The 41,772-nt window shown below is 35.7% G+C and carries 37 protein-coding genes, 2 pseudogenes and 1 riboswitch (1 of these 40 cut by a window edge); of the genes and pseudogenes, 22 read left to right on the top strand and 17 right to left on the bottom strand.

The window, feature by feature from the left end; all coding sequences use genetic code 11:
• Positions 1-232: 232 nt before the first annotated feature.
• Positions 233-940, top strand: a complete 708-nt coding sequence (locus FOT98_RS18185; RefSeq protein ID WP_063262216.1) for a M48 family metallopeptidase — start codon at positions 233-235, stop codon at positions 938-940.
• Positions 941-1,133: 193 nt separating this feature from the next.
• On the opposite strand, the gene FOT98_RS18180 is transcribed toward FOT98_RS18185, so the two are convergent.
• Together FOT98_RS18180 and FOT98_RS18175 are read right to left on the bottom strand one after the other, a co-directional pair.
• Positions 1,134-1,829, bottom strand: coding sequence for a hypothetical protein (locus FOT98_RS18180; RefSeq protein ID WP_063262215.1), 696 nt, complete (start codon positions 1,827-1,829; stop codon positions 1,134-1,136).
• Between the two features lie 15 nt (positions 1,830-1,844).
• Entirely contained in the window at positions 1,845-2,954 is a 1,110-nt protein-coding gene (locus FOT98_RS18175) for a mandelate racemase/muconate lactonizing enzyme family protein (RefSeq protein WP_061678072.1), read from the bottom strand.
• Between the two features lie 92 nt (positions 2,955-3,046).
• Here FOT98_RS18175 and FOT98_RS18170 point away from each other — a divergent pair, with 92 nt between their 5' ends.
• On the top strand, positions 3,047-4,318 hold the full coding sequence (locus FOT98_RS18170) for a hypothetical protein (protein ID WP_063262214.1): 1,272 nt from the start codon (positions 3,047-3,049) through the stop codon (positions 4,316-4,318).
• On the opposite strand, the gene nhaC is transcribed toward FOT98_RS18170, so the two are convergent.
• Positions 4,307-5,728, bottom strand: a complete 1,422-nt coding sequence (gene nhaC, locus FOT98_RS18165; RefSeq protein ID WP_063262213.1) for a Na+/H+ antiporter NhaC — start codon at positions 5,726-5,728, stop codon at positions 4,307-4,309. The two genes, FOT98_RS18170 and nhaC, sit on opposite strands and share 12 nt — an antisense overlap.
• A 277-nt stretch (positions 5,729-6,005) precedes the next feature.
• On the opposite strand from nhaC, the gene FOT98_RS18160 reads away from it, so the two are divergent.
• Positions 6,006-7,121 (top strand): M20 peptidase aminoacylase family protein, encoded by a 1,116-nt coding sequence (locus tag FOT98_RS18160; protein WP_063262212.1) that lies wholly within the window; start codon positions 6,006-6,008, stop codon positions 7,119-7,121.
• 214 nt (positions 7,122-7,335) lie between these two features.
• Positions 7,336-7,944, top strand: coding sequence for an SAM-dependent methyltransferase (locus FOT98_RS18155; RefSeq protein ID WP_063262211.1), 609 nt, complete (start codon positions 7,336-7,338; stop codon positions 7,942-7,944).
• A 49-nt stretch (positions 7,945-7,993) separates the two neighbouring features.
• Here the strand turns inward: FOT98_RS18155 and ahpF are convergent, their stop codons facing one another.
• Complete coding sequence (gene ahpF / locus FOT98_RS18150; protein ID WP_000599491.1) at positions 7,994-9,520, bottom strand: alkyl hydroperoxide reductase subunit F; 1,527 nt, start codon at positions 9,518-9,520, stop codon at positions 7,994-7,996.
• A 14-nt stretch (positions 9,521-9,534) separates the two neighbouring features.
• Entirely contained in the window at positions 9,535-10,098 is a 564-nt protein-coding gene (gene ahpC / locus FOT98_RS18145; RefSeq protein ID WP_000924417.1) for an alkyl hydroperoxide reductase subunit C, read from the bottom strand.
• Between the two features lie 588 nt (positions 10,099-10,686).
• Between ahpC and mtnK the strand changes: the two genes are divergently transcribed.
• From mtnK to FOT98_RS18130, 3 genes are read left to right on the top strand one after another with little or no spacing between them, the layout of a single operon-like run.
• Entirely contained in the window at positions 10,687-11,916 is a 1,230-nt protein-coding gene (mtnK, locus tag FOT98_RS18140; RefSeq protein ID WP_063262210.1) for an S-methyl-5-thioribose kinase, read from the top strand.
• Between the two features lie 12 nt (positions 11,917-11,928).
• Entirely contained in the window at positions 11,929-12,972 is a 1,044-nt protein-coding gene (gene mtnA / locus FOT98_RS18135; protein WP_063262209.1) for an S-methyl-5-thioribose-1-phosphate isomerase, read from the top strand.
• Positions 12,973-13,026: 54 nt separating this feature from the next.
• Positions 13,027-13,668 carry an L-fuculose-phosphate aldolase gene (locus tag FOT98_RS18130; RefSeq protein ID WP_000926556.1) on the top strand — a complete coding sequence of 214 codons (642 nt, stop codon included), beginning with the start codon at positions 13,027-13,029 and terminating at the stop codon, positions 13,666-13,668.
• A gap of 44 nt (positions 13,669-13,712) precedes the next feature.
• Here the strand turns inward: FOT98_RS18130 and FOT98_RS18125 are convergent, their stop codons facing one another.
• From FOT98_RS18125 to FOT98_RS18115, 3 genes are read right to left on the bottom strand one after another with little or no spacing between them, the layout of a single operon-like run.
• A complete protein-coding gene (locus FOT98_RS18125; protein ID WP_000983744.1) occupies positions 13,713-14,720 on the bottom strand; it encodes a FecCD family ABC transporter permease in 1,008 nt (335 codons plus the stop codon).
• Positions 14,717-15,757 carry a FecCD family ABC transporter permease gene (locus FOT98_RS18120; RefSeq protein WP_061678061.1) on the bottom strand — a complete coding sequence of 347 codons (1,041 nt, stop codon included), beginning with the start codon at positions 15,755-15,757 and terminating at the stop codon, positions 14,717-14,719. Before FOT98_RS18120 ends, FOT98_RS18125 begins: the two co-directional genes overlap by 4 nt.
• 48 nt (positions 15,758-15,805) lie before the next feature.
• Positions 15,806-16,723 carry an iron-hydroxamate ABC transporter substrate-binding protein gene (locus FOT98_RS18115; protein WP_000732577.1) on the bottom strand — a complete coding sequence of 306 codons (918 nt, stop codon included), beginning with the start codon at positions 16,721-16,723 and terminating at the stop codon, positions 15,806-15,808.
• A gap of 331 nt (positions 16,724-17,054) precedes the next feature.
• On the opposite strand from FOT98_RS18115, the gene FOT98_RS18105 reads away from it, so the two are divergent.
• Positions 17,055-18,104 carry an NAD(P)/FAD-dependent oxidoreductase gene (locus FOT98_RS18105; protein ID WP_063262208.1) on the top strand — a complete coding sequence of 350 codons (1,050 nt, stop codon included), beginning with the start codon at positions 17,055-17,057 and terminating at the stop codon, positions 18,102-18,104.
• 189 nt (positions 18,105-18,293) lie between these two features.
• Here the strand turns inward: FOT98_RS18105 and FOT98_RS18100 are convergent, their stop codons facing one another.
• Positions 18,294-18,662 carry a hypothetical protein gene (locus FOT98_RS18100; protein ID WP_063262207.1) on the bottom strand — a complete coding sequence of 123 codons (369 nt, stop codon included), beginning with the start codon at positions 18,660-18,662 and terminating at the stop codon, positions 18,294-18,296.
• A 179-nt stretch (positions 18,663-18,841) separates the two neighbouring features.
• Between FOT98_RS18100 and FOT98_RS18095 the strand changes: the two genes are divergently transcribed.
• The 7 genes and pseudogenes from FOT98_RS18095 to FOT98_RS18065 all read left to right on the top strand — a co-directional run bounded on the left by FOT98_RS18095 (position 18,842) and on the right by FOT98_RS18065 (position 23,609).
• Complete coding sequence (locus FOT98_RS18095) at positions 18,842-19,081, top strand: helix-turn-helix domain-containing protein (protein ID WP_080467727.1); 240 nt, start codon at positions 18,842-18,844, stop codon at positions 19,079-19,081.
• Positions 19,082-19,318: 237 nt separating this feature from the next.
• A complete protein-coding gene (locus FOT98_RS18090) occupies positions 19,319-19,834 on the top strand; it encodes a hypothetical protein (protein WP_063262206.1) in 516 nt (171 codons plus the stop codon).
• Positions 19,835-19,854: 20 nt separating this feature from the next.
• The gene (locus FOT98_RS18085; protein WP_063262205.1) at positions 19,855-20,304 is read left to right on the top strand and encodes a PI-PLC domain-containing protein; all 450 of its coding nucleotides are present in this window, start codon (positions 19,855-19,857) and stop codon (positions 20,302-20,304) included.
• 163 nt (positions 20,305-20,467) lie between these two features.
• Positions 20,468-21,136, top strand: a complete 669-nt coding sequence (locus tag FOT98_RS18080; protein ID WP_063262204.1) for an LSm family protein — start codon at positions 20,468-20,470, stop codon at positions 21,134-21,136.
• A 236-nt stretch (positions 21,137-21,372) separates the two neighbouring features.
• Positions 21,373-22,638, top strand: a complete 1,266-nt coding sequence (locus FOT98_RS18075; RefSeq protein ID WP_063262203.1) for an S-adenosylmethionine decarboxylase related protein — start codon at positions 21,373-21,375, stop codon at positions 22,636-22,638.
• A gap of 200 nt (positions 22,639-22,838) precedes the next feature.
• A pseudogene (locus FOT98_RS32425) lies at positions 22,839-22,967 on the top strand (ATP-binding protein); the annotation flags it as partial.
• 261 nt (positions 22,968-23,228) lie between these two features.
• Positions 23,229-23,609: a hypothetical protein gene (locus FOT98_RS18065; RefSeq protein ID WP_061678053.1), complete on the top strand. Its 381-nt coding sequence runs from the start codon at positions 23,229-23,231 to the stop codon at positions 23,607-23,609.
• 28 nt (positions 23,610-23,637) lie between these two features.
• Here FOT98_RS18065 and FOT98_RS18060 read toward each other — a convergent pair whose 3' ends face one another.
• Positions 23,638-24,270, bottom strand: a complete 633-nt coding sequence (locus FOT98_RS18060) for a cyclase family protein (RefSeq protein WP_061678052.1) — start codon at positions 24,268-24,270, stop codon at positions 23,638-23,640.
• Between the two features lie 84 nt (positions 24,271-24,354).
• Positions 24,355-24,467: riboswitch (SAM riboswitch) on the bottom strand.
• Between the two features lie 148 nt (positions 24,468-24,615).
• On the opposite strand from FOT98_RS18060, the gene FOT98_RS18055 reads away from it, so the two are divergent.
• Positions 24,616-25,725: a PRK06851 family protein gene (locus tag FOT98_RS18055; protein WP_063262201.1), complete on the top strand. Its 1,110-nt coding sequence runs from the start codon at positions 24,616-24,618 to the stop codon at positions 25,723-25,725.
• A 121-nt stretch (positions 25,726-25,846) separates the two neighbouring features.
• The gene (locus tag FOT98_RS18050) at positions 25,847-26,629 is read left to right on the top strand and encodes a nucleotidyltransferase domain-containing protein (RefSeq protein WP_063262200.1); all 783 of its coding nucleotides are present in this window, start codon (positions 25,847-25,849) and stop codon (positions 26,627-26,629) included.
• Positions 26,630-26,643: 14 nt separating this feature from the next.
• On the opposite strand, the gene FOT98_RS18045 is transcribed toward FOT98_RS18050, so the two are convergent.
• Positions 26,644-27,945, bottom strand: coding sequence for an MFS transporter (locus tag FOT98_RS18045; RefSeq protein WP_063262199.1), 1,302 nt, complete (start codon positions 27,943-27,945; stop codon positions 26,644-26,646).
• 143 nt (positions 27,946-28,088) lie between these two features.
• A complete protein-coding gene (locus FOT98_RS18040) occupies positions 28,089-29,615 on the bottom strand; it encodes an FAD-dependent oxidoreductase (RefSeq protein ID WP_063262198.1) in 1,527 nt (508 codons plus the stop codon).
• A gap of 583 nt (positions 29,616-30,198) precedes the next feature.
• Between FOT98_RS18040 and desB the strand changes: the two genes are divergently transcribed.
• The gene (gene desB, locus FOT98_RS18035; protein WP_000661225.1) at positions 30,199-31,284 is read left to right on the top strand and encodes a Delta(10) desaturase DesB; all 1,086 of its coding nucleotides are present in this window, start codon (positions 30,199-30,201) and stop codon (positions 31,282-31,284) included.
• Between the two features lie 52 nt (positions 31,285-31,336).
• Here the strand turns inward: desB and FOT98_RS18030 are convergent, their stop codons facing one another.
• From FOT98_RS18030 to FOT98_RS18015, 4 genes are all read right to left on the bottom strand, one after another.
• On the bottom strand, positions 31,337-32,029 hold the full coding sequence (locus FOT98_RS18030) for an amino acid ABC transporter permease (RefSeq protein ID WP_063262197.1): 693 nt from the start codon (positions 32,027-32,029) through the stop codon (positions 31,337-31,339).
• A 93-nt stretch (positions 32,030-32,122) separates the two neighbouring features.
• Complete coding sequence (locus FOT98_RS18025; protein ID WP_063262196.1) at positions 32,123-32,917, bottom strand: ABC transporter substrate-binding protein; 795 nt, start codon at positions 32,915-32,917, stop codon at positions 32,123-32,125.
• Positions 32,918-33,017: 100 nt separating this feature from the next.
• Positions 33,018-33,740, bottom strand: a complete 723-nt coding sequence (locus tag FOT98_RS18020; protein ID WP_063262195.1) for an amino acid ABC transporter ATP-binding protein — start codon at positions 33,738-33,740, stop codon at positions 33,018-33,020.
• A 179-nt stretch (positions 33,741-33,919) separates the two neighbouring features.
• Positions 33,920-35,635: a methyl-accepting chemotaxis protein gene (locus FOT98_RS18015; protein WP_063262194.1), complete on the bottom strand. Its 1,716-nt coding sequence runs from the start codon at positions 35,633-35,635 to the stop codon at positions 33,920-33,922.
• 203 nt (positions 35,636-35,838) lie between these two features.
• Between FOT98_RS18015 and FOT98_RS33565 the strand changes: the two are divergent.
• Together FOT98_RS33565 and FOT98_RS18010 are read left to right on the top strand one after the other, a co-directional pair.
• Positions 35,839-36,189: pseudogene (locus FOT98_RS33565) on the top strand (HAMP domain-containing protein); the annotation flags it as partial.
• Positions 36,181-37,131, top strand: coding sequence for a methyl-accepting chemotaxis protein (locus tag FOT98_RS18010; RefSeq protein WP_411931508.1), 951 nt, complete (start codon positions 36,181-36,183; stop codon positions 37,129-37,131). The pseudogene FOT98_RS33565 and the gene FOT98_RS18010, both read left to right, overlap by 9 nt.
• 31 nt (positions 37,132-37,162) lie before the next feature.
• Here FOT98_RS18010 and FOT98_RS18005 read toward each other — a convergent pair whose 3' ends face one another.
• The gene (locus tag FOT98_RS18005) at positions 37,163-38,497 is read right to left on the bottom strand and encodes an FAD-binding oxidoreductase (protein ID WP_063262193.1); all 1,335 of its coding nucleotides are present in this window, start codon (positions 38,495-38,497) and stop codon (positions 37,163-37,165) included.
• 245 nt (positions 38,498-38,742) lie between these two features.
• Here FOT98_RS18005 and FOT98_RS18000 point away from each other — a divergent pair, with 245 nt between their 5' ends.
• Complete coding sequence (locus tag FOT98_RS18000) at positions 38,743-40,407, top strand: glycoside hydrolase family 13 protein (protein WP_063262192.1); 1,665 nt, start codon at positions 38,743-38,745, stop codon at positions 40,405-40,407.
• 205 nt (positions 40,408-40,612) lie between these two features.
• Positions 40,613-41,772 carry the 5' portion of a PTS transporter subunit IIBC gene (locus tag FOT98_RS17995; RefSeq protein WP_063262191.1) on the top strand. The gene runs 478 nt beyond the window's last position, so the window shows 1,160 of its 1,638 coding nt (coding positions 1-1,160); the start codon lies at positions 40,613-40,615; its stop codon lies beyond the right edge, outside the window.

Genomic DNA, 41,772 nt, shown 5'->3' with positions numbered 1-41,772 from the left:
ATAAGGAAGAACTGCTCTTTTTCGAAAGGGTGGTGCAAGTGGGAAAACGATAGTTCGTTGCCAGTACCAACCAAAAACATACTTGGGGTGTTACCATAAGGTGGCATGAATGCTAGAGCGTCAACTGTCTAGCGATAGACGAAAAGACCTAGTGTTCTAACTCAAGCCCCCACTGAAATGTTTTATCTTAGTGGGGGTAGTTGACTTGTAAAATAATACACTAGGTGATGAAATGGTACATACATATTTAGGTGAGACAATTCATTTTCATATAACTTATAAAAAGAAAAAGTCGGTGCGTCTTTTTGTAGATTCGTACGGAAATGTGGAAGTGCAGGCTCCAAAGGGAACACCTGTTGAATACTTAGTCCAGTTGCTAGAGGAGAAATGGGATTGGATTCAGAAAACACGTAAGGAAATGCAAGAGCGAGCGCTTGGACCGCAGGAAAAGGATTATGATCAAGGAGAGGGCTTTCTATATTTAGGAAATACGTATCCGATACAGATTTCTCAAGATGCAAGTATTACGCAAGACAGTGCAGTGTTTGAAGGAGATAAGCTACATATTTATGTGGAAGAGCTTAAGGATGAGAAAATCCAGCAGGCTTTAAAACGATTTTACTATAAGCAGTGTAAGTCATTGGTAGAGAAGAGTATTAAAGTGCATCAAAGTAACTTCAAAACAAAACCACGTTCTATTCGTATTACAGATAGTAGTCGCACGTGGGGTACTTGCGATTCAAATTTACAGCTAACATTCAATTGGAAACTAGCGATGGCACCACAGCGAGTAATTGATTACGTAGTTGTTCATGAAATGTGCCATATGGTCCATTTAAATCATGATCGATCTTTTTGGCGTCTTGTCGGGAAAATAATGCCTGATTATAAGGAAATGGAGAATTGGTTAGCATTATCTAGTTGGAAGATGACGGTTTAGTAATGCGCTTTATATAGGTTGCGATTATTGGCAATGTGTGTCGGTAAGTCGATATATTTCAAAAATCGCTGATATATTTGGAGTTGCGCCGATATATTTCAAAAATCGCTGATATATTTGGAGTTGCAATCGATATGTTCAATGAAGAAAAAGGAGATGTCACAGCAGACATCTCCTTTTTCTTACTTAGCAATTATCGTCCAAATTTCACAACAAAATCTTCGTCTATTTTCTCCAATCCATACCCATGATACCCCTCTGAAAGCAACGCCTGCTGTCCACCAGCATCGCTCATCAGAACGTTCTCAATCTCTGTCCAATCTCTCTCCTTGTCCCCACGCAATTCCTTCACAAAAACATACCGCATACTACCACCATATTTCTCCTTCAATGCAGCAATCTCCATTCCTTGCGCAAACTTATCCTTCAAACTCGGAATGTTAAAAGGGGCAACGGTGCAACAAACATAGTCGTATTTGCTATCTTCTTTTTGTAATTCGTCCATAATAACTGTAGCTAATATTTTTTGCATCCCATTTCCTCGGTTGTTTGGGTGAACATTTGAGATTTCTTGATAGATGACGCGGTGTAGTTCGCTTTCTGCTATACCAATATCAAGTCCTAAATGTTCATCGTCAATAGGAGGGACGAGTAGGGCACGAAATGCGATGAGTTCGTTTTCGATAAAAGCACCGATCATCATGCCGTTTCCTTCTAGAATGTATTGAAATTCTTCTAACGAGAGTGGTTGTAGGCGACTTTTATCCTCTAGCGCTTCAACTACAACGTTTTGTAGTGATAAGATTTGATCGATGTGCTCTAGTGATAGTAATGTAACGTGAAATGGCTCGTTATTTTGTTTTAATGATCCTTTGTATAGAACTGTCATGTGTTTAGTCCTCCTTTAGCGTACAACGTCTTGAAAGACGGTTAGTTCTTGTAATGTATCTTCATTTATTTCAATGCCGAGTCCTGGCTTTTCGTTTAAGCGAATAAATGGTACGTCGTAATGCAAGTTTCCGATGTCTTTCGTGAACTTTAATGGACCTGTAAGTTCAACGCTCGTAATGATTTTTTTCGAGAAAGCGACATGGAATCCTGCGGAAGAGGCAACGGATGATTCGACCATGGATCCAACTTGGCATTCAATGCCGGCCATTTCTGCTTGGTGAGCGAGTTTTACAGCGGGATATATGCCGCCGCACTTCATTAGTTTGATATTTACTTTATCAGCCGCGTCTAATTTAATGATTTGGCGCATTTCACGAGAACCTTTTAATCCTTCATCAATCATAAGCGGAAGGTCTGTTTTCGAACGAATGTGAGCCATTGCGTCAATATCGTCTGCGACAACAGGCTGTTCAATCCAATCGATGTTTAAATGAACTAATGAACGAAGTGCTGTTAATGTGTTGGCGCTATTTTTCCACCCTTGGTTTACATCAACACGAATTGCGATATCATTTCCTACACGTTCACGTACCGCTTCAATTCTTTTTACATCTTCGTTTACATTCGTACCGACTTTCATTTTGAAAGATTGATAACCTTTTTGAATCATGGAAGCAGCTTCTTCAGCCATGTCTTCAGGTTTGGCGATACTTAAGACGTGAGTGACAGGGAAGTCTTCATGGTAGCGCCCGCCAATTAATTGATATACAGGTTGATTTAGTTTTTTGCCCATTATATCAAAACAAGCAATATCAATCGCAGCCTTCGCAGTAGGCACACCGTAAATTGTATTGTCCATCATATCGTGTATTTTCTCGATATTCATTGGATTTTGCCCGATGAGCGCAGGAGCAAGTGTATGTTTTAAAGTATGGAAAGTACTTTCCCATGATTCGCCTGTAACGTGATCATCAGCAACACCTTCACCGTAACCGATAATACCTTCATCTGTTTCCATTTTGACGATAATAGAAGGCATATCAGAATAAGAACCATAACTAATAACAAACGGATCGCGAAGCGGTAAACGAATTGCATAAAGATGAATAGCTGTAATTTTCATTAGGTAGAGACCCCTTCCTGTTTACAATAGTTTTGTACATTTGATATAGTTGACGTTAAATAGTCGTTAATTAATGATAAGGAGTTAGAAAAATGATGATAAAAATTGCAGTCGTCGGTTCAAAAGAGTTTATGGAGACACTTTTACCTATTGCTCATAAACTAGAAGAAATAGAGATTGATCCATATATTTACCTTCATCCGGCAGAATCTTCTGAACTATTAACGCGTTTAAAGCCTTGTGACTTCATCTTTTTCTCAGGTGCTTTACCTTATTATATGGCAAAAGAAATAAGAGAACAATTACGAATTCCAAGTACGTATTTACAGCAAGACGAGACCACTGTCGTATCTTCCATTCTTTCTGTCATGTATCACCAAGGAATTCAACCACATAAAATTTCAATTGATTTAGTAGACAGCTCATTCATTACAAATGTGTTCCATGATATCGGTATAAAAGAAAGTCCACAAGTGTTTGATTATGAAAATATGCTGTGGAGTAAAGATGAAATAAATAGAGTTACGGATTTTCATATAGCTAAATATCAATCAGGAGAAGCTCATTTAGCTTTAACTAGTATTCACGCTGTCTATGATGAACTACAAAAAATAGGTATTCCTTCAGAGCGTATGATAGATCCGAAGCAATCCATTATACATGGGTTAAAAGATGCAAAAATAAAAGCTGAGTTAGCAAAAAGCCATTCAGCTACTGTCGGTGCTTGTATGATTTCTTCTTTAGAATTACGAGAAGATTTGCTTGAGCAATTAGATGCCATTTCAAAAGCACTACATGGTTCATTTAAAAAAGTTGATGAAATGACGTTCATTTTGTATACGACTCGTGGTGATATTGAATCGATTATAAAAACAAATATGATAAATACTTTATTTGCGAGTATAGAAGGAACGATAGCTATTGGATTTGGTTACGGGAAAACTGTGAAAGAAGCGGAGCAAAATGCTAAAATCGCTCAAAGTTTCGCGAAGAATAATCCAATAGACCACTGCTTTTATATACTAACAAGTGATAAAGAACTATTTGGTCCGTTCCCGAAAGAACAGAGAGTACAAAGTTTGAAGAATGAAAATCCGGAACTCATGAAAATAGCGAAGGAAACGAAACTTAGTCCAGCAAACTTATCAAAAATTATTCAATTTAGTCAATCACATTCGTCATTGAAGTTTACAGCAGCAGATCTTTCTGAATACTTACAAGTGACTCGCCGATCAACAGAAAGGTTATTAAAGAAACTAGTTGATTATGGATATGCTCATATTTGCGGGGAGGAAATGCCCTATCAACAAGGGCGCCCTCGCGCAATATATGAACTGAATTTACCGTTATCTTTAAGCTTCTAATTGAGCTTGTTGTTTTTTTAGTAGTTCTGCTTTTTCAATGTCTGATAGTTTCGTAATTGTGAGACCAGTTATGCCGTAAAGGATTGAAATAATAGGTACGATGAAATTCAATATAGCATAAGGAGCATATTCGAATGCGCCAACTCCAAGTGTTGCGAGTATAAATACACCACATGTATTCCATGGTACGAAGACAGAAGTTAATGTTCCGCCATCTTCTAATGCTCTGGATAAATTTTTAGAATGTAGTCCTTTTTCTGTGTATGCATTTGCGTACATTCTTGAAGGAACAACAATTGAAATATATTGTTCAGAGCAAGTAAGGTTAGTTGCAAAGCAAGATGCGATAGTAGAAGCGATAAGCCCTTTTGCTGATGTCGCTAATTTTAAAATTTGATTTACAATTGAGCGAAGAATGCCAGTATGTTCTAGTACCCCTCCGAAAGTCATAGCGACAATTGTCATAGAAACTGTATTCATCATCGAATCTAAGCCACCACGGTTAAAGAGTTCGTCTACTAACTTGTTGCCAGTGTCTATGACAAATCCATTTTGGAGTGCACCAACAGATGCGGAGACAGAACCGCCTTGAATAAAGACTTGTGATAAAAATCCTAAAATAATACCTACCAGAATAGCTGGGATCGCAGGAACCTTTTTAGCGACCAATACCATAACGACTACAGGTATGATTAATAGGAAAGGTGAGATAACAAAGTTTTGTTGCAATACTTGTAACGTTTGATCGATACCTTTTGCATCAATATTGTTAGCGCCGAAGCTTCTTCCTAAGAACGCATAAACGATAAGAGTAATAAGTAAACCTGGAATTGTAGTAAATAACATATGACGAATATGTGTGAATAGATCTGTATTTGTTAATCCTGCAGCTAAGTTTGTTGTGTCTGAAAGCGGTGACATTTTATCGCCGAAATAAGAACCGGAAATGATAGCACCGGCAACCATTGGAGCTGGGATTCCCATACTTAGGCCAATTCCCATTCCTGCAACACCAATTGTTCCCATTGTAGACCAAGAGCTACCGATAGCTAATGCAACAATAGAACAAATAATTGTAATTGAAACTAAAAATAGCGATGGAGTTAAAAGATTTAAACCGTAATAAATCATTGTTGCGACGATTCCGCCGCCAATCCAAGCACCAATCGTTAAACCTACTAGAATAATGATAACGATAGCGGGTAATGCGAGGCGAATTCCTTTATACATTGCTTCTTCGATATCGTGCCATTTGTAACCGTAACGCCAAGCTACGATAGAAGCAACGGTAGTACCGATAATAAGTGGGACGTGAGGGCTTTGTTTTAATACAACAATTGTAACCATCATAACTGCAACTGTAACGATAACAGGGATCATTGCTACGCCAAAAGGTATTTCTTTTTTCATAAACTGCCTCCTCATTATGTATGTTTGTATTTTTAGAATTGTCGCAAAATAGACGTTATTAAATTATAATAACTAAAAACTGATATGAGCGTCAATAAAAAAACAGAAAATAAGGAATCTTCTATCGTTATAGAGTGAGTGGAAATAAGTTGTCGATCGTATTTAAAAATAAACAATTGACTTTTTTCTTAAAATTCAATATGTTCATAAAAACATCTGTTTTTCATAAGTATAATTAACCTGAATGGTTTTGGAATTTGGGAAGGAGAATGTAGCTTTGAAAACATTAGAACTACAAGAGCGTTTAACTGAAATTTTTCAGTATTTACATGAAAACCCTGAAGTGAGTTGGAAGGAGTATGAAACGACAGCGTATATTACTAACTTTTTAAAAGAAGAAGGAATTTCATATAAAATATTTGATGATTGCCCAGGCGTGATTGCTGAAATCGGAAGCGGGAATCCAGTTATTGCGATTCGTGCCGATATGGATGCACTTTGGCAAGAAGTGGACGGAGAATTTAAAGCGAATCATTCATGTGGTCACGATGCTCATATGACAATTGTGATGGGGCTTATTTTACAATTGAAAAATATGAGATGGAATAGTGGAACAGTTAGATTTATTTTTCAGCCGGCAGAGGAAAAAGGAAATGGTTCTTTAAAGATGGTAGAGAAGGGGGCTGTGGATGATGCTGACTTCTTATTTGGTGTTCATTTAAGACCGATTGAAGAACTACCTTTGAAACAAGCTGCCCCGTCTATTCGTCACGGAGCAGCAGGATTTTTAGAAGGAACGATTCATGGAGATGATGCACACGGGGCACGCCCACATCAAGGGATAAATGCAATTGATGTCATTTCTATGATCAATATCGGTTTGAAAAATATATGGCTACCACCGCAAAGTTCCTATTCAGTGAAGATGACAAGGTGCCAAGCTGGTGGAGATAATTTAAATATTATTCCGGGGAACGGCCATTTTAGCTTAGATGTCAGAGCAGAAAATAACATATTACTAAATGAATTGAAGCAAAAAATAGAGCGAGTAATTCTGTCGGCTGAATCAATGGGATCTAAAGTATCGTATGAGTGGATCGATCTCGCGCCAGGAGCTGAAGTGTCAGAAGAAGCTGAGCGCTTTATGCGAAAAGGCATTCTTGAAGTGTACGGAGAAGAGGGATGCACTGGACCACTGTATACGACAGGAAGCGATGATTTCCATTACTACACAGTGAAGAGACCACATTTAAAAGCTGTCATGCTTGGACTAGGGGCTAACCTACAACCTGGATTACACCATCCGTATATGAAGTTCGATCATAGTTGTATTATGGATGGGGTAGAAATATTGAAACAAACTGTATTGAAAGTATTAGAGGACAGGGGCTAGAGAGCTCCTGTTTTTTTGTCGTGAATTGTCGGTAAGTCGATATTCCTTGTCGAAACGTCGATATATTGAAAAAATCGTTGATATATTTGAAGTTACGATAGATATATTCAGAAAATCGTCGATATAATTTCACGTATCAGTTAATCCAATGAAAAATGAGTCTCCAGTACATGGTGTATAATAATAAGTACCATTTCTTAATAGGAGAAAATCAATGAACGAACAATATTATGATGCAGTTTTAAATATAAAAACTGTCGGTGAGCAAAAGGGCTTTAACAAGTCTATGCACTATCATCGTTATGAACCAACGCCATATAGCGGATTAGATGAACTATTAAATCAATATGAAATAAGAAGTAGCGACCGAGTTGTAGACTTTGGATGCGGAAAAGGACGATTAAACTTTTACATGCACCATAAGTGTGGCGCTTCAGCGGTTGGAATTGAAATGAATGAAGAGTTTTATAAAGAAGCAATGGATAATCTAGAGCGCTATGCACGAAAGGTAAGAAACAGTAAAGATAAGATTGGGTTTGAATGTTGTTTAGCGCAGGAATATGAGATTGATCCACGTGATAATCGGTTTTATTTCTTCAATCCATTTTCTGTACAAGTATTTATGAACGTAGTAAATAATATTTTACTTTCGGTAGAAGAGATGGAGAGAGAAGTGGATATTATTTTATACTATCCTTCTGAAGATTATATTTTCTTCTTGGAGAATCAGACTGCGTTTGAGCTAAAGAGGGAAGTAAGGTTACCTGGGGCTTATGAGAAGAATGCGAATGAGAGGTTTTTAGTTTATACATTAAGATTATAAAAAAAGCAGGTGCCAAGGCACCTGCTTTTTTTTACTCACGTCTATATAATTAGTTACGGATTAAGTAATCAAATGCACCTAAAGCTGCGTTTGCACCTGAACCCATAGAGATGATGATTTGTTTGTACGGATTATTTGTACAGTCACCTGCAGCAAACACTCCTGGTACGTTTGTAGCGCCGTGCTTGTCTGTTACGATTTCACCGCGAGCGCGTTCAACTGTTTCGCCTAACCAGTCTGTGTTTGGCACAAGACCGATTTGTACGAATACACCTTGTAATTCAACGTGATGAACTTCTTCAGTTTCACGATCGATGTAAGAAATACCGTTTACTTTATCAGTACCAGTGATTTCTTTCGTTTGAACGTTTTTCAGAACAGTTACGTTTGGTAAGCTGTTAAGACGCTCTTGTAATACAGCATCAGCTTTTAATTCTGGCATGAATTCAAGAACAGTTACGTGCTTAACAATACCTGCTAAGTCGATAGCTGCTTCAATACCAGAGTTACCTCCGCCGATAACTGCTACGTCTTTTCCAATGAATAATGGACCGTCACAGTGTGGGCAGTATGCTACACCTTTATTTTTGAACTCAGCTTCACCTGGTACGCCAACGTTACGCCAGCGAGCACCTGTTGAAACGATTACGCTCTTACTTTTCAGAATAGCGCCGTTTTCAAGTTCCACTTCAATAAGTTCTTTTTTCTCTAAACGTTTTGCACGTTGTAGATTCATTACATCGATGTCGTATTCTTTTACGTGCTCTTCAAGGCTTGCTACTAGCTTAGGACCTTCAGTGCGTTTTACGCTGATGAAGTTCTCAATACCCATAGTATCCATTACTTGACCACCGAAGCGCTCAGCAACGATACCAGTACGGATGCCTTTACGTGCTGCATAAATTGCCGCACTTGCACCAGCAGGGCCGCCACCAACAACAAGAACATCGTATGGATCTTTATCAGAAAGCTCTGATGCATCTGGACCGTTACCCATTTTAGCTAAAATTTCTTCAAGTGTCATACGACCGCTTCCGAAAGATTCGCCGTTTAGGAAAACTGTTGGTACTGCCATGATGTCTTTGCTTTCTACTTCCTCTTTGAATGCAGCGCCATCAATCATAGTATGTGTAATACCAGAGTTTAGAACGCTCATTACGTTAAGAGCTTGTACAACATCAGGACAGTTATGACAACTTAGGCTGATATAAGATTCAAAATGATATTCGCCTTGAATGTTTTTAATTTGATCGATTAATTTTTGTTCAACTTTTGGAGCGCGTCCACTTACTTGTAGTAAAGCTAACACTAATGAAGTAAATTCGTGTCCTAATGGAATACCAGCGAATACGACACCAGTGTCTTCACCAGGGCGATTTACGCTAAAGCTTGGTGTTCTCTCTAATTCAACTTTTTCTACTGTAATCTTAGATGACATAGTAGCTAATTCGTCTACTAGAGCTAACATATCTTTAGATACGTCGTCGTCTCCAGCGCTTACTTTAAGTAAAATATCGTTCTCCATTAACTGAAGGTATTGGGATAGTTGTGTTTTTATATCTGCATCTAGTATCATTTTGATCGAACTCCTTAGATTTTGCCTACAAGGTCAAGGCTTGGTTTAAGTGTTGCAGAACCCTCTTGCCATTTAGCTGGGCAAACTTCACCTGGGTTGTTACGTACGTATTGAGCTGCTTTAATTTTGTTAACAAGAATGCTTGCGTCACGGCCGATACCGTCAGCATTTATTTCCATAGATTGGATAACGCCGTCTGGATCGATGATGAATGTACCACGAGCAGCAAGACCTTCTTCTTCCATTAAAACGTTGAAGTTTGTAGTGATTGTGCGAGTTGGGTCACCAATCATAATGTATTCGATTTTGCCGATAGTTTCTGAGCTATCATGCCATGCTTTGTGAGTGAAGTGAGTGTCTGTAGATACAGAGTATACTTCAACGCCTAAGTCTTTAAGAGCTGCGTATTGGTTTTGTAAGTCTTCAAGTTCAGTTGGGCAAACGAATGTGAAGTCAGCTGGGTAGAAGCAAACTACACTCCATTTTCCTTTTAAACTTTCGTCAGTAACTTGGATAAATTCTCCATTATGGTAAGCATTAGCTTTAAACGGTTTTACTTCTGTGCCGATTAATAACATATTAAAATTCCTCCTAAATGTTGGTTTTGAGCATCAAAAAATAGTGTGCTCATAAAATATATTTTTTAATTAACTATAATAATTCTAATTCGATATTAATTATCATATAGAAGTGGTTATTTTGTCAAGAGAATAAACTAACTTTATATCAATTTAATTAATATTTATTCTCAATTAAGGTTGTTAGAGAATGAAAAGGTAGTTTTCATGTAATCGATTTTCAACGAGTATGTAAAAGAGTAGTGCGTATGTTAGAGACATGGTGTAAGTATAAATTGTTAGGAAGGGAATATTTCTTAGAAGTTGTGGATTTGAAAAGGGATTGCTTATTTCTATTTTACAAAGAATTGTGTGATAAATAAAATAAAATGAATTAGAATCTTTTTGAACAATTTATGTCATCTCAAACATATAATTAGGAAGCATATTGCAATGATATAGAAACATTGACTCAAAATGTTAACAAGATATAATAAAACCTAGATATACCTTTCAAAAAGAAGAAGATATAATATAGGATGAAAAAATTTTACCCTATTATTTTTATAGCTTTTAGAAAACGCTTACAATTAGTGTGGAGGGGAAACCATGTCTAAGTTCACGAAGTATTTTTTAATGGAAGCTAGCGATGTGATTGTGTATGTGAAAGAGAAATTATCTAGGTTTGAGGATGCAAAGGGGTTGCAGTGTAAAGAAATAGGCGATGGTAATTTAAATTATGTATTCCGCGTTTGGGATGAACAAAAGAATATTTCTGTCATTGTAAAGCAAGCTGGGCATACAGCACGCATTTCAGATGAGTTTAAGTTGTCGACGAATCGTATTCGTATAGAATCAGATGTTTTGCAGTTAGAGGAAGAGTTAGCACCTGGGCTTGTCCCAGAGGTGTATTTGTTTGATAGTGTGATGAATTGTTGCGTAATGGAAGATTTATCCGATCACACTATATTGCGTACAGCACTTATAAATCATCAAATGTTTCCAAATCTTGCGGATGATTTAACTACTTTTATGGTAAATACTCTTCTATTAACATCAGATGTTGTAATGAATCATAAAGAGAAGAAGGAACTTGTGAAAAATTATATAAATCCTGAGTTATGTGAAATTACAGAAGACCTCGTCTACGCTGAGCCATTTACAAATCATAATAAGCGTAATGAGTTATTTCCGTTAAATGAAGGATGGATTAGAGAGCATATTTATAGTGATAAAGAGCTTCGTATGGAAGTAGCAAAACTTAAGTTTTCTTTTATGACGAATGCACAGGCACTTATTCACGGTGATTTACATACTGGTTCTGTTTTTGTAAGAGATGATTCTACAAAGGTTATTGATCCTGAGTTTGCTTTTTATGGACCGATGGGATATGACGTTGGGAATGTAATGGCGAACTTAATGTTTGCTTGGGTAAATGTAGATGCGTCCATGCCGCCCGGGGCTGAGAAAGATACGTATATAGATTGGCTACAATCAACAATGGTAGAGGTAATTGATTTATTTAAGAAGAAGTTTTTAGACGCTTGGAATATGCATGTGACAGAGATTATGGCGAAGGAAGAAGGCTTTAACGAAGTATATTTACAATCTGTATTAGAGGATACGGCTGCAGTGACGGGCCTTGAGTTAATTCGTCGTATTGTTGGGCTAGCGAAAGTAAAGGATATTACTTGTATCAAGAACGAAGAAGCACGTGCTAGAGCAGAACGCATTTGTCTTCAAGTAGCGAAGAAGTTTATTTTACAGGCGAATCAATATAAAACAGGTACAAGCTTTGTAGAAACGTTAAAAGAACAGTCCATGCACTATGCGAAGTAAGGGGAGAAGATGATGGAAGAACAATTAATACCAATTCAGTGGAAAGATGATGCTTTAGTTTTATTGGATCAAACATTACTACCGAATGAGATTGTCTATGAATCTTTCAAGACAGCTGAAAGTGTGTGGGATGCCATCCAAGTAATGAAAGTAAGAGGAGCGCCAGCGATTGGTGTTTCAGCAGCTTATGGTGTGTATTTAGGAGCTAAGGAAGTTACTCAAAGTACGGTGGAAGAATTGATAGAGGAAGTAAAAAAGGTATGTGCATACTTAGCAACATCAAGACCGACAGCAGTAAATTTATTCTGGGCACTTGAAAGAATGGAGGCAGTCGCGACAGAGAACGCACACTTATCAATCGCCCAGTTGAAAGATAGATTACTAGAAGAGGCAAAAGAGATTCATAGAGAAGATGAAGAAATTAACCGTCAAATTGGAGAACATGCACTAACATTATTCCATGATGGAATGGGAGTATTAACACATTGTAATGCAGGTGCATTAGCGACGACTAAGTATGGTACTGCGACAGCTCCAATGTACTTAGCGAAAGAAAAAGGATGGGACTTAAAAATCTATTCAGATGAAACACGTCCTAGATTACAAGGTTCAACGTTAACAGCATTAGAACTACAGCGAGCGGGGATTGATGTTACTGTTATTACGGATAATATGGCAGCTATGGTCATGTCACAAGGAAAGATTGATGCGGTGATTGTTGGATGCGACCGTGTGGCAGCTAATGGTGATGTAGCAAATAAAATTGGGACATTAGGCGTATCTATTTTAGCGAAATACTACAACATTCCGTTTTATGTAGCGGCACCAACACCGACAATCGACTTAAAAACACCGACAGGAAAAGAGATTCCGATCGAGGAAAGAGATGCTTCTGAAGTGATTAATCGCTTCGGACAATATTCTGCTCCGAAAGAAAGTAAAGTATATAATCCGGCATTTGATGTCACGCCACATGAAAATGTAACAGCGATTATTACGGAAAAAGGGATTGTAAAAGCACCGTTTACGGAGAACTTAAAAAAGCTATTTCAATAAGTAGATAGATTTAAAAGGTCAGTCATCATAAGCTTCATACTTAGGGGGATGTATATGTTATTACAAAAAGAAAGAGAAGAAATTGTAGCGTATGGAAAGAAAATGATTTCTAGCGGTTTAACAAAGGGGACAGGCGGAAATATTAGTATTTTCAATCGCGAGCAAGGTCTTGTTGCCATTAGCCCAAGTGGTTTAGAGTACTATGAAACAAAACCTGAGGATGTAGTTATATTAAACTTAGATGGTGAAGTAGTAGAGGGAGAGAGAAAACCATCAAGTGAGCTCGATATGCACCTTATTTATTATAGAAAGCGTGAAGATATAAATGCGCTTGTGCATACACATTCTCCTTACGCAAAGACGATTGCATCATTAGGATGGGAACTTCCTGCAGTATCGTATTTAATTGCTTTCGCAGGCCCGAATGTACGCTGTGCACCGTATGAAACATTCGGTACGAAGCAATTAGCAGATGCTGCTTTTGAGGGCATGATTGATCGTCGTGCCGTTTTACTTGAGAACCACGGTTTAATTGCAGGTGCAAATAACATAAAAATGGCGTTTACTGTTGCAGAAGAAATTGAGTTTTGTGCGCAAATTTATTATCAAACGAAAAGCGTCGGAGAGCCGAAGCTATTGCCAGAAGATGAGATGGCGAATTTGGCGAAGAAGTTTGAAGGGTATGGGCAGCAATAGAATGAAATAAAAACACCCTCAAGAAAAAATCTTGAGGGTGTTTCTTACGCCTTTTTAAGCAACAAATACATAAAGTAAGGAGCACCAATTAAAGCAACGACAATACCAGCTGGAATACCGTTAGGATCGACGATATTACGTCCGATTGTGTCTGCTAATAACAATAGCCATCCGCCGATTAAAAGAGCGATAGGCATGAAAATTTGATGTCTTGGACCTACTAAAGATTTTGCAATATGAGGAGCCATTAGTCCAACAAAACTAATTCCTCCTGTTACGGAAACAGCTGCAGCTGCAAGCGCAACGGCTGCGACTAATAAGTATCTGCGTTCTTTTTCAATTTCAATTCCAACACCGATTGCGACTGGTTCGTTTAATGCTAGAATGTTTAATCGATTTGCTTTATAGAAAACGAACGGAATTAATACGATTAACCATGGGAGCATTGCTAAAACGAAGACCCAGTCATCTCCCCAAATATTTCCGGCAATCCATTTGGCGATAAAGTCCACTTTCATACGATCAGCGGATGAAATAAGGACAATCATCATTCCAGATAGTGCAAATGAAAAACCAATACCAGTTAATGTGAGTCGGATTGGCTGAAGTCCAGTTGATTTACTATAAGAAAATACGTAAATTAGAACAGCTGTAAGAAAAGCCCCGATAAATCCAACGACTGGTAGTAAGTAAAGAAATGAACCTACATCTATTGGAAAGTATAAAAAGAAAATAGCAACAGCAACACCGGCTCCAGAGTTGATACCGAGAATACCAGGTTCCGCTAAATCATTTCGGGTAATTCCTTGTAGGATAGCACCTGATAAAGCGAGGGCCATACCAGCTAATAATGTAATAACAATTCTAGGTAGTCGTAAAGAGTATAAAACAAACTCCTCTTTAAAAGTCCCTTGTCCCATTAATGTTGGGAGTAGTCGATCATAAGATAAAGATGCTGAACCGAGTCCCATTCCAACTACAATGGTTGTGATGGTTAGTATAAGTAAAGCGAGTATAATAAGACGTTGTTTTCTTAGAATAGATTGCATCATGAGAATGTTTTTCCTCCTTTACGTACAACGAATAGGAAGAATGGCAGCCCTACAATTGCGACAATAGCGGCAACTGGTGTTTCGTACGGAGCGTTAATAGTACGTCCGACTGTATCTGCAAGTAGCATAAAGGAAGCTCCAGCAATTGCTGACATCGGTATAACAAAACGGTAGTCCGGCCCAACAATTGGACGTACCATATGAGGTACCATTAAGCCGATAAATGCCATATTTCCGACAAGAGCTACAGACGCACCAGCAAGTAATATAATAATGATAAATAGAATGGTTTTAATAACAATAATTTTTTGGCCTAGTCCAATAGCCACTTCTTCACTGAAACTAAGAACTGTCAATTTTTTTGCTAGTAAGATAGCGATGAAGATACTAATTGAAATGACTGGAATAATAATTTTCAATTGGCCCCAAGTTGTTCCAATTACGCCCCCAGCAGTCCAAAGTGATACCTCTTGTGAAATTTTGAAGTAAATGCCGACTCCTTCTGAAATTGCGAGTAGAAATGCTGAAACGGCAGCACCAGCTAATACAATTCGAAGAGGGGACAGCCCGCCTTTTTTCACCATACCAATTCCAAATACCATAATTGCGCCAATTGCAGCACCGATAAAGCAAGCAAATGTTAAGTAAAGATAGCTGATGGAAGGATTGAAAGCAAGTGTCAGTGCAAGCGCAGCATTTGCTCCACCAGATAATCCTAATAGTCCAGGATCTGCAAGTGGATTTCGTGTTAACCCTTGCATAATTGCTCCAGAAACAGCAAGTCCAGCTCCTACAAAAATTGCAGCTACTTCACGTGGTAAACGGATTTCTCGAATAATAGATATTTTGTCCCCTTTAGCAGAAGAAGTGAGCGCTAACCATACATCTTTTATTGAAGTATCGGCAGCCCCTAATACCATTGCCACCATAAAAATAAGAAAGAATGCAATTATGCTCAAAATGAGTTTGTATGTAAAAGCTATAGAACGTGGATTGTCGTGATCTTTTGTCATTCGTTTCACATCTTTTCTGTTCATAGAATAAAGGAAGAGGAATTCTTAATTTAAGAATTCCTCATGTTTGTATTATTTACCAAGAAAGCTCTTCTTGAAGAAGTCTAGTTGGAAGTCTAATGTAAGTGGATCATTGAAATAGAATTCCATCATGTTTGCTTCGTATACGCGATTATTTTTTACTGCTGGGATGTTTTTATATGATTCTGTCTCTTGGAATGAGTTATCAGTATCTTTGTTTTTACTTACGATTAAGTAATCACCAGCAAACTCAGGTAATACCTCAGTAGATAATGCGTAGTAACCTTCTTTTAATGCTTTTTCTTTTACTTTTTCAGGCATTTTTAATTTCATTTCTTGGTACAGAATTTCTGTTCCACGGCCCCAGTTTTCGCCGTATACATAAAGCTGTTTGTTGAAGTTTTCTACAACAGAAACTGTTGCATCTTCACCGATTTTTGCTTTAATTTCTTTACCAGCGTCTTGTGCACGTTTCTTGAAGTCATCAACCCAAGTTTTTGCTTCTTTTTCTTTGTTTAATAACTTACCGATTTCTAAATGCTGTGTTAAGTAATCAACTTTTCCGTAAGTGTATGTTACAGTAGGAGCGATTTTCTTTAACTTATCAACATTTTTAATATTTGATAAACCAATGATTAAATCTGGATTTAGTTCAGCGATTTTTTCAACGTTTTCATCTGATACTTCAGCAACATCTTTCAGTTTGCTATCAAAACGTGGGTTTTGTTTAGACCATGAATCTACCCCAACAAGATTTACTCCTAATGACATTACGTTACCAGCGAATGATGATAAAACAACAACGCGTTTTGGATTTGCAGGAACTTCTACTTTACCATTTTCAGATTGGTATGTAATTGTTTCTGATTTACTACCTTTTGCATCGTTCTTTTTGTCTGTAGAGCCATTGCTACAAGCGCTCATAACAAGAACGAAAAGAACTGTTAGTGAAATAAATAACTTTTTCATCGTCTTTCTCCTTTAACATAGATGATATGTGTATACAATAATTTGTTTAACTGTAATCTTTTGAAAGAGTAGTGGTAATACAAAATATGCATTAATAATCTTGAATACGAGATTTTACAATATAGTATTAACCATATTAATGAAAGAAGATGTAATCTCAAATTTGCTAATTATTAACAAAATGATAATGATTATCACTATTGATTCTTTAAATAATATAATTTTATATAGGTGTATTGTCAATAGTAATTTTGATTGTAAAATTTGCGGAAACAGGTTATATTTTATTGAGAATGATAATCAATGATTAGTAGCTGAGGAGTGAAGGTGAATGGATAGAGAAGAATTGTTTGATGTAACCGTGATAGGCGGGGGACCTGCAGGGCTTTATTCAGCTTTTTATAGTGGACTCAGAGAGATGAAAACGAAAATAATAGAATTTCAACCACAGTTAGGTGGAAAAATACATGTTTATCCGGAGAAAATGATTTGGGATATTGGCGGGTTATTACCGGTTACTGGTGAAAAATTAATTGAGCAACTGGTACAACAAGGGTTAACATTTCAGCCAGAAGTGGTATTGAATACAAAAATAGAATCCATTATTCGTAATAAAGATGGGATTTTTACGTTAAAAACAAGCAATGGAGAAGAACACTTTTCAAAAACAGTGATCGTTGCAACTGGAAGTGGTATATTAAATCCACAAAAGTTATCAATTGAAGGTGCGGAGCGATTTGAAGTATCAAACTTAAATTATACAGTTAAATCGTTAAAACGTTTCAAAGATAAAACGGTCATTATTTCAGGCGGAGGTAACTCGGCAATTGATTGGGCAAATGAGTTAGAACCAATTGCGAAAAAAGTTTATTTAACATATAGAAAAGAAGAATTATCTGGTCATGAAGCACAAGTGAAGCAACTTATGAACAGCTCAGCGGAGTGTTTCTTTAATACCTCTATTACAAAATTAATTGCTGGTGATAATCATGAAGCAATTGAATATGTAGAATTAACAAATCACGAGACAGGTGAAGTTGCCCATTTGCCTATTGAAGAAGTGATTATTAACCATGGATATGAGCGTGACATTACATTATTAGAAAATAGTGAGTTAGACGTTGCAATTATAGATAATTATTATATTGCAGGGAATGCAAATAGCGAGTCTTCAGTAGATGGATTATATGCTGCGGGAGATATTTTAAAACATGAAGGGAAATTACACTTAATTGCGGGAGCGTTCCAAGATGCTGGAAATGCTGTAAATAAAGCGAAACAATTTATTCAACCAGATGCAAGCGAGTATGGAATGGTTTCTTCGCATAATGAAGTATTTAAGAAGAGAAATCGTGAATTGATTAAGCAGATGATGAAATAATAAAAAACAAGTATACCCCCATTTACTTCTCTATTCGAGTGATAAGTAAATGGGGGTTTTCCTGTTTACTATATTTTCAATCATTATAATGACACCGGTTTCATCAGTCCATATGATATGAACGTTTTATTTGTAAATCTTCCTAGAAAACAATGAATCTATGTTTTGCTGAAGCAGAACAGTATTATATTATGCTGTCCCTTTAGCTCGTTCGTTAGGAAATGGCATATTTAATATAGAAGTAATGTACTGTTTTCCATGCATTCGAGCTAATGATTCTAATATTTGACGGACGCGTTTTGTAAGATGTCCTTCTGCCTTTATAGCTTCACAATATGCGTCATAGAAAGCGTATTTAGCCCAAAGGAAATCATCTTGTTGGAATAAAAAATGATTTTTGTACCATTCCCCAATTGTATGGTAACAATTGTTTTCATGTATTACTGAGCTTTGAGAAAGAATACGATCAGATAAAGATGTAGCTAAATGAGAAATTGTGTTTTCTGTTTCAACCTGTAATGTTTTTTCTAACATTGTAATGATGTGACGAGTAGCCATATGTTAACTCTCCTTTGTGTAAATGGGTAATACCATTCTATATTTAAAAAATCCTTACTATATTATTATACAATATATGGAATGCATCCACCTTCTTTTTAAATTGCATTTACAAAATCTTTTTTATTTGTTTACAAAAATAAAGTAAGATACAGTATATAGGAAAAAACAATAAAGGAATGAACGCGTTGTATATAACAGTAGAAGAAGCTGCGGAGTATTTGAATTTACCAAAGTCGTATATTGAAGAGCTAATTCAACAAAAGAAAATTCGTGCACTGTTTGATGGAGAGCAATATTTATTAAATAAAGAACAATTCAATACACATTTAGAACAAATGGAGAAATATAAGCATTTAGTGGAAGAAATATTGAACGAACCAATTCCAGAAGATATGGATGTTAAAGACGAAGATTAAACGATGGGAAATCCCGTATGAAGATATGCAGAAATGTATATCCATACGGGATTTTTTTTGTTTAAAGATATCAAAAGCCTAAGGAGCTTTTAGCATTTCTTCGAATATTGATAGGTAGTAGTCTACCATGTTAAAAGCATATTTTTTTCTAGCTAGGACAAACATAGAGAACGTAACCTGTACAGATACATATACTATCAGTGCAAAAGCTTATAAATTAATGGAAGGGGTTTTCTCGTGAGTTTATTTCATTGGGATTTTTTGAAAGACTTAATTGGATCTTTTGTGAGAGTAAACAGGGGTGGTCCAGAATCTCAAAAAGGAACAATAATATCAGTATGTTCGGACTACTTCGTATTGCAGAATGAAAAAGGTGAACTGTATTACTATCAACTTAATCATCTAAAAAGTATTACAAAAAATGCGAAAGACTGTGGATCAAGTGATTGCGATTGGGAAGATTGCGCATGTGCAGAAGACTTTGAAGCACTACTTCAAAGCTTCAAATATTGCTGGGTGAAAATTAATCGCGGTGGTCCAGAGAAAGTAGAAGGCATCTTACAAGATGTTTCTTGTGATTTCGTGACATTGATCGTAAAAGAAGAAATTATATTAGTTGCAATAAAGCATATTAAAAGCGTTAACTATAATGCATTAGCATGCGGAGAGAGCGATGAGAGCGACGATAGTAAGGAAAGTAGCAATAATTCAGGTCGCGCTCGTGCACAAAGACAATCAAGTAGAGGAAGATAATAAGAAAGGGGGATACAAAATTGGAGAACGTATTATGCTGTGACCAAATTAAATGTTTAGTTGGTGAGACTGTAAAGGTAAACCTTCGTGGACCAGAAAGTCGAGTGGGTGAGCTCGTATCGTTAGGAAAAGATTATCTAACGTTACAATTACCTCATGGTGAATTAGTGTATTATCAGTTGAAACATGTGAAGAGTCTAGTTAAGAAAGTGAAAGAAAGTAAATGTGGCGATTGCTATAGTTCATGTTTCTGCTCTGATGAGGATACTTTTTTAGATATATTAAAAGACTTGAAGTATAAGTGGGTAAAAATTAATCGTGGCGGTCCAGAATGTGTGGAAGGTTTATTAAGCGAAGTACATGCTAAATGTATTACACTAGTAAACTGTGATGAAGTTATTTATGTAATTAAGTCTCATATTAAGAGTGTGAGCCAAATAGTTAAATGTAAAAAGAATGAAGAAGAATAATGTTTGATAAATAAGAGGGGCATTATGGTTGAAGGTGAAGAACGATTTCTTATTTCGGATAGTACGAAAAGGAAGTCCTTACTATTCAGACGGAACATTGCCCCTGATTATTTTTTGAAATGAAAAATAGGAAAGCAAAAAATTTATAGGAAGGAGGATATAGATGAATGAGTTAAACAAAAGTATTGGAGAAAATATATATGTTAAATTAATCGGTGAAAAAAGATTTAAAGGTGTATTAATAGATGTGGGAAATGATATTGTTGTTCTTTACAATGGACAAGACTACGTATATATATCTTTATATCATGTACAATATTATAAATTTTTAAGACCACATGATGAAGAAATAATAAAACCAGATGTTGATTCTGTAATTAAGAGGGAGTCGCCTACCATTTCTTTAAGAAAAGTATTAAGTACTTCTAAAGGAATTTTTACAGAAGTTTATGTAGCAGGAAATGCTCCAATACATGGTTATGTTACAAGTATAATGAACGATTATATTGTTTTTTATAGTCCAGTTTATAAAACAGTATATATATCTTTAAAGCATTTGAAATGGTTAATTCCGTATAAAGAAAATCAAGTCCCTTATGCCCTCAATAAAAATGAACTCCCCGTGAATCCGTTAAATATTACGTTAGCTAGAACATTTGAAGAGCAGCTTATTAAAATGGCTGGCAAAATCATGGTGTTTGATTTAGGTGAGGAATCTAATAAAATCGGAAAAATGGCGAAGATTGATGAGGGGCATATTGAAATATTAAAAGCACGTGATGCAAAAATGTATGTGAATATTCAACATGTGAAATCTGTCCATTGTCCGTAGACTCGTTGAAAGGGCTGGCTTTTTCTTTTATATGTAGAAGAAAAGGTCGAGCCTATTTGTTTAGCTCGATTTGAATATGAGGGGAAAAATGAATTGAATAGAAATATGTTAGCTTTATCTATGAAGAGCTAATCTTGTGCGAAATTATAAAAAATATGTACGAGCCATTTTTTCATATATTCAATTTGTTTTTTGAGGGAGAACTGCTTAACTACTATATTAAAGGGGTTTTGTTGGTGGAGCAGTTTCCGAATTCGTTATCGATTACATTACTTGGTAGTGCTGGTGGAGCAGCAAAAGCAGTTTTAGCAATTTTAAATCAAGCGATAGTAAATGAAAAAGATCCGATTTATGAAGCGATAAGGAATGTTACATTTCATTTGGTTGATATAAAACAAAAAAATAGGACTTATTATGATGAGTTGTTTCCAAATTTGAAAGATCAATTGTTTTTATATGAAATTGACCTTCAGGATGTAGTGAAATTTAAACAACATTTGAAAGAAAAAAGTACTGGTGTTGTTATTGATGTTTCGGGGGCAGATACGATCAGAGTATTAAGCTGTTGTAATGAACTTGGAATTTGTTATATTAATTCAGCTTTGGAAAATGAAGCAGTAGATCAGGACGACAGTTTAATCGGTTTTCAGCTTACGGAAAGATATACGAGGTTTGAGAAGGAGAAAGAGAAATTTACAAATACAAAAGCAATTATAGGTTCAGGTATGAATCCAGGTGTTGTGCAATGGATGGTTGTTGAACTTATGAAGGAACGTCCAAATGAAAAACCAAAAGCATGCTATATAGTAGAACATGATACTTCATTTTTGAATGATGAAGCACTGATAAAGCCTCATACACTTTATGCTTCATGGGCAGTAGAGCGATTTCTAGATGAAGCGATATGGAGTTATCCGATGTATATGAGTCATCATCGTCCCCTTTACTTTTATGAAGATGTATATGCTTCAGAGTATAAAGTAAAGTTAGGAGAGAAAGAGTTTCATGGTTGTTTAATGCCACATGAGGAAGTTTTAATTTTAGGGAAAAACTTCAATATGGAAGTAGGCTTTCTGTACCGAATTAATGAGTATACGACCAATGTAATTAGACAGAACTTAGACCAAGTAGAAGATTTATGGAAATGGAATCGTAAAGTATTTAATCCAGCGGAAGAAGAGATTGCAGGGGAGGACCTGGTTGGTGTGCTACTCGTTTATGAAAATAGCGAGACGTATATGTACAATGTAATGAATAGTAGCCAAGTTTTTCATAAATATAAAACGAATGCAACTTACTTTCAAGTAGGGTGCGGGATTTATGCAGGCTTGTGCAGTTTATTATTAGATCACTTTGGACAAGGTGCTTACTATGTCGAGGAATTATTATTAAATACAGAAAGTAAGTACGGCGAATATTTAAATTTATATATGAATAATTTTGTAATAGGACATAATAATTTTACAGATGGTCTGCTGCATGAGCGGGTAAGATGGATATAAGTTATAGCGAAAAGGAAGGAGAGATCTCCTTCCTTTTCGTATGATAAGGTTGTATATTGCCCTGAGAGCAATTTCATACTTATAATTTAGAAAGATAACATGTGTATGGATCATGAGGAGTATTTATATGAACAAATTTAAAAGCTTGATTTATGAGGAAAGAGAAGCTTTAAAAGTATTTAAAAAAATTAACGGATTTTTTAGGGAAACCAAAGCCAACAAATTACGAATGATGTAATATACGAGCAATCCTTTTATATGTTGTACAACTAATGGAAAGTTATGCAGTGCAATATAGAGTGAGATTTCATTTGCAAGTAGATGGGAATAGGAACGAAAGTGAAAATTTCTTTACCGACGGTATAATGTACTAGAAGAAAATATTTTTCAGAAAAGTGTTCTTGTTGTGTAAATATAAACATTTTATAAAATGTTTAAAGAAGGGTTTTTTTTATAAAATACTTCGTTTATAATGGAGGAAAATATCGACATGAGATTTGTTATTCATGTAACGGTTCGGTAGTGTTAGGAAAAGAAGGGGTGCACGCGCATCCTTTTTTCTATGCAGATATTATGAAAGAGGTGGTATGATGGAATTAACATTAAATTCGACTGTATGTTTACACACGATTCAATTTAGAAAAGAGCAAAAGAATTATATTGTAAAAGATACAATTACAGGAGAAAAATATGAAATGCCGCCACTTTGGATTGATGCATTGGCAATGATGCGTGACGGTTTTTTATTGGGAGAAATTGAGGAGAAATTAAAAGAAGAGTATCCAGACGAAGAAATAAATATGTTAGCATTTACGAGGCAACTGTTAGAGCTAGAACTTGTCGGAATGGTAGATGGAGAAGAAATAGCTTGTACAAAGAAAAGAGAGAAAGATTATTTAGCTTGGTTACGTCCTCGTGTTGAGCAATTCTTTCTTAGTTTAAATAAAAAAAATAGAAGCAAAGGTCAATGATGATCTTTGCTTTTTTTGTATAGTTTGTTTAAAAAATTACAGCGAACGCCCTGGCAAAAGCACCATCGCTATCTTTAATTTTTAAAGGTGCCGCTGAGAAAAAGAAACGTTTCGTGTGAATGGCATCTAAGTTTGTTAAGTTTTCAATTAAATAAATATTATTCCCAAGTAGTATGTGATGAATTGGTGATGTTTCTGTCGTTACCTCATCAGGAGAAATGAAATCTAGGCCGACCGATTTTATTTTTAATTGAACTAATTCCTCGGCTAATTCTTCAGAAAGATAAAAAGCTTCTTGCTCATATGCCTCTGTATTCCACTTAGTAGATAGATTGGAATGGAAAATAACAATATCCCCTTCTTTTATGTCAGCATTGTGCAATACTTCTTTAGGTATTTTTCGTTCTTGTACATGAGTTACATCAATAAGAACCGCCTCGCCTACAAATTGATCTAGGGGTAATTGATCAATAGTCGTTGCGCCTGAGATGAAATGAGCAGGAGCATCACAATGCGTGCCAACATGAACGACAGAATGAAAATCTGTAACTTGATAGCCTGTCTCTTCAACGCTTGTAATGGCCCCTAAATTGATTTTTGGTGTTCCAGGGAATTGGGACATATTGTTTTCAAATGTTTGTGATAGGTCAATTACTTTCACTTTACATACCTCCAGTATATGTTTTGAAATAAAAAAACTCACCTTTCGTAATCAAGAAAGATGAGTTTTGCACACAATAGTTACGTTTTATCTTTCAAAATGCAATGCATTTTGCAGGAATTAGCACCTATTCAGTTTGTATAAACTGAGGTTGCTGGGCTTCAAAGGGCCGGTCCCTCTGCCTCTCTTGATAAAGACATATTTAATTTCAGTTCTGAATATTCATTGTATTTAAATTGTAATTCATTTCCTTTTTTCGTGCAATACAAAATAGGTATTCACCCAAATAAAGATGCTCGCATATTGTAGCTTATGTAAATAGAATGCTGCGAAGGAGTGAGTGCAGTGACAGGGACTGTATTGAATTATTATGCTGGTGGAAATACAGCTAGAGGATTTCATAATTTATATGATGAGAATTTAAAAGGGTTAGACAGATTATTTATTTTAAAGGGTGGCCCTGGAACGGGGAAATCTTCTTTAATTAAGGCAATAGGTCGTGAATGGGTTGAAAAAGGATATGATATTGAATTTTTACATTGTTCTTCCGATAATAAATCGGTTGATGGTGTAATTATCCCGAAGTTAAAAGTAGGAATTGTTGATGGAACATCTCCGCATGTTATCGAGCCGAAAATGCCAGGAGTTGTTGAGGAGTATATCAATTTAGGGGTTGCTTGGGACTCAGATAAATTAAGAAAGCAGAAGGTGGAAATTGAACGATTTGTTTCAGAGGCAAGCAAAGCTTTTCAAACTGCTTACGCTTGCTTTCACGAGGCGCTAATTATACATGATGAGTGGGAGAAAATATATATTAATAACATTGATTTTAATAAAGCAAATGAACTAACTGATCAGCTGATTCAGAAGCTCTTTACGGATAAAGGAGGGAAACAATCGCTTGTGAAACATCGTTTTTTAGGAGCAGCTACACCAAAAGGAGCAGTTGATTTTGTTCCTAATTTAACAGAAGGATTATCACATCGTTATTTTATAAAAGGACGCCCAGGCTCTGGGAAATCAACAATGCTCAAAAAATTAGCTAAGGCAGCAGAAGAAAAAGGCTTTGCGGTTGAAGTATATCATTGTGGGTTTGATCCAAATAGTCTTGATATGGTTATCGTAAGAGAGTTAGGGTTTGCAATTTTTGATAGTACCGCACCACATGAATATTTTCCAAGCCGTGAAGGTGATGAAGTTATAGATATGTATGCCCTAATCGTGACACCAGGGACAGATGAGAAGTATGCGACAGAAATTCGCGACGTGTCGATTCAATATAAAGCAAAAATGAATGAGGCGATGTCTTTCTTAGCGAAAGCGAAATCAGTTCGTGATAAATTAGAACGAATTTATATTGCGGCTATGGATTTTTCAAAAGTAGATGTATATAAAGAGGAGATTCAAAAAGAGTTTGAACGAATTGCGGTTAGTGTAACAGAAAAGAACAAGTAAAAAATAAGGGATTTTGGCAGGCTGTCGGGAATTTTCTGACAGCTATTTTAGTATGTAGTAAACTTAGTAATATATTTGTCGAATTTCCAAGGAAATAATCAGAAGATGGAGAGGGTATGAAATGAGAGAGAAAATTAAAGCGGAGTTAGCAAGAATTGAAAAAGAGAATGATGTGAAAATCTTATTTGCAGTGGAATCAGGAAGTCGCGCTTGGGGATTTCCATCGAAAGATAGCGATTATGATGTTAGATTTGTTTATATGCATCCGGTAGAGTGGTATTTATCAATTCATGATAAACGAGATGTAATTGAGTATCCAATTAGTGATGATTTAGATATAAGTGGATGGGATATTAAAAAGGCGTTACAACTATTCGCAAAATCAAACCCAGCTTTACTTGAATGGATTCGATCACCAATTTTTTATTCGAAAAACACTCATTTTCCAGAACAGCTTCAGCAAATGAGTGATAAGCAATTTGATCCAAAAGCAACGATATATCATTACTTACATATGGCTTCAAAAAATTATCGTGAATTTTTGCAAGGTGAGAATGTAAAATTGAAAAAGTACTTTTATGTATTACGTCCTATTTTAGCTTGTAAGTGGTTAGAGGAGAAAACAACTTTGCCTCCTGTAGAATTCGATCGATTGATTACAGAATTATCATTAGAGCGTAGCGTATTAGATGAAATTGAACAGTTGTTAATAAAGAAAAAGGCAGGTACTGAATTAGATGTTGGATTAAAAATTGAGGTTTTGAATCAATTTTTAGAAGAACAAATTCATTACTATCAGCAATATGTAAAAGGAATTGAAAAGGGATCAGGGATTGATATTGAGAGTTTGAATACATTGTTTCGAGATATGTTGTTTGCAGTATATGAAAAAGAGCACAAGTGAGTTTGTGCCCTTTTTTATTTTGTAGGAATAAAGAAAACAGATATAGCTGCGATGAGACCTGCGAATGAGAATAAGTAAAAATTCCATGCTAATTCGTATTGCATTGTCATAATAATGCCGACAAGAATAGGACCAGCAATTGCACCAACTCGGCCAAGTCCAAGTCCCCAGCCTAAGGAGGTAGCTCGAATATGGGATGGGAAGTATTGTGTTACATATGCATTTAATATTTGAGTAATGCCGACTGATCCAATTCCAGCAAGACCAATTAAAAGATAGATGATTGTCACAGAAGGTTTAATTGTTAATAATCCAATACATATAGCTGCCATAAGATAGGAGATGCTAATAACAATTTTAGCTCCTATACGATCCGCGATTGCTCCAGCAAATAATGCACCGATAGCGGCAGTAATATTTAGCATAAGTAGAAATGATAAACTAGATCCAAGAGGGTATCCAGCTTGGCGCATCATCTGTGGTAACCAAGTATTTAAACCATATATTAAAAACATTCCCATTATATAAGTAATCCAAAAAAGCAGCGTCGCTTTTCTGTATTCTTTTGAAAATAAAGTAAGGAATCCATTTTTCTTTCGTATATTAGATGAGTTTTGATGAATTTCATCTTTTTCATGGAATGCAATTTGAAAACGATGAAGGATTTTGTCTACTTCTTCTTGACGATTACGTGATAATAAAAATTGAATGGATTCAGGTAAATAACGGATAATGAAAGGAATGAGGAGCAGTGGAATCATTCCGATGCCAAACATAGTTCTCCATCCGAAATCTTCTAACATAAACATAGACAAAATAGCGCCTAATACGATTCCTAAAGGATAGCCAGTAAACATAAGAGCATAAATAAAAGATTGTCGTTTTTTTGGTGAATATTCAACGGTAAGTGCTGAAGCTGTTGGAATAACACCGCCTAACCCAATTCCTCCGATAAACCGAGATAAACCAAATAATTCGGGAGAAGGAGCAAGTGCAGCTAGACCCATTGTGATAGAAAAAAGTGCTAAACAGCATATAAGCGTCCATTTTCGCCCAATTAGATCTGTAATGGTTCCAACTAGAATAGCGCCAATAAACATACCAAATAAAGCATAGCTAGCAATTGTCCCAGCGTGTGCCGGTGAAAGTGCCCAGCTTTTGTCTTCTAGGAGCTTTGGCAGAACGGCACCGTAAATACCTAAATCATATCCATCAGCTAGAATGGCTAGCCAACAAATAAAAACAACAAGTTTTGTAATAGAGCTCGAAAAGATAGTTTCTGTAGATTCTAGATGAGGTGGAGCTGAAGGTTGCATAATATTCACCCCTTTTAATTTGTAGATGAATATATTATTTTATTTGGTGTTAATATTTTCCTTCTCGTATCGAAATTTATCTGAAAATGTTTTATAACAAATAAAGAAGTTCAACAGGAAACCTGTTGAACTTCTTTATTTGTTTACTCATTATCAACTCGTTTTAACGGTTGATCTGCTGGACCTTCCATAACATCGCCCTCAATTGAAAAGCGGGAACCGTGGCAAGGACAGTCCCAAGTACAATCACCATTATTCCACTCAACCTCGCAGCCAAGATGTGTACAAGTTGTATCGACAATATGTAATTTTCCATCTTTGTCCTTATAAGCACCTGCTCGTTTCCCATTAACATGTACGACAGATCCTTCACCAACTTCGAGATCTTCTGGTTTACGTAATGCGGTTTCGATCTTTCCTTCAATTAAATGTTTCGCAACATCGATGTTCTGGGAGAGGAACGTTTTTATATCTGGATTTGCATGGAAGCGTGATGGTGCATACAGTTCTTTATAAGGACTGTGGACTTTTAGAATGGAGTCCTTCAGTAAATGAGCGGCAGCAGTTCCAGTTGTCATTCCCCATTTACGATATCCAGTTGCAACAAATATATTTGGATTCCTTTCATTAATATGTCCGATATAAGGAAGTTTATCTAGCGTGATTAAATCTTGTGCTGACCATCTATAGGGAACTTCATCTACTCCAAACGTTGCTTCCGCAAAAGAATACAGTGCTTCGTAATGAAGCATCGTGTTAATTCCTTGTCCTGTTTTATGACTTTCTCCGCCAATTAAAATTAATCTTTCCCCATTGTTTGTTGTATAGCGTAAGGAGCGTTTGGGATCATCAATGCTTAAATACATGCCACCTGGATAATCCGTTTTTGCTTTGATTGCAAGAGCATAAGAGCGCTCAGCATACATTCGTGTAAAGAAAAAGCTATTTGCATCATAAAAAGGAAAATGCGAGCAAGAGACAACATATTTGCAAGTGATGCGATGTCCGCCCTTTGTAATGACTTGTGGATAATCACCTTTTTCCACGTCAATAGCTGTTGTTTGTTCATAAACTTTTCCGCCCATCTCTACAAACTTTTCTAAAAGTGTTTTCAAATAAAGGATGGGATGGAATTGTGCTTGGTTTTTCATGACCAGTGCAGATTGTACGGGAATCGGAATCGATAGAGATTGAACATAGTCACAAGGTATATTTAATTTTTGATAGGCTTCATATTCTTTTGATAAATTTCTTAATCCATTATCAGTAGTTGTATATAAATATGAATCTTCATTTGAGAAATTACAGTCGATTTTATATGTTTGTACAGTTTCATTTATAAATTGAAGAGCATGATTATTTGATTCATAGTAAAGCCTCGCTTTTTCCAAGCCGAAATGATTGATTAATTCATCATAAATAAGATCGTGTTGCGCTGTTACCTTTGCTGTTGTATGCCCAGTCGTTCCATTTAAAATGAGACCAGAATCAATTAAAACAACGTTCATACCTTCTTTTGCAAGTAAATAGGCAGTCGTGATGCCTGTAATCCCAGCTCCGATAACAGCAACTTCAGTTTTTGTATCTTCAGATAAATGAGGAAAAGTAGGGACTTGAGTAGATTCAATCCAATAGGATAATGGAAATTGTGGAAATGTATCGCTTGTCATTATAAAAACCTCCCGATTTTAGAACAATTTTCCTTTTAATATTTCCATATGATATGAAATTCATGTGTGTTGTTTTATAAGGTGTCTATTTTTATTAAAAGAAAGATAAAATTATTTTAATATAATTATTTAATGTCATCGGTATGAAGAGGTAGGAGTTGTGTAAAGCTAGATTCAAGTGAGTTTATTTGTTGTTTACACCGAGAGTTCTTGAATAACATAGAGTCTATAGTATGTCAGTGTATGTATATGCATGATGGGTGAAACCTTATAAAGTCTATGTTTTTTCTTTAGTGAAATAAAGTATGATTATAAAAATATAACCAACTTTTATTACTAGGTCATAAAAGTTGTTGACAATATAGAAATTCTATTGATATGATTCATCATGTGGAAAGGTTGATAGAGAGTAAAAAGAGAAATGTTTTTCATTGATAATAAAAGCGAAAAAATAAGTGACGATAGAGTGAGTATATTTTCCTTATAATAGATGCTTTTTTTGATCACCTAGTAAAATCAATCTGGAAGCAAGAATTGATATATGTAAGTTGCGCAAGGCGCGGCATAAGAAAGGGGCAAAAGGATGAAGGAGCTTCATACGTTTGGGTGGTATGCAGCACGTGTATCACCACATTTGCCGAAAAAAGCATTTAAACCAGTTCCTACTCGTTTATTTGGTGGACTGGCTTATTTGCTTGTGGCATTGGCGGGGTTAATATCGATTGGTGTATTTGAATTGAATGTGTGGGCGAATCTAGGAATTGCGATTGTTCTTGGATTATGTTTTGCTTCACTTGGGTTTTTAGGGCACGAAATTTTACATGGAACTGTTGTAAGAAAAGCATGGCTTCGTGATTTCTTAGGCGCGATCGCATTTATGCCATTATCAACAGGTCCTAAACTTTGGAGAAAGTGGCATAATGCAACGCATCACGTTCATACACAACATGAAGAGAATGATCCAGATGCATGGCCGACACTTGAGAAGCTTAAGAAGAGTAAGTTTTTGAGCTGGGTATATCGTATGCCTCTTCATGTACGGTCATTCTTTAGTTTTCTGTCATTAACCATTCAATTTACATTGCATTCGACTCGAATGTTCTTTCATTTTATAAAAGAATTTAAGTCATCCAATCAAAAATCTGTATGGCTTCAACTTCTTTTGCCTTGGACAGTTTGGATTAGTTTATTGTTTATTATGGGACCTGGAAAATGGTTATTTGCATATGTGATTCCGTTGTTAATTGCTAACTTTATTGTAATGGCATATATCGCAACAAATCACCGCTTAAATCCAATTGTTCCAGTAAATGATCCATTAGCAAACTGTTTATCAGTAACAGTGCCGCGCTGGGTAGACGTTTTACATTTCAATTTCTCATATCATACAGAACACCATTTGTTCCCTGCTATGAGCTCTAAATACTATCCGTTAGTAAAAGAGAAAATTAAAGAAATGTGGCCGGAACGCTATCATGAGATGCCAATGACAAAAGCTTTGGCAGCGCTATGGAATACACCACGTGTGTATTATCAAGGAAGTGAATTAGTGGATCCGCATAGAGAGCATTTCTATGGTTCTTTAGGAAATGGACTAGATCCTCATAATATTTCATATCGTGAGGAACATATAGAGGAAGAAGAGAGTATTAAAAAAGTAAATCAGTAAAAATTGATATATTTTGCAGTGAAAAAGCAAGCCATCTTAGGCTTGCTTTTTCTTATAAAGAGACTTCTTTTTTATTCTTTCTACTAACTTGAACTGAATTGGTTTCTTTTCTTTGTAATCGTTGCTCTAAAAGATTAACAAAGTAAGTAAATAGAAGAACAAGTACGAGGTAATATAAACCAACAATTATGTATGTATCTAATTGTTGGAAGTTACTTGCAGCAATTGATAAACCTGAACCCCATAATTCGGACAATCCTACATATGCAACGAGCGAAGAATCCTTTAATCCAATAATAAACTGATTTCCTAAAGGAGGAAGAGATTGACGAAATGCTTGCGGCAATATAATACGGCGCATTGCTAAAGGGTAAGGCATACCTAGAGAGCGAGCGGCTTCTAACTGTCCACGGTCGACAGATTGAATGGATCCGCGGAAAATTTCAGTAATATATGCACCGTTATGGATTGCTAAAGCAATTGCTCCTGCCCAAAAAGGAGTGAAAACAACAACGGATGTAATCCCAAAATAGAGAATGGCAATTTGAACAATTAAAGGTGTACCGCGAATAATGGCGATATATACATGAGCAATACTATTTAAAATCTTATTGCTAGAGATTCGAAAAAAAGCGAATAGTAATCCAATTAGTGAACCGAGTACTAGGGAAGTTAATGTTAATTGTAATGTGACAATAGTAGCCTTTAAGAGTGTGGGATAAGTAGACATGAAAATTTCAAACATATGTGTCACCTCATATTGTATGGATTTTGGTAGGGAATGAAATACCCCACATAAAAAGTGGGGCATAATGTATGAAACATTTGACTAGCTAATTTACTTCGTTTTTTCCTCTTCACCGAGAATATTACGCCCAAACCATTTTTTACTAATTTTTTCATACGTACCATCTTTAATGATTTCATCTAAAGCTTTATTTACTTTCTCAACCATTTCTTTATCATCTTTACGAATAGCAATTCCCATTTCATCAAGATTTAATGGTTTTCCAGCTTCTTTTATATTTGATTTCCCTTCTTTGATCATACGTAAACCGACCATTTGATCAGTGATTACTGCGTCAACACGCCCAGGCTCTAAATCCATAAGTGCAGTAATATCGCTATCGTATTCTGTGATTTGATCTGTATGTTTTGCAACAAGGGATTTAAAGGTACTAGCCTTTACAACACCAATTTTCTTACCTTTCAAATCTTCTGGAGAAGAGATAGATGTATTCTTTTTAGCCACAAAAATTTGGGCACCAGAACGATAATAAGGATTTGAGAAATTAACAGCTTTTAAGCGTTCTTCTGTAATTGCCATACTACCCAATATAGCATCATATTTTTTCGATTGTAGACCTTGAATTAGCGTTTCCCACGGATTTGTAATAGGAGTGGGTTTCATATTCATTTTTTTCGCAAGTGCCTCACCAATTTCCACATCAAAACCGGCAAGCTTTCCGTCATTTTCTTTATAGTTAAAAGGTTTATATAAGCCACTCATCGCATAACGGAATTCTTTTTCACCATTTGAAGAAGTAGTAGCACTTTCCTTACTACAGGCTCCTAGTATGAAGGATGTACATAATGTAATACTCGCAACAATGGTTAATAGTTTTCTTTTCATAAAACCCCTCCTATATATTGATCATACGGATGGTTTTAAGTATGTTATTGAGTTGTGCACCGTATGAATGTATTTCTTTTCGTTTGAAACAGAAGTTACATTATAAAACGTTGCGTAAAAATTGTTTTGCTCGTTCATGTGATGGAGCTGAAAAGAATTGCGCTGGCGGAGCGTCCTCTACAATTTTTCCATCATCCATAAAAATGACGCGATCAGCTACATCTCTTGCGAAATTCATTTCATGAGTAACAATAATCATGGTCATTCCTTCTTCAGCAAGTTCTTTCATAACTTGCAATACTTCTCCAACAAGTTCAGGGTCTAAGGCTGAGGTAGGTTCATCAAATAGCATAATTTTAGGGTTCATAGCAAGAGCTCGTGCTATAGCAATGCGCTGTTTTTGACCACCTGATAGGAGGTGAGGCGTCACATCTGCTTTATCTTGTAGGCCGACTTTTTGCAATAGCTGATTTCCGATTTCCTTTGCGTTTGTTGCTTCTAATTTTTTTACATGAATAGGTGCTTCTATGATGTTTTCTAGTGAGGTCATATGGGGAAAGAGGTTAAAGTGCTGAAAAACCATACCGACATTCTCGCGGACTTTGTTTAAATTTGAATGCTTAGGATCAATTTGTTCCCCTTGTAAGTGAATTTCACCTTCATCGTACATTTCTAAAAAGTTCAGACAGCGAAGTAATGTACTTTTACCGGAACCACTGGCACCAATTAAAACAACAACTTCTTTTTCTTTTACTTCTAAATCAATTCCTTTTAAAACATCAAGTGAGCCGAATGATTTTACTAGATTTCGAACCTGAATCATACAAAACCCCCAGTCAAAAATATATTTTGCAAATGTTGCCCCTTATTTCTGTTATTAGCCACAAATTGTCAGAATCCTTCATTTTTTTCGGAGGATAGTTCCTATATAAATAAATCTGAATGTATAATTCAATTAGAAAGACCACCTAATTTAGGTGGTCTTTCCTATGCTTACAAATTTTAAATTTTAAATTGAGTTGCGAACGCTTCTAATTCTTCAACAAGTTTTTGCATTTGAAGAGACATATTTGTAATATCCTGTATTGATACCGACTGGGCTTGTGAAGATTGAGATGTATAATTAGTCTCCGAAACTATATTTTGTGAAATTGAAGAGATATTAATAAGTGCGCTATTTATTTCTTCTGAGCTTGCTGACATTTCTTCTGCACTTGCTGTTATATCTTGTATTTGATCTGTAACCTCATTAATATGATTCACGATATTATGGAATGCTAATTTTGCATTTTGAACGGCATGAATGCCTTCTTGAATTTCTTGTTGTCCTTTCCCCATAACGTTGACTACATCTTTTGTATCATTTTGTACGAGTAAGTTTAGTTTTGTTATATCTGTAGCTGCTTGTTTTGATTGTTCAGCAAGCTTACGAACTTCTTCAGACACAACTGCGAATCCTTTTCCATGTTCACCGGCGCGAGCAGATTCAATGGCAGCGTTTAAAGATAATAGATTTGTTTGTTCAGAAATGTAAGTAATAGTTTGTAATGCTTTATCGATATCTTGTGTACGAACAACTAATTGATCTACCACTTTATATATTTCATCCATGACGGTATGGATAGTTGTCATTTGAGAAATAGATTTCTCAATGATTTCGCTTCCTATATTCGCCTTATCAGAAGTAGAAATAGCTAAGTTTGAAATCGTTGTAGAAGATTCAGCTATGCTTTGCACGCCATTTGCTATTTCATCCATAGCTGTAGAACTATCTTTAATATTCGCAGACTGATCATTAATATGGTGAGACAACTGCTTCATTGTATTTGCAATGTTATCCATAGTGGAAGAGGAAACGGTTGCTGTTTCAACAATGTGGTTTGTAGAGCCTTTTACTTTTGCACTTGTTTGAATCACATTGTTAATAATTTGCTGTAAATTTAATATCATTTCATCAAAACTATTAAACATATGACCAAATTCATGACGATATTGTTTTGGTACAGCAACGGTTAAATCACCTTTTCCAGCTGTATTCATTATGTTTCGTAATGAATTGATTGGATTGATAATAGATTTAGCAGTAAATAAGGAGATAAGAATGCAAAGAACTAAACATGCAATGAATAAAATAATTGTTACGCTTATCACTTGCTTATAAGAGTGTTGACTTTCGTTATACAGATTTTCAGCTATCTTTTCGTTATAATCACTAAGATTTTTTAAAGAATCTACTGTAGCCGATAAATTAGGTTCAACTGTAGTTAGATAAAATGAATATGCTTGATTAAGTTTATTCTCTTTAATGAGATCAAGCATTTGAGCACGATGCTTTTCATAGTTTGCAAGTTTTTCTTTATATTGGTTGAGGAGTTTTTTTTCTTCGCCTGTTACATATGTATTTTCATATTGAGCTCGTAATTTTTCGGTTTCTTTATTTGCATCATTTAATTTAATTAAAATTGTAGTACGTCGATTCTCATCTTCAGTAATAATGAGTTCCTTTACATAACTAAACTCTTGGTACATGCTGCTCTCAATAGAGCCTAGCCATTTAATAGGTTGTAGACGATCCACATATACTGTTTGAAGCTGTTTGTGCATTTGTTGTAAATTTATATAATTTACAACGCTAATAATTAGTATGGAAAGAATGGGTACTGCCACTAACAATATCAATCTGTTTATAACATTTAAACGATCTAAAGTTTTTAACATAGAATCACCTAACCTTACATTATTTAGTTGAATATATAATTGGCATCCAAATAAAAGTATACATTATTTTTATTCTATATACAGAAAAAGTAATGTAATGAATATGTAAATAAAAAAACAAAAATCGATATATCTTTCTATAAGGAAAATATGGATAATAATATATAGATAGTATGTATATTACTTATGAGGAGGAATGAGAAATGGAAAAGGAGAAGAAAACTTTTTCCTTTGGTTTACGTACACAACTTATGCTATTTACTACAGTTTTAGCTTTTATTACATATTCAACAAGTATATTTTTTATTTACGTGATATACGATTATTTTCAAAGTTATGTAAGTCAAACTGTCTATAATATTATCGTTATGTTATTAGGTGTAGTATGGTCTGGAATTTTAGCGTATGGAGCAGCAATCTTTTTAATTAAACCGCTTCGAAAATTGGAGGAGGCTGCAAGGAAGGCCGCCGATGGTGATATTCGTGAAGATGTCCCGTTACCAAAAACAGATGATGAGATTAAATCTTTAAGTGTTGCATTCAATATGATGCTAGGGAACTTAAGAGGTATGGTAAAAAATATTGATACTACATTTTCGTATACAAATAATCAAGTTCAGCAAATTAGAAGACAAACAGGGGAAGCAACAAAGCAAGCACGAGGTGTGTCTGAAACCCTTGCAGAGATTTCTTCTGGCGCGGAGCAATCAGCAGCGTCCATTCAGGCGATTGTTTCGGCTGTCGATACAACAACTTCCATTGCAAGTGAAGTAGAAGAAAAAGCAAAACAGTCTGACGAGTTGTCTTTAGAAATGGTTCAAGCTTTAGGGCAAAGTACACGAGTCTTTACTTCCTTAATTCAAGGTATTCAAACATTGGCAAAAGAAAATGAAAATTCGATGCAAAATGTACAGAAGTTAGAAGAACGTATGAAACAAGTGGAACATATCGTTTCTGTTGTGAGTGAGATTGCTAGTCAAACGAACTTATTAGCACTGAATGCTTCTATTGAAGCAGCCCGTGCTGGAGAGCATGGAAGGGGCTTTGCAGTTGTAGCTGAAGAAGTACGTAAACTTGCTGATGAAAGCGATCATTCTGCAAGAAATATATCGCAATTATTACAGAATATGCAAGAGGAAGTGCAACAAGTCGCATTGAAAATGACAGAGCAAGTGAAAACAGCTAAAGAAGAGGCACAACGTGGGGCAGCTACCGAATTAATTTTAAAAGAAATGTCATCGAGTATTATGGAAGTTGCCGATGCAACGAAGCAAATTAGTGGCTATATGAACGAACAAGTGAGTCACATTCATCAAACAGGAGCACAGACGAAGGCTGTAGCAGCAATTGCTGAGGAAACATCAGCTGGTTCACAAGAAGTAGCACGTGTGACGTTGCAACAATCAAAAAATATGGTACTAATCGATCAATTATTAAAGGATTTAGAGAAGCAAGCAGCGGACTTGAAACAAACAATTGAACGATTCTCAATGTAAAAAGGAAGAACAGCATTCTGTTCTTCCTTTTTTACGTATGAAAAGGAGGGATACTCTGTTGAAAATGAAAAACATTGCACGGATCATATATGGTTTTCACTTTGCGCAATTTTTGAAAGTTAGGACCATAATAACTAGTTTGCCAATTTTTAATGTCGATATCGGGCCAATTGACATAGTCACCTAGTGTATAGGGATCTAAGCTTTCTCGTAAGTCTTTAACCCAGCGTATGTTAAGATTTTCTTCATCATCGCATTTCCAAGAGGTAATGTATTCTTGCGCAATAATTGCTTTACGATGAAAATAAGCTGTTTCGGTAGGCGGAATATTTTCAACAGCACCTACGAGCGATTGGTGCCAAATACTCGCATCTTTATTTGGAGCATGAGAAAGAAAATGTTGCATGATTTGAATTCCTTTAAGAGGGATAGGTTTATACACGTAGGAACCAGAACGCTTAAACTTTTCAGGAATATTACCGCTATTAAAGAATTGAACCGCTTTTATATACGGAACTTCATCTATAAAAAGTGAGGGGGTACCAGTTTCAAGAAGAGGAGATAATAAGGAATGGAGTTCAGAGGGAGGGCCAACAAATTCACCTTTTACTTCAATTTTATTTCGTTGCTTTGCGAATAATTCAATTGATGAAGTGAGACGCTCGTCTATATAAGGTGCCCAGTTTTGCCACGCTTGAAATGCAGCGATAAAATCTTCCCATTCCCATGTAATTGAGAAGATTGATACATTCTTTATAGAATGCACTCGAAAAGTTAAAGAAGTAACAATTCCGAAGTTTCCACCACCACCACCGCGGCATGCCCAAAACAAGTTATGGTTTTCATGTTCGTTTGCGCGAATGATTTTTGCTCCAAATTTACCGCACGCTTGTACCATTTCAACTTCTACTAATTGATCACATGTTAATCCAAATAAGCGTGAAAGCATACCGATACCACCGCCAAGTACTAATCCAACAATTCCAACGCTTGCACTTGTACCAGCTGGTATTGTCACACCATAATTCCAAAGCTCTTTATAAACAGTGCCAAGATTTGCACCAGCTTCAATTGTTGCTGTTAATGTATCTGTATTAACAGTAATGCGATGCATTTCACTCACATCAATAATAAGTCCTCTATTTAAAAGAGAAAAATTTTCATAGCTATGACGGCCGCTTCTTAAGCGAAATGGTACATGACGTTCGCGTGCCCATTTTAAAGCATTGCACACATCATTTTTATTTTGGCAAAAAACAATAATACAAGGGAGTTTTGGAATACTTAAATTTAAATTCATTCGGGCTACGTCATAGTCAGGATCTGAGGGAACAACGATACGACCTGTTAATTTTGTTTGTTTCAATTTATCACTCCTTTCTAAAAATAAGCAGTGCTTTTTATTAATATATGAAAAGCGTATATAACGTGCGTGGACAAGAGCAGGTGAGGAATGAGATTTGCTTTTGTGAGAAATAAATAAAGCATAAGAATAAGGAATCTACATAGAGTTCAATGAAAACAGTTGCAAACTATTCATATTTTGTTATGATAGTGTTACGAAAACGTTTGCATAAATTTTCCGATGGGATGCAAAAGGAGAGAATGACTATGAATAAGACATGGTGGAAAGAAGCGGTTGCTTATCAAATTTACCCACGTAGCTTTATGGATTCAAATGGTGATGGTGTTGGAGATTTACAAGGTATTATTGCGAAACTAGATTATTTAAAAGATTTAGGTATAGATGTAATTTGGATTTGTCCAATGTATAAGTCACCTAATGATGATAATGGTTATGACATTAGTGATTATCAAGATATCATGGATGAGTTTGGTACGATGGAAGACTTTGATGCTTTACTAGATGAAGTTCATAAGCGTGATATGAAGCTTATTATTGATTTAGTTATTAATCATACGAGTGATGAACATCCATGGTTTATTGAGTCGCGTTCATCTAAAGACAATCCGAAGCGTGATTGGTATATTTGGCACGATGGTAAAGATGGTGCGGAACCAAACAACTGGGAAAGTATTTTTAATGGTTCGGCATGGGAATATGATGAAGTAACAGGACAATATTATTTACATTTATTCTCGCGTAAACAACCAGATTTAAACTGGGAGAATAAAGAAGTTCGCGAAGTGTTATACGATACAGTTAATTGGTGGCTTGATAAAGGAATTGATGGTTTCCGAGTGGATGCAATTAGCCATATTAAAAAAGAAGATGGCTTTAAAGATATGCCAAATCCAAAAGAACTAAAGTATGTACCATCTTTTGATAAACATATGAATGTGGATGGTATTCAACCTTTATTAGAAGAGTTAAAAGAAAATACGTTTTCTAAGTACGATATTATGACTGTTGGTGAAGCCAATGGTGTTAAGATTGAAGATGCTGAGCTTTGGGTTGGAGAAGAGCAAGGTAAGTTCAATATGGTATTCCAATTCGAGCATTTAAGTTTATGGGATGCAGAGAAGAAGAAAGACCTTGATGTTGTAGGATTGAAAAAGGTATTAACGAAATGGCAAAAAGGGTTAGAAAATAAAGGATGGAATGCTTTATATATTGAGAATCACGATAAGCCACGTATCGTTTCCACTTGGGGAGATGATAAACAATATTGGCGTGAAAGTGCAACAGCTCTTGGAGCAATGTATTTCTTTATGCACGGTACACCGTTTATTTATCAAGGACAAGAAATTGGGATGACGAATGTTCAATTCCCAAATATTGAAGATTACGATGATGTAGCAATTAAAAATTTATATCGTGAGAAAATTGCAGAGGGTGTATCACATCAAGATATGATGGAGATTATATGGGCTTCTTGCCGCGATAATTCACGTACACCTATGCAGTGGAACGATGAGATGAATGCTGGCTTTACAACAAGTGCACCTTGGTTTGGTATGAATCCAAACTACAAAGAAATTAATGTTGAAAAGCAGAAGGATGAAGAAAACTCTATTTTCAACTTCTATAAGAAAATGATTGCCCTGAAAAAAGAGCATGATGTACTGAATTACGGTACGTACGATTTACTTTTAGAAGATGATCCGCAAATTTATGTATATACTCGTACATTAAACGATGAAAAAATCGTTGTAATTAGTAATATCTCAAAAGAGGAAGCAGTGTATAATGAGGGCTCATTTGCACTAGAACGCAAACGTTTGCTTTTAAATAACTATAAAGTTGCGGAACATGAACAAGTGACGACAATTACGTTAAAGCCCTATGAAACAAGGGTTTATCGCATTTCGTAATAAAAAAGGATGCTCTTAGAGCATCTTTTTTTATGAAAAAAAATAAATTTCTATTGCAAAGTGAAAACGCTTTTATTAAAATAGATTTATGAAAACGGTTGCGTAAAGATAAAAATAAAGTAACATAAGGAATCGTTTTCATAATAGAAACAGAAATTATAATTTAAATCATTATGTTGTTATAAATAAAGGGGAGGAAGAACAGATGAAAATTACGTCTTTTGATTTTTGGCAAAAGTTCGGGAAAGCATTATTAGTTGTTGTAGCTGTAATGCCAGCAGCTGGTTTAATGATTTCTATCGGTAAGTTAATTGGGATGTCTGCTGGGGATATTAACGCAGTTCATACAATCGCTCGCGTAATGGAAGACATCGGTTGGGCAATTATTACAAATCTACACATCTTATTCGCAGTAGCAATTGGGGGATCTTGGGCGAAGGATCGCGCAGGTGGTGCATTTGCAGCGCTATTAGCATTCGTCTTAACGAACAGAATTACAGGAGCTATATTTGGCGTAAACGCTCAAATGTTAGCGGATTCAAAAGCGACAGTTTCTTCAGTATTAGCAGGAGATTTAGTTGTAAAAGATTACTTTACTTCTGTACTTGGTGCACCAGCATTAAACATGGGAGTTTTCGTAGGGATTATCACAGGTTTCTTAGGAGCTACTTTATATAACAAATATTATAACTATAACAAACTGCCACAGGCATTAGCATTCTTTAATGGAAAACGATTCGTACCATTCGTTGTAATTGTTTGGTCTACAGTTACTGCAATTGTATTATCACTTTTATGGCCATTCATCCAAAGTGGATTAAATGAATTTGGTCGCTGGATTGCAGCATCTAAAGATAGTGCACCAGTTGTTGCACCATTTGTATATGGAACGTTAGAGCGTTTACTATTACCATTCGGTTTACATCATATGTTAACGATTCCGATGAACTACACAGAGCTAGGCGGAACGTATACGATGTTAACTGGCTCAAAAGTGGGACAAATTGTAGCAGGACAAGATCCATTATGGCTTGCATGGATTACAGATTTAAATAACTTATTAGCAAATGGAGATACAAAAGCATATAACGATCTATTAAATAATGTTGTACCAGCTCGTTTCAAAGCTGGACAAGTTATCGGTTCAACAGCAGCGTTAATGGGTATTGCTTTCGCGATGTTCCGTAATGTTGATAAAGAAAAGCGTGCAAAATATAAACCAATGTTCTTATCTGCAGCATTAGCAGTATTCTTAACAGGTGTAACAGAACCAATTGAATTCATGTTCATGTTTATTGCTCCAGTATTGTATGTTGTATATGCAATTACAACAGGACTTGCATTCGCATTAGCAGATTTAATTAA

Origin of the sequence: Bacillus sp. HY001, assembly GCF_007558965.1 — a bacterium.
Taxonomy (GTDB): Bacteria; Bacillota; Bacilli; order Bacillales; family Bacillaceae_G; genus Bacillus_A; species Bacillus_A mobilis.
The sequence above is the reverse complement of the archived record's forward strand: the minus strand, read 5'-3'. Positions and strand labels throughout refer to the sequence as shown.

Bases quoted from the DNA above. Each gene is read 5' to 3' on its own strand.
- FOT98_RS18065 (WP_061678053.1), top strand. From the start codon at position 23,229: ATGGAATTAACATTAAATTCGACTGTATGTTTACACACGATTCAATTT.
- FOT98_RS18050 (WP_063262200.1), top strand. From the start codon at position 25,847: ATGAGAGAGAAAATTAAAGCGGAGTTAGCAAGAATTGAAAAAGAGAAT.
- FOT98_RS18025 (WP_063262196.1), bottom strand. From the start codon at position 32,917: ATGAAAAGAAAACTATTAACCATTGTTGCGAGTATTACATTATGTACA.
- FOT98_RS18030 (WP_063262197.1), bottom strand. From the start codon at position 32,029: ATGTTTGAAATTTTCATGTCTACTTATCCCACACTCTTAAAGGCTACT.
- FOT98_RS18100 (WP_063262207.1), bottom strand. From the start codon at position 18,662: ATGGCTACTCGTCACATCATTACAATGTTAGAAAAAACATTACAGGTT.
- FOT98_RS18015 (WP_063262194.1), bottom strand. From the start codon at position 35,635: ATGTTAAAAACTTTAGATCGTTTAAATGTTATAAACAGATTGATATTG.
- FOT98_RS18130 (WP_000926556.1), top strand. From the start codon at position 13,027: ATGTTATTACAAAAAGAAAGAGAAGAAATTGTAGCGTATGGAAAGAAA.
- FOT98_RS18095 (WP_080467727.1), top strand. From the start codon at position 18,842: ATGAACGCGTTGTATATAACAGTAGAAGAAGCTGCGGAGTATTTGAAT.
- desB (WP_000661225.1), top strand. From the start codon at position 30,199: ATGAAGGAGCTTCATACGTTTGGGTGGTATGCAGCACGTGTATCACCA.
- FOT98_RS18045 (WP_063262199.1), bottom strand. From the start codon at position 27,945: ATGCAACCTTCAGCTCCACCTCATCTAGAATCTACAGAAACTATCTTT.
- mtnA (WP_063262209.1), top strand. From the start codon at position 11,929: ATGGAAGAACAATTAATACCAATTCAGTGGAAAGATGATGCTTTAGTT.
- nhaC (WP_063262213.1), bottom strand. From the start codon at position 5,728: ATGAAAAAAGAAATACCTTTTGGCGTAGCAATGATCCCTGTTATCGTT.
- FOT98_RS18155 (WP_063262211.1), top strand. From the start codon at position 7,336: ATGAACGAACAATATTATGATGCAGTTTTAAATATAAAAACTGTCGGT.
- FOT98_RS18040 (WP_063262198.1), bottom strand. From the start codon at position 29,615: ATGACAAGCGATACATTTCCACAATTTCCATTATCCTATTGGATTGAA.
- ahpC (WP_000924417.1), bottom strand. From the start codon at position 10,098: ATGTTATTAATCGGCACAGAAGTAAAACCGTTTAAAGCTAATGCTTAC.
- ahpF (WP_000599491.1), bottom strand. From the start codon at position 9,520: ATGATACTAGATGCAGATATAAAAACACAACTATCCCAATACCTTCAG.
- FOT98_RS18170 (WP_063262214.1), top strand. From the start codon at position 3,047: ATGATGATAAAAATTGCAGTCGTCGGTTCAAAAGAGTTTATGGAGACA.
- FOT98_RS18115 (WP_000732577.1), bottom strand. From the start codon at position 16,723: ATGAAAAAGTTATTTATTTCACTAACAGTTCTTTTCGTTCTTGTTATG.
- FOT98_RS18125 (WP_000983744.1), bottom strand. From the start codon at position 14,720: ATGATGCAATCTATTCTAAGAAAACAACGTCTTATTATACTCGCTTTA.
- FOT98_RS18105 (WP_063262208.1), top strand. From the start codon at position 17,055: ATGGATAGAGAAGAATTGTTTGATGTAACCGTGATAGGCGGGGGACCT.
- FOT98_RS18185 (WP_063262216.1), top strand. From the start codon at position 233: ATGGTACATACATATTTAGGTGAGACAATTCATTTTCATATAACTTAT.
- FOT98_RS18175 (WP_061678072.1), bottom strand. From the start codon at position 2,954: ATGAAAATTACAGCTATTCATCTTTATGCAATTCGTTTACCGCTTCGC.
- FOT98_RS18000 (WP_063262192.1), top strand. From the start codon at position 38,743: ATGAATAAGACATGGTGGAAAGAAGCGGTTGCTTATCAAATTTACCCA.
- FOT98_RS18010 (WP_411931508.1), top strand. From the start codon at position 36,181: ATGATGCTAGGGAACTTAAGAGGTATGGTAAAAAATATTGATACTACA.
- mtnK (WP_063262210.1), top strand. From the start codon at position 10,687: ATGTCTAAGTTCACGAAGTATTTTTTAATGGAAGCTAGCGATGTGATT.
- FOT98_RS18120 (WP_061678061.1), bottom strand. From the start codon at position 15,757: ATGAACAGAAAAGATGTGAAACGAATGACAAAAGATCACGACAATCCA.
- FOT98_RS18180 (WP_063262215.1), bottom strand. From the start codon at position 1,829: ATGACAGTTCTATACAAAGGATCATTAAAACAAAATAACGAGCCATTT.
- FOT98_RS18020 (WP_063262195.1), bottom strand. From the start codon at position 33,740: ATGATTCAGGTTCGAAATCTAGTAAAATCATTCGGCTCACTTGATGTT.
- FOT98_RS18080 (WP_063262204.1), top strand. From the start codon at position 20,468: ATGAATGAGTTAAACAAAAGTATTGGAGAAAATATATATGTTAAATTA.